The following is a 52,868-nucleotide window of genomic DNA, read 5'->3' as shown; positions in this document are numbered from 1 at the left end:
GCGGGCGGCTCGGTGCCGCAACCGTCGGACATCAGCAGCGTGGTGCGGCCGATCCGCACGGCAGCATGCATCACCTTGTGCTCGTAGCCGGGTTGCAACATGCCTTCCGGCACCGGGTCGGGGCTCTGGTCGAAGCGCATCACCTGCTCGGCCTGCGCGCCGATGGCGGCAGCGTAGAAATCGATGGCTTCCTGGCAGCGGCCGCGGAAGAAAACGTAGGGCTGGACTTCGGTGGTGGGGGTCGTGGCAGACATGTGGGCCTCCTGGAGTGAATGGGGACGGGGACGGATTCAACGGCCTTCGTAGGCCCGTTCCAGTGCGGCGATGTCGAGTTTCCTCATCTGCATCATGGCCTGCATCACACGGCCGGCGCGGGCGGGGTCCGGGTCCTGGTGCATCTCGTAGAGCACACGCGGCACGATCTGCCACGACAGGCCGAAGCGGTCCTTGAGCCAGCCGCACTGCGAATGCTCCCCGCCGCCGGCGACCAGCGCGTCCCACAGGCGGTCGACTTCCCTCTGGTCGTCGCAGCGCACCGCCAGCGAAACCGCCTCGGTGAGTTTGAACGTGGGCCCGCCGTTGATGAACTCGATGTACTGGCCTTCGATCTCGAAGGCGCCGGCCAGCACCGTGCCCTGGGGGCCGGGGCCGTGCTCACCGTTGCGAATCACGCTGACGAGGCGGACGTTGCCGAACACCGAGCCGTAGAACTCGACGGCCTCCTCGGCGTTGTTGTCGAACCAGAGGCAGGGGGCGATTCTCGGGGCAGTCATGGAAGGGCTCCTTTCGTAGTGACACGCCTACGACGAACGGAGGACCCGGAAATCGACAAGACGCCGGCGCACTTTTACATCTTCGCCTGCGCCGGCTCTGGTCTGCTGCCCGCAAATTCGTGGAAGAAGTTCAGGCGGGAAACACCCGGAACTTCGCCACCCACTGCCTGCGCTCGACATCTATTCCACAAGCTTGCGGGACAGCACACTAGAGCGTCGGGAAGCCCACCCGCTCCATGGTGCCGATGTGTCTGCCGAGCAGGCTGAGCGCCCGCGGCGCGTCACGCTGCCGCAGCGCATCGATGATCAGGCGGTGGTCATGGTTGGAGCGGGGCTGCCATCCGCGGCTGCGGCCGGCGGCAAGAACGACGCGTGAGTTGGCCAACTGCAGCGTATCGATCACGGCGAGCAGCCTCGGCATCCCGCAGGGTGCGACGAGTGCGCGGTGAAAGGCGCGGTTGGCGAGGTCCCACTCGGCGAGGGTCTGGGCCTCATCGCACTGCGCCTGGGCCGCTTCGAGCAACTCGATGTGGCGGTCGTCCAGGCCGGGCATGGCGTGTTGCAGCGCCAGGGCCTCGAGCGCGCCGCGCATCTCGACGGTCTCGCGGATGGAGGCCATGTCGAGCGGCGCGACCCGCACACCGCGGCGAGGCAGGATCACCACCAGCCCTTGCGCCTGCAGCCGATGAAATGCTTCGCGGACCGGCACATGGCTGGCACCGAACTGCTGGGCGATCGAGTCCTGACGCAGGGGCGCTCCCGCGGCCAACTCGCCGCCGATGATCTGCGCTCGCAAGGCGGCGGCGATCTGGTCGACCGTGCTCGGAAGGGAGGCCTCCCGTGACGTTTTCATCTATAGATAATCTCGCTCAATATGCGCTCAATCTCGCAATTACTGAGCATAAACTGCGCTCCCTTCCAATCGTGGAATCGTGGGCCCGCAAATTATCTATAACTTGCGCCACCTGCGTTCCACCCTTCAGCGGGGAGCCGCCACCTTGAAGACCCAGACCGATCGTTTGCCGCCCGCGCTGCGGCCTGCGCCTGCACCGGCGACCTGGTCGCGAGCGCAGATCGGCGCGCTGTACGAGCTGCCGTTGATGGATCTCCTGTACCGCGCTCAGCAGGTGCATCGCGAGCATTTCGACCCGAACGAGGTGCAGGTGTCGACCCTGCTGTCCATCAAGACGGGCGGGTGCGCGGAAGACTGTGGGTATTGCTCGCAGTCGGCCCACCACGACACCGGGGTGGCGGCCACGAAGCTGATGCCGCTGGCGCAGGTGCTGGATGCCGCGCGCGCCGCCCAGGCCAGCGGTGCCACCCGGTTCTGCATGGGTGCCGCCTGGCGCTCCCCCAAGGAGCGCGACATGCCGCGGTTGTTGGAGATGGTGCGGGAAGTCCGTGCGCTGGGCCTGCAGACCTGCATCACGCTCGGCATGTTGACCGACCCGCAAGCTCAGCAATTGAAGCAAGCGGGGCTCGATTTCTACAACCACAACCTGGACACCGCGCCGGAGTTCTACGGCCGCATCGTCAGCACCCGCACGTACCAGGACCGGTTGGACACCCTACGTCGTGTGCGCGACGCCGGCCTCAAGCTGTGCTGCGGCGGGATCCTGGGCATGGGTGAGACGCGCGCGCAGCGGGTCTCGCTGATCGAGCAACTGGCCGGGCTCGACCCCTACCCGGAATCGGTCCCGATCAATCAACTGATCCGGGTGCAGGGCACGCCGCTGCAGGATGCGGCGCCGGTCGACCCGATCGAGTTCGTCCGCACGGTGGCCGTGGCGCGCCTCACCATGCCGAAGGCACGCGTGAGGCTGTCCGCCGGCCGGCAGCAGATGGACGACGCGACACAAGCGCTGTGCTTCCTGGCCGGCGCCAACTCCATCTTCCTCGGCGAGCGGCTGCTGACGGCCGGCAACCCGCTCGCCGAGCGGGACCGCGAGCTCTTTCGCAGGCTGGGTTTGCGAGCCTCCACCGGCGCTTGCGCCGCGCAGGCGTGATGCGGATCTGCCGTCTGTCCGACCGCCCGGACGCGGTGCCGCTGGTGGCGCGCTGGCATCACGCAGCCTTCGGCGCCCTGAACCCCTCGCGCACACTGGCGCAGCGCGTGAAATGGCTCGAGGACAGCCTGCAGGGCAGCGACCTGCCGCTGACACTGCTGGCCTGCACGGCTGACGGCGTGCCCGCAGGCTGCGCCAGCCTCACTGCCGGCACGCTGACGCACGCGCATCTCACGCCGTGGCTCGGTCTGGTCTACGTGCGTCCTGAGTCCCGCCTCGCCGGCATCGGCTCGGCCCTGGCTCTGCGCGCGGCAGCCGAGTGCTCGCGCAGCGGCCATGCGAGGCTGCATCTCTTCACGCCGCGCCACGAGCCGCTGTACAGAAAGCTCGGCTGGGCAACCTTCGACCGTGCCGAGGTCAACGCGGTCCCCGTGGCCGTGATGGAGAAGTGCGTGCGCTGGACCTGAGCGGGCCGGTCGCAGCTGTACCGCGAGCTGCGCGAGTTGAAGCGCCTGTAGTTTCAGGCGCTACACGTGCTGGTTGTCGGCTGCACGACACACGCGGCGCCTTTCGTGCGTCTGCGCGCCGGTACGGCGTGATTACATCCCTAGACTCGCGGGCCATGCAAACCTCCGACGCGTCCTCTCTTTCGGCGCAAAGACAAGCCCGTCAGCTCGCTTTCGCGGCGAGCGGCGACGACATCGAGATCGGCAGCCTTGCCGGTCTGCCATGGAGCGCCGACGAGCTGCGCGCGCTGACCGGAGGCGAACCACAGGTCGTGCAGCGTTTCGACCGCGGGCTCACGGCCATCGTGTACCGGCTGAGCGATGGCCGGCGGCACTGGACGCTGAAGCAGGCGCGCGTGCCGTCGCTGGTGAAGAACGTCGACGGGCAGACCTCGTTCCTGAACGAAGTGCAGCGCCGCGCCGACCTGACGCGGCTGAAACAGCGGCCCGGCGGCGCGCAGCGCTGGAGTGCGATCGTCGACACGCAATACGCGTCGTTTCGCCAGGGCCTGATCGTCTCGCCGTGGCTTGAAGGCGAGCTGGCCACGCACTGGGGCGAGCGCCAGATCGCGCAGTTGCTCGACGCGGCTTGTACGCTGTGGTGCGAAGGTCTGTTCGAGTGGGACTACTCGCCCGGCAACCTGCTGGACGACGGCCGGCAGGTGCGGCTGTTCGACTTCGGCTACATGTATGCGTTCGATCCGCTGCGCCACTTCAACACCGCCGGCCGCGGCAACGACACGCCGATGTTCCACCCGGCCGAGCGCTTCGAGACGCGCGCCTACTCGGGCTGGCTGCTCGCGTTGCAGGCGCGGCAAGGCGAGGCGGCGGCACTCGCTGCGTTCCGGCTGGAAAAGGAACTCGCGCTCGACGCCTACCGCCGCATGCGGGCGCGCATTGCCGCGGCAGGCGCGAACGCCGATGTGCTCGGCTGGCTCGACGGCATGACGGCACGCTGGTCGGATGCGCTGCGCAGCGGGATCGAGCCGCTGTTCCTGGCAGAGCAGTGGCGCTCGCACCTGCTCGACGTCGACGACGACCTGAGCGGTCAGTCGTGCACGCCGCTGACGCTGCAGCGTCTCGATTGGCTGCAGCACACGCTGCAGCACCACCATGCCGAACTCTGCGCTGCCGGCGGGCTGTTCTGGGGCGACGAGCACAAGACGCCACCGCAGCTGTCGGGCGAGCTGCACGCCAGGCGCGGGTTGGCGCAACGCTACCAGCTCGCACACGGTTGAGTGGAGGCCCGAGGCCGCACGGCGGGCGCGGCAGAATGCCGGCCTGTCGCGGCGAGGTGCGCTCGGCAGCACGAGCACCTGGCAGCGCAGCCCTTCCACACACCATCGGATACCCCATGATCATCAAACCTCGCGTGCGCGGCTTCATCTGCGTGACAGCCCACCCGACCGGTTGCAGGGCCGGCGTCAAGCAGCAGATCGACCACATCCGGGCCCGGGGCGCGATGCAGGGGCCCAAGAAGGTGCTGGTGATCGGCGCCTCGACGGGCTACGGGCTGGCGGCGCGCATCGCGGCAGCCTTCGGCTGCGGCGCCGACACGCTCGGCGTGTTCTTTGACCGGCCAGGCAGCGAGACCCGGCCGGGCACCGCCGGCTGGTACAACACGGCGGCCTTTCACGAGTTCGCCGGGGCGGCGGGCCGAGTCGCCAGAAGCCTCAATGGGGACGCCTTCTCCGACGCCGCCAAGCAGGCGGCGATCGAGCTGATCCGCAGCGAGTTCGGGCCCGTCGACCATGTGGTCTACAGCCTCGCCGCCCCGCGACGCACCCACCCGCGCACCGGCGTCGTGCACAGCTCGGTCCTCAAGCCGATCGGGCGCGAGATCCGCCTGCGCGGCATCGACACCGACCGTGAAGTGCTGAACGAGACGGTGCTGCAGCCGGCAACGCAGCAGGAGATCGACGACACCGTGGGGGTGATGGGCGGCGATGACTGGCAGATGTGGATCGATGCGTTGCGGCAGGCCGGCGTGCTGGCCGATGGAGCGACGACAACCGCCTACACCTACCTGGGCGAAGAGATCACCCGCGACCTCTACTGGAACGGCTCGATCGGCGCCGCCAAGCAGGACCTCGACCGGTGCGCGCTGCGGATACGGCAGCAGTTGGCGGCGGTGGGCGGAGACGCCCGCGTGGCGGTGCTGAAGGCGGTCGTGACGCAGGCCAGCTCAGCCATCCCCATCATGCCGCTGTACCTGTCGCTGCTGCTGAAGGTCATGAAGGAGCAGGGCACCCACGAAGGGTGCATCGAGCAGATCGACCGGCTGTATCGGAGCGGCCTGGACGGCCGCTCGCCGAACCTCGACGCCGAGGGGCGGCTGCGCGTGGACGACCAGGAGCTCGACCCTCGCGTGCAGTCGCGCGTGCTGGCGCTGTGGCCCCAGGTGACCGACGCCACGCTGGGCGAACTGACCGACTTCGCCGGCTACAAGACCGAGTTCCTGCGCCTGTTCGGCTTCGAGATGCCCGGCGTCGACTATGACGTCGACGTGGACCCCGACGTGCCGATCCCCGGCCTGGTGTCGTGTTGACACGCTGCTTCACCGAAGGCGCACCGCGCGCCATCGCCGGGACGGCCTTGCACCACGTCGGGCAGCGGGGGCCACCGGAGAGCCCTCGCACCCGATGTCCATGGACAGGCTGGTCTGAAGCGTGGCTCGCAGCCCCGATGATGCGATCGGCGGTGTCAACGGGCGCAACCACTGCATGACGAAACAGGACAGGCGGCGCGCGCCGAGGCAAGATCAGCGCATCGCGCGCCCCACCCGTGGCGCCCAGGAGCCGATGCCGATGAGCGACCCGAGCCCGATCGATGCCGCCGCAGTGTGGCGCGACGCCGTGCACCGCCACCTGCCGTTCTCGCAGATGGAGCCGGCGCACGTGGACTTTTTCGTCGGGCACGCGCACGAGCAGGCCTTTCGCGCCGGGCAGTGCGTGCTGCAACCGGAGGACGGGCCGGTGCAGCGGCTTTATTTCGTCCTGATGGGCGCGGTCGCCGGCGTGCGCGGCGTCACCGATGTCTATGAAGGCAGCTTCCAGTACGAGTGCGGCGACATGTTCCCGGTCGCGGCGCTGAGCGAACGGCGCGCCGTCACTGCCGTCTATACCGCGCAGCGTGACACCCGCTGCCTGGTGCTGGCGCGCGAACACGCCGAGGCGCTGGCCGCCGCCAGCCAGCCCTTCGCCGACGTGCTGCAACGCCGGCTGCCCCGCTTCGCCGACGCATCGCGCCAGGCGATGCAGGCCACGCTGGTGTCGCAGACACTGGCCACGCAGTCGCTCGAGACCCGGCTGGGAGCGTTGTGCTCCAGCGCACCGCAGGCCTGCCTGCCGCAGACGCCGTTGAGCGAGGCCCTGGCGCAGATGAGCCGGCACCGCGTCGGCTCCATCGTGGTGGCCGATGCGGCCGGCGCGCCGCAGGGCATTCTGACCCGACATGACCTGCTCGACCGCGTGACGCTGCCGCAGTTGCCGCTCACGACGCCGATCGCCGACGTGATGAGCACGCCGCTGCACTGTTTGAGCGACGAGCACACCGCGCAGGACGCGGCGCTGCTGATGGCGCGCCACGGAATGCGCCACGTGCCGGTCACGCGCGGGAGCCGGCTGGTCGGCATGGTGTCCGAGCGTGACCTGTTCGCGCTGCAGCGGCTGTCGCTGAACCAGCTCAGCACCGATCTGCGCCGTGCCGCCGATCTGCCCGCCCTGCAGTCGCTCGCCGGGCAGCTGCGGCAGTTTGCGCGCAACCTGCTGGGACAGGGGGTGCAGGCCAAGCAGCTGACCGAGCTGGTGAGCCACCTGAACGACGTGTTGACCGAGCGGCTGGTGATGCTGGTGGCCGCGCGCCATGGGCGCGACCTGCAGCGTGCGTGCTGGGTCGCGTTCGGCTCCGAAGGCCGTTCGGAACAGACCATTGCGACCGACCAGGACAACGGCCTGGTGTTCGAGAGCAATGCACCCGACGCCGACCGCCCGGCGTGGCTGGCCTTCGCGCGCGAAGTCAACGAAGCACTGGACGCCTGCGGCTACCCGCTGTGCAAGGGCAACGTGATGGCGAGCAACCCCGAGTGCTGCCTGACGCCGCAGGAGTGGCGCACGCGCTTCGGTCGCTGGATCGGCCAGGGTTCTCCGGAAGACCTGCTCGCGGCCAACATCTACTTCGACCTGCGCCCGCTGGTGGGCAACCTGGCGCTGGCCACCCCGCTGCGCGAGTTCATCGCTGCGCGCGCCAAGGGTGCGACGCGGTTCGGCCACCTGCTGGCCGAGGATCTGCTGCGCCGGCGGGTGCCGCTGACCTGGTTCGGCGGCATCGACGCGAAAACCACCAACGGCGTGCCGACGGTCGACCTGAAGTTGCTGGGCACGGCGATCTTCGTCGACGTGGCGCGGCTGCAGTGCCTGATGCTGGGCTTGCCCGAGGTGAACACGCGCCGCCGGCTGGAGGCGATCGCCCGCGCGCAGCACACCGATGCACCGCAGGCCGAGGCCTGGGTCACCGCGTTCGAATACCTGCAGATGCTGCGTCTGCGCGCGCAGCTCGACGGGCTGGCGCCCGCCGGCACCGACAACCCGAACGTGGTGCGCCTCGATGCCTTGAACGACATCGACCGGCGCATGCTGAAGGAGTGCTTTCGGGTGGCGCGGCGGCTGCAGCAGAGGGTGCAGCTCGACTACGTGCGTTGATCGGCTCGATGCGCCGTACGCGCGAGCATGCTGAGCGCGAACAGGTAGGCCCACAGCGTCAGCCCGATCGCGCTGGTCCAGGTGCCGAAGGGCGCCAGCCCCAGCAGCGCGCACAGCACCGCGCCGATCATCAGCGCACCGCCGACGAGGTGGATGCCTGCGGCATACGGCGCCCACCGCTCGGGCTGGCGCGGCCGTTCACCGCGGCGCACCGCGACCTCGGCGTAGTTGCGCCGCACGATGATGGTCCAGGCGCGCTTGAGGCACAGCGCGGCGAGCGCAACGCCCAGCAGCAGCAGCAGCCAGGCGAGGATCACGGAAGCGTCGAGTTGCATGGCGTGAGTGTGGCAGCGGCCTGCCTGCAGAAGTAGCCGTACAGAGAAAAAAGCTCCCGCCGCAGCGGGAGCTTTTCAGGGGTGCGCGCAGGCGGTCAGTGCGCGTGTGCGACGCCGGCACCGCGCGGGGTGCGCAGGTCGTCGACCATGTGCTGGATGCGCTCCGGCGGCGCGGCCGTGACCTTGCTCACGATATAGGCGGTCACGAAGTTGACCATTGCGCCCACGGTGCCGAAGGCCTCGGGCGTGATGCCGAAGAAGCCGTTGGCACCGCCGACCAGGCCCAGGTACTCGGTGCCCTTGACGAAGAACAGGCCCTTGTGCGCGAACACGTAGAACAGCGTGACGAACAGGCCGGCGAGCATGCCGAGCACCGCACCCTGGCTGTTCATGCGCTTGTAGAAGATGCCCATCATGATGGCCGGGAACAAGGTGCTGGCCGCGATGCCGAACGCCAGCGCCACGGTGCCCGCCGCGAATCCCGGCGGGTTCAGCCCCAGCCAGCCGGCCAGCACGATCGCACCGGCCATCGCGATCTTGCCAGCGAGCAGCTCGTTCTTCTCGCTGATGTTCGGGTTGAACACGCCCTTGATCAGGTCATGCGAGATTGCCGACGAGATCGCCATCAGCAGGCCGGCTGCCGTCGACAGTGCTGCGGCAAGGCCGCCTGCCGCCACCAGCGCGATCACCCAGTTGGGCAGCTTGGCGATTTCGGGGTTGGCCAGCACCATGATGTCGGCATTGACGGTCAGCTCGTTGCCCTTCCAGCCCGCAGCCTGGGCCTTGGCCTGCACCTCGGCGTTCTTGGTGGCGTCGTTGTAGTGCTGGATGCGGCCGTCGCCGTTCTTGTCCTCGAACTTCAGCAGGCCGGTGGCTTCCCAGCGCTTCATCCATTCGGGGCGGTTGGCATAGGCCAGACTGGCTTCGGGGGCGTACAGGTCGCCGCCGGCCTTGACCTCGCTGTTCACGGTGCCGAGCAGGTTGAAGCGGGCCATCGCGCCAACCGCCGGAGCGGTGGTGTACAGGATCGCGATGAACACCAGCGCCCAGCCGGCCGACGAACGCGCGTCCTTGACCTTGGGCACGGTGAAGAAGCGCACGATCACGTGCGGCAGGCCGGCCGTGCCGATCATCAGCGAGATCGTGTAGAAGGCCGTGTTCAGCATGCTGCCGGCATAGGCCGTGGTGTACTCGGCGAAACCGAGGTCGGTGACCACCTGGTCCAGCCGAGCCAGGATGGGCGTGTCGGTGCCCGACAGGTTGGAGCCCAGACCCAGTTGCGGGAACGGGTTGTCCGTCAGGTTCAGCGAGATGAAGATGGCCGGCACGGTGTACGCGAAGATCAGCACGACGTACTGCGCGATCTGCGTGTAGGTGATGCCTTTCATGCCGCCGAACACCGCATACGCGAACACGATCGCCATGCCGATGTAGATGCCGGTGTCGGCCGTCACGCCCAGGAAGCGCGCGAAGGCCACGCCCACGCCGGTCATCTGGCCGATCACATACGTGATCGAGGCCACCAGCAGGCAGATCACGGCCACGGTGCGCGCGGTCTGGCTGTAGAAGCGGTCACCGATGAACTCGGGCACCGTGAACTTGCCGAACTTGCGCAGGTACGGCGCCAGCAGCATGGCCAGCAGCACGTAGCCGCCGGTCCAGCCCATCAGGAAGACCGAGCCGCCGTAGCCCATGTTGGCGATCAGGCCGGCCATCGAGATGAACGACGCGGCCGACATCCAGTCGGCCGCGGTGGCCATGCCGTTGGCAATGGGGTTCACGCCGCCGCCGGCGACGTAGTACTCCTTGGTGCTGCCCGCACGGGCCCAGAAGGCGATGCCGAGGTAGAGCGCGAAGCTCAGGCCCACGATGACGTAGATGGTGGTTTGCAGACTCATGGCTCGGCCCTCACTCTTCTTCGACGCCGTGCTCGCGGTCGATCTTGCCCATGCGCCAGGCATAGAAGAAGATCAATGCGACGTAGATGTAGATGGCCCCTTGCTGGGCGACCCAGAAGCCGAGCGGATAGCCGCCGAGCTGAATGCTGTCGAGTGCCGGCTTCAACACGACACCGAAGCCGTACGACACCACGGCCCAGACGATCAATATCGGGATCAGCAATCGCAGCGTCGCCTTCCAATAGGCGTCGTTGCGCTCCTTGTTCGAGCTCATCTCCACAGTCCTTCTGTTGTGCTTGATGGAAACCGGCCGCGAGCAGTTCGCGAACCGATGCTTGGGCGGCATACCGCCTGACTGCCGGAAAGCCCCATGCGAAGGCGAGGGCCCACCAAGACAGCACGGGCGCAACCATCGTGGCGGCGGCTTACGCGAGGCTTGGTGCGCGCTTACGCGAAACTTATGCGACCGTGCGCGCCGCCCAGGCATCGGCCGCCAGGCCGCGTCAACGCTCGCTTTGCACGCAGCAGAGCGTTCCGGGCGCCGGCCCGTGCCCTAGGGAAACTCCCGAGCGGAAAACGCGTGTGCGGGGGCGTCAGAAGGGCCGCACGCCGATCAGCCAGGCATGCAGCCAGAGCGCGAACACCGCCCACGCGACCCCGCCGGCGACCAGCGTCAGGACGGTACCGCGCGCCGTGCCGGGCGGATAAAGGGTGCCCGCCACCCGGTCGCGCCGACGTGCGGCGCGGAAGTCGACGACGGCCCAGACCAGGAAGCTGCCGAACAGCAGCGCATCCGCCAGCGTGCCGTTGGCCAGCAGGTGTCCGAAGGCCCACAGCTTGACACCGGCCACCATGGGATGGTGCAGGCGCGCCTTGATCGCGTTGCGCGGCACCTTGGCGGCGGCCAGCAGCACGAACGCGATCAGCACGAACAACGATGCCAGATGCCGCGTCCACGGTGGCGGCTGCCACAGGAACACCGGCTCGGTACGGGCCAGGCCGTAACCCCAGACGATCAGCACGAAACCGATGATCGACAGCAGCGTGTAGACGCCCTTCCAGGCCTTCTCGCCGCGCCGCGCGATCTGCGCGCTGCGCCAGTCGTCGGCCACGATGCGCACTGAATGCACACCGAGAAAAAGCACGAGTCCGAGGACGAGCAGGGTCATGTTGGGAGCCTCAAGCGAGCAGGGGTGGCGCGATTCTCGCTTCGCGGCCCCGCGATGAAAAGGGTTGTGCGCAGCTTCGTAGACTGCCTGGTCGTCACGACCGCCGCCCGGAGGACACGATGCCGGACTTTGCCCGCCGCTCCATGCTGACCGCGCTCGCGGGGTGGGGACTTGCGAACTCCTGGCCCGGCGCGGCGCTCGCGCAGGCGCACCACGGCCATCTGCGGTCATGGCCGCTGAACGTGCCGCAGCGCACGGGCATACACGACGTCGCGCCCGCGCCCGACGGCGGCGTGTGGTTCAGCGCGCAGCGCAGTGGGCACCTCGGCTGGTTCGACCCCCGGACCGGCAAGGTGGAACGGGTGCCGCTGGGCGCCGGCAGCGCCCCTCACGGCGTGATCCAGGGCCCGGACGGCGCCGCCTGGCTCACCGACGGCGGGCTCAACGCGATCGTGCGTGTCGGCTGGCCCGGACGCGAGGTGCGCGTCTACCCGATGCCGGAAGGAACGCCCTACGCCAACCTCAACACCTGCGCATTCGATGGCGACGGCGACCTGTGGTTCACCGGGCAGAGCGGCTACGTCGGCAAACTTGCGGTGCGCAGCGGTGCCGTCACGGTGCGGCCGTCGCCGCGCGGACGCGGCCCGTATGGCATCTGCAGCACACCGGCCGGCGAGGTGTGGTGGTGCTCGCTGGCCGGCTCTTTCATCGCGCGCCTCGATCGCCGCACCGGCGAGAGCACGGTCGTCGAGCCGCCCACGCCGCAGCAAGGCGCACGCCGCGTGTGGAGCGACAGCCGCGGCCGCATCTGGGTCAGCGAATGGAACAGCGGGCAGCTTTCGGTGCACGATCCGAAGGCGGCGACTCCGGCGCAGGCCTGGCGTGCCTGGAAACTGCCCGGCGCCGCGCCGCGCTGCTATGCGGTGTACGTCGACGAGCGTGACATCGTCTGGGCCAGCGACTTCGCAGCCAACAGCGTGGTGCGCTTCGACCCGAGCAGCGAGCGCTTCGAGAGTTTCACCTTTCCCCGCGAGGCCGCCGGCGTGCGGCAGATCCTCGGCCGGCCCGGCGAGGTGTGGCTGCCCGAGAGCGGCACGGAATACATCTCGGTGATACGCGCCGCCTGAAGTGCGCAGAAAAACGCGCTGACGCACGCCGTCTGGCGCGGCAAGCGCGGCGTCTGCCCGCGAAGGCCGAGCGGCCGGGCAGCCAAAACGTCTATGCTTGAGGGGTCGTTCCGACCCTTACGCGACAGATTTCCATGAACCATCCGGACACCGAAGCGGACCCAGGTTTCGAGGCCGAGAAAGAAGCGGCCCGCCGCCGCATCCGCTTTCTGATGGAGTTCTGGCAGATCAAGCCCGAAGACATCGCCTATGCCGCCCGCCAGCCGGCGGCCCCGCCGGCCGAGCCGGTGCCGCTGCCGCCGCGCTACCGCCATCCCGTTTCAGGCGACACCTGGGACGGCGCCGGCTCCCAGCCCGACTGGCTGCGACGCGCACTGCTGCAGGAAGGCTATACGGTCGAAGAGCTCCGCATCGTCGAGGAGCCGAGCACGGCCGACGAGGTTCAGCCGCCGACGCGGTGATCGTCGGTACGCTGGCGCAGCAGATATTCGCCGACCCGCTGAGGGTCAGTGCCCGCCCGTTCCACCGCCTGGCGCAGCGTGGGCACGCTGACTGACAGCTTCTCCGCCCAGTGCCGCATGGCAGCTTCGTCGGACGTATCGATCAGGCCGACCGGGCGTTCCGGCTGGGGTGTAGAGTGCTCCATCGCGCTCAATGCAGCGTCGGGATCACCGGCACCATCTGCAGCTCGCCGCAGCGGCAGGCCATCGGCGCGGGAATCATCTCGAACGAGGTGTACTCGGTGTCGCATCCGAGGCAGCGCCAGCAGTGGCTCAGCAGGTTGCCGGTGTCCAGGGTTTCGATGGACAGCTCGTCCTCGAGTTCGCGCAGCGCCTGGAGGAATTCTTCCTTGTCGACGAGGTAGTGCATGCAGGCTCCTTGACAGCCATGGGTCATGACTTCATTGCGCCACACACCGGGGCCACAGGCCGTCAGCCATGCACCGACAGCGCTGTCGGTGCAGCACCACACGGTGCACCGAAGCTGTGCTACCTTGAGCGCCCCGCCTACGCGAACCCGCCCCATGAAACCGCACGACCTGCCCCACACGGTGGCCGAACTCTCCCGCTACCCCAGCGCGCCCCAGGTGCGGCCGCTCGCCGACATCCTGCCTGACGACCCGCTGCTGATGATGGGCGCCGGGCCGGTGCCGATACCCGATGCCGTCGCACGCGCCAACTCGGTCGTCATCAACCATCTCGGCGCGACCATGTCGACCATCATCTCGCAGGTCAAGGAGATGGCGCGCTACGTGTTCCAGACCCGCTCCGACTGGGTGCTGGGCGTGGCCGGCCCCGGCTCGGCCGCGATGGAAATGGCGATCTGCAACCTGGTGGAGCCCGGCACCAAGGTGCTGTGCGTGCGCAACGGCTTCTTCAGCGGCCGGATGGGCGAGATGGCGCGCCGCCTGGGTGCCGAGGTGGTCGACTTCGACGTGTCGGCCAACACCGCCGCATCGGCCGCCGACATCGAGCGCGCGCTCGACGAACACCGCCCGCGCTGCCTGACCATCGTGCAGGGCGAAACCTCCAATACCGTGTTCAACCGCGAGCTGCCCGCCATCGCAAAAGCCGCCAAGGCCCGCGGCTGCCTGGTCATCGTCGACGCCGTGTGCACGCTCAGCACCATGCCGCTGGAAATGGACGCCTGGCAGATCGACGCCGTCATCACCGGCGGCCAGAAAGGGCTGGCGTCCATCCCAGGCGTGTCGCTGATCGCCTTCTCGAATGACGCCTGGGCCGCCATCGACGCCCGCCAGACGCTCAATACCCACTGGTGCCTGGACGCCAGGCTGGCCGAGAACTTCTGGCACAAGGGCGGCTACCACTACACCGCGCCGGTCTCAGGCGTGCTGGCTTTGCACGAGGCGTTGCGCCTGGTGTGCGCCGAGACGCTGCCGGTGCGCTTCGAGCGGCACGCGCGCTGTTCACTGGCGCTGCAACGCAGCATCGAGGCGATGGGCCTGCCGCTCTACACGCCGCCGCAGGCGCGCCTCAACTCGGTGATCGGCATCACGGTGCCGTCGGGCATTGCCAACACGCAGGTGTGCGCGCACATCTCCAGCCGCTACCACGTCGAGATCTCGGGCTCCTTCGGCCTGCCCATCGTGCGCATCGGCCAGATGGGCGAGCAGTGCCGCGCACACAACCTGTTCCGCACCGTGCACGCGCTCGGTTCGACCATGCGCGACCTGGGCGCGAAGGTCGACCTGCCGACCGGAATGGCGGAGCTGGAGAACTGCCTGCAGGGGGCACGGGAGGTGTGAGGCGGCGATTGCCTCACGCCCGTGCCGCCGCCATCACGCTGCCCTCGGCCGCCAGCCAGTGGCGCACCGGCTCGGGCAGATCGCCCGGTTCGAAGGCCCACCCCAGCGTGGCGTACGAGCGAGCGTTGGGCACCGGCCCTTCGCGCGCCACCGCCGCGCCTTTCATGTAGCCGGCCGCGCACAGCGTGCCGTCTTCGCGCAGGAATTCGAAGCGCATGTAGTTCCAGTGCGTGTCGGCACCTTCCTGCCGAAAGCGCAGCCGGTAGCGCTGCAGCGGCTTGAGCCCCTTGCGGTAGGTGATGAAAGAGCCGCCAGCCATCGGCCGCCAGCCTTGCCGCAGCATGGCGCGGGCAAAGCCCGATCGCACAAAATACTCGATCAGCATCAGGTCCACCACCGTCATGTAGCGGCCGTTGTTCATGTGGCCGTTGATGTCGAGGTCGTTGGGCAGCACGCGCAGGGTGCGCTCCAGCGTTTCGCCCACGGTGATGGCGGGCAGCCGCAACGATCGCAACAGCGTCCACAGCAGGCGCAGGTAGAGGTTCATGACTGCCGCTTGAATAGTTCGTTAACGAACCTTTTGCAAGCGCAAGATCGAGCCTCATGAGTACTCCCCCCAGCCCCGTGGGCACCTGGTTGTCGGTGGTGCGCGCCTACCACTTGTGCGAGGCCGTGATGAGCACGCGCCTGGCGGAACTGGGCGTGCGCCTGGGCGAACACGAGATCCTGGTCAACCTGCTGAGCAAGCCCGGCATCACCCAACAAGAGCTGGCCGCGCGCTGCTTCAGCGCCAAGAGCCACATCAGCGCCCTGGTGACGCAGCTCGAAGAGCGCGGCCTGGTGCGGCGCGAGCCCGACCCGCGCGACGCGCGTGCGAAGCAGCTCTACCTGACGCGTGCCGGCGAGGCGTTGGCGCGGCGCACCGGCGCCGTGCAGGCCCAGGTGGTGCAGGCGATGACCGCGCCGGTGTCGGCCGAAGACATGGCCCACGTCGCGGCCGTGATGGCGCGCGTCAGCGCGGCGCTCGAAAAGCTGTTGTAGCCGGCCGTCAGGCCGCCATCGCCGGGTGGGGCAGGCAGGCGGCATTCACCGCGCCGGCCACCGCCGGATTCATGTTGACCGGCTTCAACACCACTCCCGGGTGCTGCAGCGGGAACACGCGGAACAGTTCGTCGGCGAAGGCCTGACCGATGGCCGGAATCTCGGCGAAGTCGAGCTCGACCGTCTCGAACGATTCGAAGCGCGCAGCAAGCCGCTTGGCCTGGGCGCGCGACTCCAGCGTCTCGTCATCCAGCCGCGCCAGACGCAGCGGCACGACGGTGCGTGCGAACTCGACCGTGCCGCCGTGGCCGGCATGCGCCTCGTAGACCTCGGCCAGCGAGCGCTTGGTGTTCAGCGACACCGACGCGAACACGGTGGTACCGGGCTGCCGGCGCAGCGGGTCGGCGCTGAGCCAGTCGCGGCGCTGCCAATGGCTGTGCTGGTAAGTCAGGCCGTTGGCGTACAGATCGAACACGTCGAACAGGCGCGACGTGAAGAACAGCCCACGGCCGGTGTGGCGCGCGGGTTGCGTCGTCAGCTTGCCCTTGCTGAGCTCCAGCAGCGCGAGGCGCGGGTCGTCGATGCCGAAGGCACAGCGGATGCGCTCGAACACGCCACAGCCGTCGTCGCTAATCAGCAGGTGCAGATGGGTGCCGTTGCAGCGCATCGACACCGTCACACGACCGCCGCCGCTGTGGTCGATGGCGTTGTTGAGCAACTCCGTGTAGGCATGGTGGGCCAGCGCCTGCGCCGGAGGCGGCAGCTGCAGGCAGGGCGCGAAATCGCGTTCCCATGGCGTCTGTTCGTTCAGGCCGGCCAATGCGTAGCTGGCGGTCACCTCGCGCAGCACGCCGGGGCGGTAGTGCGGGCGCGAACGTCCGTCGCGTTGCAGCCAGCCGGCCTCGATCAGTTCGCGCAGCGCTCGTGCCGCGGTGCTGCGGCCCACGCCGTAGCGCTGCGCCACGGCGGCGGCCAGGTCACGGGGATGCAGGGCAGCGCCGGTGGTAATCCAGCGCTTCAGGTCGGCTCGGTTCAGGCGCTGCATGGCAGGGCTCCGTCAGGACGGTGATGCTGTCAGTGTGCAACCTCCGCATGGACGCAAGCGGCCAAACAGCGGGGGGAACACCGTGCAACTCGCAGCTTTGCGGCAGGCCTGACGGGCGCCGGCGCAGACGATGCCGTGCAAGGCGGCCGCCGGGACGGCCGCCAAGTCCAGCGACGCTAGCGCGCCGCCTCCGGCAGCTCGATCTTGACCTCCAGCACTTCCAGGTTTTCCTGGCGCTCCAGGTGCACCTTGATGTCGCTCGGGTTGATCGACACGTATTTGGAGATCACCTCCACCAGCTCGCGCTGCAGCGCCGGCAGGTAGTCGGCGCCGGTGCGGCCGGAGCGTTCGTGCGCGAGGATGATCTGCAGCCGTTCCTTGGCGAGGCTCGCGGACTTCTTCTTTTCGCCGATCAGGAAGGAGAGGAAAGACATTGAATCACCTCCCGCCACCGCCGAACAGGCGCTTGAAGAAACCGCGCTTCTCGGCGTCGATGAAACGCATCGGTCGGTCTTCGCCGAGGAAGCGGCCGATGACGTCCTGGTAGGCCTCGGCCACGTCCGAGCCCTTCAGGTGGATCGCCGGCACACCCTGGTTCGAGGCCTGCAGCACGGTCTCGGATTCGGGGATCACGCCGATCAGCTCGATGCGCAGGATCTCCTGGATGTCTTCGAGCGACAGCATCTGGCCGTCCTGCACGCGGGCGGGGTTGTAGCGCGTGATCAGCAGGTGCTCCTTGATCGGCTCGCGCCCGTCGATCGCCCGCTTGGTCTTGGAGCCCAGCATGCCGAGGATGCGGTCGGAGTCGCGCACCGAGGACACTTCGGGGTTGGTGACGATCAGCGCCTCGTCGGCGAAGTGCATCGCGAGCATGGCGCCGGTCTCGATGCCGGCGGGCGAGTCGCAGACGATGTACTCGAAACCCATCTCGGCCAGGTCGATCAGCACCTTCTCGACGCCTTCCTTGGTCAGCGCTTCCTTGTCGCGCGTTTGGGAGGCGGGCAGCACGAACAGGTTCTCGCTGTGCTTGTCCTTGATCAGCGCCTGGTTCAGGTTGGCTTCGTTGTTGATGACGTTGATCAGGTCGTACACCACTCGGCGTTCGCAGCCCATGATCAGGTCGAGATTGCGCAGCCCGACGTCGAAGTCGATCACCGCTGTCTTGTGGCCGCGCAGTGCGAGGCCGGAGGCGAAGCTGGCGCTGGTGGTGGTCTTGCCGACCCCTCCCTTGCCGGAGGTCACCACGATGATTTTGGCCATCTGTTGCGGTTCCTTGAGTGAAAACAATGAATGAGGTCGCCCTTCTCAGGGCTTGAGCGGTTCCATCACGAGCTTTTCGCCCACCAGCCGCACCTGCGCCGGCTTGCCGTGCACTTCGGCCGGCAGCGCCGTCTCGGTGGTGCGGTAGGTGCCCGCAATGGAGATGAGTTCGGGTTCGAGGCACAGCGTGAAGATGCGTGCTTCGGTGTTGCCGCGCGCGCCGGCGATGGCCCGGCCGCGCAGCGGTGCATAGACATGGATGTTGCCGTCGGCGATGACCTCGGCGCCGAAGTTCACCGCGGCCATCACCACCAGGTCGCTGCCGCGCGCATAGACCTGCTGGCCCGAGCGCAGCGGCCGGTCGACGATCAGCGCGCTGACCGGCGCCGCCGGCACGGGCACCGGCACCTCGCGGATCACCTCCGACAGCACCGGCGGGGGCGGCGGCTCCATCACCACCGGCGTGGCCGGCGCCGTGGCACCGACCGCTTCGGTCAGGCCGGCGGCCTGCGCGGCCTCCATCTGCTCGGAGCTGCCGCCCTTGGCGGCGACCGGCACCATGCGGTACTTGCGCAGCAGCTCGAGCAATGCGGCGAAGTCGACCGTCGTCGGATCGTCGCGCACCGGCGTGAGGTCGACCACCACCGGGTCCTGGTTGAAAAAGTCGGGCGTCTCATCGAGCCGGGCGGCCAGTTCGGCAGCCAGGGCGGCGAGGTCGGTGGTCTTGAGCACCACTGCGACCAGCGGCAGCGTGGCGCTCTTCAGGTCGAAGATCGCGGGGGCGGTTCCCAGGGAGGCAGCGGCCATTGGGTGGGCAGTCACTCAAAGGGTCGAAGTTTACCGGGCCGTCGTGCGCAGGCCGCAAACGGCCAGCGCCAGGCGCTGGCAAGTGTGCACCGCGGCACGTTGCGAACGCCAGCCGCCCGCCGGTTACCCGGTCGTAAGGCCGGCGAGCAGTTGCATCGCCGGGCCCGGCCCCGGGCCGTTGACTTTGCGGCGGGCGCGAACGACGATCATGGTTTTTCAGCACCCCGCAACGGGGGCGCCACGCACCAGGAGAACACCATGCCCAAGGGTCAGCAGCGCAGCAACAAGGAGGCGAAGAAACCGAAGAAGGACTCGGCGCCGTCCAAGCCCATTTCGGCCGACGCGCCGAACGCCGCCATCACCACGGTCGTCCCCGACCGCAGCAAGAAAAAGAAGTAGCGCGGCCGCGTCTGTCCCTACAACACGGGACACCACGCCCCTAGCCTGAAGATTCCCAAGCCCGTGCCCCGCGCTTAAGGTTCGCAGCGCGACAACACAGCGAGCGGCCGGCATGGTGCACGACGCCGCTCGTCGCTGCGAGGGACGAGAATGAGCGGTTGGTTCGAATCAAAAATGGCCGGGTGGGATCGGCTCACCGAAGGCGAGAAGGACTATCTTTTCGCCAACCCGTGGGACGCGTTCGCGATCGAGCGCAACTCGAAGATCGCACAGCAGGAAGCGGCTCGCCGCTTCGGCAAGGGCAGCCTGCACAACGGTGCCGGCGACGCTTTCCGTCATTGCTACTGGAATGCCCTGCTGGCGCGCGATCTCGGCAAGGGCAACGCCATCGCCTTCAGCACCGCCCACGAAGGCTTCCCGAACAATCCGGCGGGAGAGCGCGACATGGACTTGCACAACAACAGCGTCGGCTCAGAGATCGGGGCCGCCCACCCGCACGCCTCCGACGGCGTGCTCTCGAACCTGTGCTTCGACGCCCTGCAGTCCGGGCGCCTGAAGGTGCTCAAGCCGTGAGCCGGACGGCCGCGTGGCTGGCGGCTGCGCTCGCATTGACGGCCTGCTCTCCCACCCCCGACGAGCGCGCCGCCGCGCAACTGACGCAACTCGCGCAGACGGCGCTGGCGCGGCCGGACCGCGTGGTGGTGCTGCGCGAGCTGGATGCCGTGGCGTGGCAGCGGGCCGAAGTGTTCGGCCCCTACACGCCCGAGCCGTCCCTGCCGGAAAAGCTCAAGCGTGACGCGCGCGTCTCGACGATCGGCATCGACGGGCGCGACGACGTCGTGATGCTGGTGCTGTGGGACGCGCAACAGCAGCCAGCCGCCGTGTTCGCCTTCCCGCGCGGCACGGCCGACCTGTCGGCCATTGCCGGCCAGCCGTTCTACCGGACCGACTGCTTCGTGCTCGGCACGGGGCAGCCTCCCAGGCCTGCGCTGCGGGCGAACTGCTGAAACAACCAGCCCGCGCACCCTGCCGGCAGCGCGGGCCTCCATGCGCGAGGGGCCGGGAATCAGCCCAGCTTCGCGCGCATGCGCTCGGCACGCTCCTTCGGCGCCGGGTGGGTCGACAGCCAGTCGGTCTTCTGGCCGCCGCCGAACATCTGGTCGAGCTTCTCGAGTGCGGTGACAGCGGCCATGCGGTCGTACTTGCGGCGCTTCATGAAGTCGAAGGCGTAGTCGTCGGCTTCCTTCTCGTTGCCCTGCGAGTGCTGGGCGCGCACCACCTTGGCCATCAGGTCGCCCAGCTCGGACTCGGCCAGCGCGCCCACCGTGCCGCCCGACGAGGCGGCTGCCTGCTGCGTGGCGCTGGTGGCCAGCGCCGTCTGCATGCGCTTGCGCGAGTGGCCCTTCTTGACGTGGCCGATCTCGTGGCCGATGACGTAGCGCACTTCGTCGTCGGTCATCGCCTCCATCAGGCCGCTGTAGAGGCGGATGCTGCCGTCGGCCATCGCGAAAGCGTTGATCTCTTCGGTCAGGTAGACCTTGAAGTTGAGCGTCAGCCCCTTTTCTTCGCCCAGGCCTTCGGTGAGGCTGACCAGGCGCTTGGCGTACTTGTCGCCGGCGGGCGCGACCCTCGCTTCGGCGTCGGCGTGCTGCGCCATCTGCGCGGCATAGGCCTGCACGTCCTGGTCGGTCAGCGTGGCGGCCTTGGCGGCGTCCTTGGCGGCACCCAGCATGCCGTCGAGCTTGAAGGCCAGCGCGCTGGGCGCGGCGGCGGAAGCGAGCACGAGGCCCGGGAGAGCGATGAGCGTACGGCGGCGATCCATGTCGACCTTCCCTGCGTGTTGTTGAGGCAGGGAATTCTAGGAGCCGCACGCGGGCGCTGCCCCCCCAGGATGCGGGGCGGCCGCTCCCCCAAAGGTGGGCCTCAGCGCTTCGATGGCCGCTGGGCATCGCGGCGCCGGGCCGCGGGCGTGTGGGGCGATGCAGCGGGTGCCGACGCTCGCGGCCGATCCTTGAGCGAACCCAGCGTGTGCGCATACGTCGACGTGAACTCGGCGCCCATCAGGAAGATCATCGCCGAGTAGTACACCCACAGCAGCAGCACCACCAGCGACGCGGCGGCACCGAAGCCCGACGCCACGCCGCTCTTGCCGATGTACAGGCCGATCAGCGTCTTGCCGATGGTGAACAGCAGCGCGGTCACCAGAGCGCCCACGCCCACGTCGCGCCACTGGATGCTGACCTGCGGAATGAACTTGTAGATCATCGCGAACGCCGCCGTGATGATGCCGAAGCTGAGCAGGAAGTTCAGCGTGCTCGCGACCGCTTCCCAGGGGCCCAGCATCGGCCCCCACCAGCGCCCCAGGGCCGCCAGGGCCGCGCTGGCGACCAGCGAGACCAGCAACAGGAAGCCGAAGCCGAGGATCAACCCGAGCGACAGCACCCGCGCGCGCAGAAAGCCCCACACACCGCCGGAGCGTGCCTTGGGCGCGCGCCAGATGTCGTTCAGCGAGTTCTCCAGTTCGGCGAACACGGTGGTGGCGCCGATCAGCAGCGCGGCCAGGCTGCCGATCGTCGCCAGCGTGCTCTTGACCGGCTTGTTGACGCTTTCGATCAGGCCCTGCACCGCGTGGGCACCGTCGTCTCCCAGCATGCTGCGCAGCTCGGACAGGATCTCGCCGCGGGCCGCCTCCTCACCGAACACCAGGCCGGCCACCGAGATGACGATCAGCAGCAGCGGGGCCATCGAGAACGTGGTGTAGTAGGCCAGCGCCGCACCCTTGCTGGGCGCGTTGTCTTCCACCCAGGCGGAGGCGGATTGCTTGACGAGGGGCCAGATGTGCTTGGGCGTCATGGGGCAACGGTCGACGGATGCAGCCGTTGCCCAGCAATCGAGGTACCCGCCCCGCCCTGCGAACACGGGATGTCGCGACCGCCGGCAACGACCTAAGTTGGGTGGACCGCCGCGCCGCCGTGGCACCAAGGAGAACCGATGACCCACCTGCGACGCCTCTCGGCCGCAGCGCTTGCTGCCGCGTCATGCGCCTCGATCTGCGCGGCCCCGCTGTCTGCATCGAGTCTTTCCCACTTCGAGCGGGTGGCCGGGTCGCAGCCCTCCGACCGGGGGCAGATCATCGATCAGATGGCGCAGACGTTCTCGTATCAGGGCAGTTGTTGCGGTGCGCAGGTGCAGTGGGTCGCGCACGCCACGCTCGAAGGAGCGGTGGTGCGCACCGCCGACGGCACCCTCGACTTCCACTGGCGCTACTCGGCCGGTTCCGTCGTGGAACCCAACCCTTACGGCGCCGGAGCGGACACTTCCTTTCTGGTGCTGTGGGAGTTCTTCGACCCGCAGTTCACCTATGAGGCGAAGGTGTTTTCCGCGGCGCCGCCGCCGCTCGATCACGAAGTATGGGTCGACAACATCGGTGCGCCGGTGCTGGGCGAGTACGGGCGCCCCCGGACCCACATCTACGTTTCGCCCATGGGCGACGACTGGTTCTTCTTCGACACGGATGCGCGGCACTACGACAAGAACAGCCAGGCAGCGTCCCACACGCTGAGCCTGAACATCGGGGGCTCCGGCTTCTCGCCGTCGTTCCAGCCCGTCGCCGCCATCCCCGAGCCGGCCACCTGGGCCAGCCTCGGCCTGGGGATCGCCCTGCTGGCCGCCGTGGCGAGGCGACGCGCTACCGCAACAACCCCTGCGTGACCGCATGGATCACCAAGCCGATCAGGCCACCCACCAGCGTGCCGTTGATGCGGATGAACTGCAGGTCGCGCCCGATGTTGCGCTCCAGCTCGTCGGTCATCTCCTGGGTGTTCCACTCGTCGACGCGCGCGACGATGTAGTCGCGGATGTCGCCGCGGTAGCGTTCGATCCACTGCGGTGCTGCCTCGAGGATCTGCGTGTTGATCCACTGCTGCATGGCGGCGTCGTCGCGCAGCTTCTCGCCCAGGCTCAGCGCGGCCTGCGCGACGCGCCGGCGTATCGATGAATCCTCACGGTCGAGGTCGGCGTGCAGCCAGGCCAGCAGCTCGCCCCACACGTCCTGCAGGTAACCCGCCAGCGCCGGATGCGACAGCACCTCGCGCTTGATGGTCTCGCCCTTGAGCCGGTAGTCGGGGTCGTCCTTCAGGCGTTCGACGAAACCGGCGACGAACTCGTCGAAGCGCTGCCGCAGCGGGTGCGCGGGGTCGTCGCCCATCTCGCCGATGATGCGGCCGACGCCGGCGACGATCTTGTTCGTCGCCAGTTGCCCGGCGAGGTTATCCAGGCCCAGGTAGCGCAGGTACTTGACCTCCTTGGCGATGACGTCGGCGATCTTCTGCTGCACGCCCTCGTCCTGCACCAGGGCGGCCACCTGCGTCAGCACCTCGTCGAGCAGCGCCTGGTGCCGGCCGTTGACGGTCAGCACGTCCAGCAGCTGCCCGCCCAGGCGCGACACGTCGATCTGCTCCAGCCGGGCCACCACCGTGCTGCGGATGAAATGCCGCACCCGCTCGTCGTCCAGCGCGCCCAACCCGTAGCGCGCAGCGGACGCCAGGTGCACCCCGACCTGCTCGGCATGCTGCGGTTGCGACAGCCATGCCGCCAACCGGCCGGCCGGGTCGAAGCTGCGCAGCTTGGCGAGCACGCGTTCGGTCTCGAGGAAGTTGGTGACGATGAACTGTCCGAGGTTGACGCCGATGCGCGACTTGTTGGCCGGGATGATGGCGGTGTGCGGGATCGGCAGGCCGAGCGGGTGGCGGAACAGCGCGACCACCGCGAACCAGTCGGCAATGGCGCCGATCATCGCCGCCTCGGCGAACGCGGCCACGTAGCCCCATGCGGCATGCCGCGGCTCCAGCAAGGTGGCGGTGACGTAGGTCAGCGCCGCCAGCGCGAGCAGCCCGAGCGCGATGCGCTTCATGCGCACCAGGCCTTCGGCGCGGGCGATCGGTGCGTTCACCGCAGGCAGGCGGCGGCCGTCACGCGAGCACCTGCAGCAGCCAGCGGTTGAGGTCGGCGATCTCTTCCAGACACACCGAGTGCTCCATCTCGTACTCGTGCCACTCGACCGGGTAGCCGAGCTGTTGCAGCGCATCGCGCGAGGCCATCGCGCGGCGGATGTCGACCACTGCATCGTCCGCACCGTGCGCCAGGAAGATCGGCAGGTCGCGGTTGGCCGGCGCCGCCTCGGCGGCCGTGGCAGCCGCCAGCGGCAGGTAACCCGACATGCCGACCAGGCCGGCCAGCCGCTCGCGGTGGCGCAATCCGGTCAGCAGCGTCACGGCGCAGCCCTGCGAGAACCCCGCCAGCACGATGCGCGATGCGGGGATGCCGCGCGCCTTCTCGGCTTCGATCAACGCTTCGATCTGCAGGCGCGCTTCGCGCAGGCCGGTTTCGTCCTCGCGCCGGGCGAGGTCGACGCCGAGGAGGTCGTACCACGCCGGCATCACATAGCCACCGTTGATCGTCACCGGCCGCGACGGTGCGTGCGGCAGCACGTAGCGCACCGGCCCCACGGCGGACAGGTCCAGCGCTTCGGCCACCGGCACGAAGTCGTTGCCGTCGGCGCCCAGGCCGTGCAGCACGATGAGCGTGGCCGTCGGCGCCGGCCCGGTTTCGAGTTGGATCGCGTCGAGCGGCATCGCGGGGAGTTCCTTTCGAAGAGGGCGGAGCAAGAGATGCGCCGAGCATAGGGCAGGTCGGCCGTGCGGGCAGGTATGGGTGCCGTTCAGGTGAAGTTGCTTGTTGTTGCATTCATGGTTGATTCGCCGAACGAATCGCCACAGGCCGCCTGAGCACTGACCTGGGCGGTTGCGCGTGGCCGGTGCATCCCCAGGCGCGCCGCGGGCTGGGGGAACTCAAGGGCGTGCAGCCCATCGATTGATGTTGCCCCTCAACTCTTCGACGCAGGAGGACCTTTCTCCACATGTGTGGCATTGCAGGAGAAATTCGATACGACGGCCGCACGGCCGACACCCTCACCGTCGCGGCGATGACCGCCGCGCAGCAGCGCCGCGGCCCGGACAGCGAGGGCCTGTTCAGCATCGGCCCGCGCAGTTTCGGGCACCGACGCCTGAGCATCATGGACTTGAGCGCGCGCGCGCATCAGCCCTTCGTCGACAACACGACTGGTCTGGGCATCGTGTTCAACGGCGCGATCTACAACCACCACGAACTGCGGCGCGAACTGGGCGCACTCGGCCACAGCTTCAGTTCCACCGGCGACACCGAGGTCATCCTCAAGGCCTGGCACCAGTGGGGGCCGCAGTCGCTGCAGCGCCTGCAAGGCATGTTCGCCTTCGCGCTGTGGGAGCGCGACAGTGGCGTCACGCATTTGGCGCGCGACCGCCTCGGCATCAAGCCGCTGTACTACACCGTCAACCGTGAGCGGCTGCGCTTCGCTTCGGCGCTGCCGGCGCTGCTGACGGGTGACGGCGTGGACACCGCCCTCGACGAGCAGGCGCTGCACCACTACCTGAGCTTCCATTCGGTGGTGCCCGCGCCGATGACCTTGCTGCGCGGCGTGCGCAAGCTCGCACCCGGTACCCTGATGACCGTGCAACCCGACGGCCGCAGCGACACGCACACCTGGTGGCGGCTCGACTACGCCCGCAGCGCGGACGACGAAGCGCGCAGCTTCGACGACTGGAAGCAGCAGGTGCTGGCCGCGCTGCGGCTGGCCGTGAAGCGCCGCCTGGTGGCCGACGTGCCGGTCGGCGTGCTGCTGTCCGGCGGGCTCGATTCGAGCCTGATCACCGGCTTGCTGGCCGAGGCCGGCACGCCGGATCTGCGCACCTACTCGATCGGCTTCGAGGCGGTCGACGAGGAAGCCGGCGACGAGTTTCGCTACTCGGACCTGATCGCGCGCCACTACGGCACCGTGCACGAGCAGCTGCACATCCCCGCGAACGACCTGCTCGGCACGCTGCCGGACACGATCCGTGCGATGTCGGAGCCGATGGTCAGCCACGACTGCGTGGCCTTCTACCTGCTGTCGCAGGCGGTGTCGAAACACAGCCGTGTGGTGCAAAGCGGGCAGGGCGCCGACGAGGTGTTCGGCGGCTACCACTGGTACCCGCCGCTGGCCGAGCTGGGCACCCGCCACGACGGCGTGGCCGACTACCGCCGCGTGTTCTTCGACCGCGACCATGCCGAGATGCTGTCGCTGCTGCAGCCGGGCACGGTCAGTCGCGACTGGAGCGGCGAGTTCGTCGCGCAGCACTTCGCGCAAGCGGGCGCCGACAGCGCCATCGACCGTGCGCTGCGGCTCGACACCACCGTGATGCTGGTCGACGACCCGGTCAAGCGGGTCGACAACATGACCATGGCCTTCGGGCTCGAAGCACGTGTGCCTTTCCTCGACCATGAGCTGGTCGAACTCGCCGCGCGCATCCCGGCGCGCCACAAGGTGGCGCGCGGCGGCAAACACGTGCTGAAGGAAGCGGCCCGCGAGGTGATCCCGGCCGAGGTGATCGACCGGCCCAAGGGCTATTTCCCGGTGCCGGCACTGAAGTATCTGCGCGGCGACGTTCTCGACCATGTGCGTGACACGCTGGACTCGCGCGCTGCACGCGAACGCGGGCTGTTCCGGCGCGACGTGCTGGAGCGCATGTTGCGCGAGCCCGACCGCCACATCACGCCGCTGCGCGGCTCCAAGCTGTGGCAGGCCGCGCTGCTGGAAGCCTGGCTGCAGACGAACGGGCTGTGATGTCCACCGCCCGGACGACGACAACGATGAGGAGACCCGAATGACCGCCACCCCCCGCCCCGACACCGCCGCCACCCGCAAGCCCGCGCTCGCCGCGGTCGCCCCGATCGAGACCGCGCCGGTCGAACCGCGCGCCAACGCGGCGATCGACTGCGGCTGGGGGCGCCTGCTGTACGCGCCCTCGTTCGAGTCGCCGCGGCGGCTGGCGCAGACGCTGATGCAGGAAGAGCCGGGCAAGCGCGACATCGCGTTGTACGTCGAGACGCCGCAACTGGTGCTGGCCGAGGCGCCGACCGACCTGTTCCTCGACCCGTCGCTGCTCTACCGCCGCACGCTGGATCGCGGTGAGCGCCGCGACGACGACGCCCCCGGCGTCACGATCCGCCGGCTCACGGCACGCTCGGACATCGCCGCCATCAACCGGCTCTATCACATGCGCGGCATGGTGCCGCTCGACCCGGCCGTGGTGTGGTCGCACCGTCATTCGGACGCCGCGGTCTACCTCGTCGCCGAGGACGACCTGACCGGCGACGTGGTGGGCTCCGCGCTCGGCGTCGACCATGTGCAGGCCTTCGGCGACCGCGACGGCGGCAGCAGCCTGTGGTGCCTGGTGGTCGACCCGCAGACGCGGCTGTTCGGCGTCGGCCAGTCGCTGACGCAACACCTGATCGCGCACTTTGCGCAGCGCGGCCGGCGCTTCCTCGATCTGTCGGTGCTGCACGACAACGAGCAGGCCATCGGGCTGTACCAGAAGCTCGGCTTCGAGCAGGTGCCGGGGTTTGTCGTCAAGCACAAGAACGCGATCAATCAGCGCCTGTTCGTCGGCACCGGCGACATCGGCGGACTCAACCCGTATGCCCGGCTGATCGTCGACGAGGCGGTGCGGCGCGGCATCAATGTCGAGGTGCTCGACGCGCCGGCCGGCATTTTCAAGCTGCGCCACTTCGGCCACGAGATCCTGTGCCGCGAGTCGCTCACCGACCTGACCGGCGGCGTCGCGATGACCTGGTGCCAGGACAAGGTGCTGACCTTGCGGCGGCTGGCCTCGGTCGGCTTGCGCGTGCCGCGCCAGCAACCGGCCGGTGCGCCGGAGGACAACCTGGCGTTCCTGCAGCAGTGCGGGTCGCTGGTGGTCAAGCCGTCGATGGGCGAGCAGGGCCGCGGCATCAGCGTCGACATCCGCACCGAGGACGACCTGGTGCAGGCGATCGAGCGGGCGTCGGGCGAAGCCGGGCCCGTCGTGCTGGAGGAGTTCTGCCCCGGGCAGGATCTGCGCGTCGTCGTGATCGGCTACAAGGTCGTCGCGGCGGCCCTGCGCAGGCCGGCCGAAGTGGTCGGCGACGGCAGCTCGACGATCGCGCAGCTGGTCGAACGGCAGAGCGCACGCCGTGCGGCCGCCACCGGCGGCGAGAGCCGCATTCCGCTCGACGCCGAGACCGACCGCTGCCTGGCCGGCCAGGACCTGAGCCTGGACAGCGTGCTCGACGAAGGCCGCGCCGTGAAGGTGCGCAAGACCGCCAATCTGCACACCGGCGGCACCATCCACGACGTCACCGCCGAACTGCACCCGGCGCTGGCCGAAGCCGCCGAGACCGCGGCGCGCGCCTTGCGCATCCCGGTGGTGGGGCTGGACTTCCTGGTGCCTGCACCGGACCAGCCCGACTACGTGGTCATCGAGGCCAACGAGCGGCCCGGCCTGGCCAACCACGAACCGCAGCCGACGGCCCAGCGCTTCGTCGACCTCTTGTTCCCCTTCACCGCATGAGCTGGACGGATGACTGGACCACCCCTACGCGCTTCGCGCGCCCCTCAAGAAGCGACACCGGCGGACCGGCGGAGCCGGATCCGCGGCGTCACTCGGCTGGGGTCGCTTGCGGCATGTCCGAGGCGCAATGAGCCACCGAGAGTGAAGAACCCATGAAAAAACTGGATATCGATACCGACTACCTGAAGACCACGTTGCTGGAGCTGCTGGCCATTCCCAGCCCCGCGGGGCTGACCGACGCCATCGTGCACTACACCGGCGGCCGGCTGGAAGCCTTGGGCATCCCGTACGAGCTGACGCGACGCGGCACCATCCGCGGGCGGCTGCAGCGCACGCGCGGCGGCTCACCGGGGCCGGCCTGCGCCATCGTGGCCCACCTCGACACGCTGGGTGCGATGGTGCGCGAGATCAAGCCCAATGGCCGGCTGGCGCTGATGCCGATCGGCACCTGGTCGAGTCGCTGGGCCGAGGGCGGCCGCGTGACGCTGTTCAGTGAAACCGGCCGGCACCGCGGCTCGGTGCTGCCGCTGATGGCCTCGGGCCACGTCTACAACGAACTCATCGACACCCAGCCGGTGAACTGGGACCAGCTGGAGCTGCGCGTCGACGAGCACATCGCCGGTGCCGGCGACGCAGCGGCGCTCGGCATCCAGGTCGGCGACTTCGTCGCCTTCGACGCGCACCCCGAGTGTCTCGACAACGGCTTCATCGTCTCGCGCTACCTCGACAACAAGGCCGGCGTCGCCGCGCTGCTGGCCGCGCTGAAAGCCATCAAGGACAGCGGCGCGACCGTCGCGATGGACTGCCACCCGGTGTTCACGCTCAGCGAAGAGGTCGGCTCCGGTGCGCGCGCGGTGATCGAGGAAGATGTCAGTGAGGTGATCGGCGTCGACATCGGCCCGGTCGCACCTGGCCAGGGCGCCAGCGAGCGCGGCGTGACCATCCCGCTGATGGACTCGGCCGGCCCGCACGACTACCACCTGACGCGCCGGCTGCTGAAGCTGTGCGACGAACACGGCATCCCGAGCAACCGCGACGTGTTCCGCTACTACCACTCCGACGCCGGCGCGGCGGTCAGCGCCGGTGCCGACGTGCGCACCGCGCTGATGTGCTTCGGCGCCGATGCGTCGCACGGCTACGAGCGCACCCATCTGTCGGTGCTGGTGCATCTGGCCGAGCTGCTGGCGCTGTACATCCAGGCCGGCCCCACGCTACCCGGCGACCGCGAACGCCGCCGCGAGTCGGTCGGCAGCTTCTCGCACCAGCTCGCGGCCGATCAGTTGGCGCGCGAACAGACCGTGCTGCCCGAGGCCGGCGACCTGATCGACGCGCCGCCGGGGCGGGACTAGGAGTCTGGGCGGCAGAAGCCGCCCGGACGCCTAGCCTGCGGCTTTATGCACGGCTCCCCCGAGCCCCCTCCGCGAGGGAGTTCCAGCTTGTTGGACCGCTCCCTCCAGCCTCCCTCCGAGAGGGAGGCTCCAGTCAGTCTGACGAGCGCTCCACCGCCGCGATGCACTTGCGGCACCGGTATGCCGCTTTGCCCTCGTCGGTGTGCAGGCTGCTGCGGCTCCGCAGTCAGGCACTTCCCTTCTGCCGCCCAGACTCCCAGGGCCTCAGCCGGCCTCGCGCTGCGCCTGCAGGAAGAAGAAGCGCAGCATCTCGGCCGTGGCGTCCGGGCCTTGGCCGTCGGTGTACGAGCCGCGGGCGCTGCCGCCGGACCACGCATGGCCGGCGCCGTGCACCTCCCAGTGCTCGGCGGCCAGCCGGCCGTTCGCATCGCGGTAGGTGCGCCGCGTGTAGTGCCGCCCGTTGGCGTGGCGGGCGCGCTCCAGCTGCGGCTCGCAGGCGCCGATGCAGTCCGCCGCCACCTGCTTGCCGTTGAGCGGGTGCACGGTGGTGTCGCGGTCGCCGTGGAAGACGATGGTGGGCGGCATCGCGGTGCGCGCCTTGCCGGCGGCGCCGTTTTTCATCGCGTCGAAGGCCGTCTTGACATCGCGGGCCGAGCCGACCGGCAGGCCGGAATGCACGCCGACCGCGGCGTACAGCTCCGGATAGGCCGCCCCGAGGATGGCCGCCATCGCGCCGCCGGCGGACAACCCGGCCACGTACACCCGCCGGTGATCGGCGCCATGCCGCGCGGTCACTTCGCGCGTCATGCCGGCCAGCAGCTCCGGCTCGCCGCGGCCACGCCGCTGGTGGTTGTGCTTGAACCAGTTCCAGCAGCGCGAAGGATTGGCCTGTTGCGTCTGCGCCGGGTAAAGCACCAGGAAACCCTGTTCCCGCGCCGCCTCGTTCATGCGCGTGCCGGCCGCGAAGTCGTCGGGGTTCTGCGTGCAGCCGTGCAGCATCACGACCAGCGGCAGGCGCCGGCCGTGGGCGCCGGGCGGCACGTACAGCTTGTAGTCGCGGGTGCCTGCCGCACCGGTGTAGCTGCCGGTGATGAATTCGCCGGCCACTGGCGCAGCGCGGTTCAACGGGGCCACGGGTTCGACCAGCTCGCGCGCCGGCACGTCGATCACGTCCGCGTCCGCGGGTGCCGGCGGCGGTGCGGCGCCCCCGGCGAGCGCGGCCTGGATCGCCGCTGTCGCGCCGCGCAGATCGCCGGCGCGCGTCAGCTGTGTCGCCTGCGCCATCAGGCGCTGGAAAGTGGAGTTCATGGCATTCCTTCAGGGATTCAACGGATGCGGCTGGCGAGGGCCGCCTTTACCGCAGGGCTGGCGTGCAGCGCACCGAGCACCACCACCGAGTCGATCGCGGCCAACGCCAGTTCGGGCGTCACGTCGAGCGCGATGGAGGCAAGGCCGAGCACGCGGATCTGCAGCGTCTGCCCGGCCGCCTGCACGGCCCGCAGGTCGTCCGCGGTGAAGTGCTGGATGCCGAGCACCAGGGTCTTGCGGGCCACCGACTGCTTCACCACGTCGGCGTGCGCCGTCAGCTGATTGCGGATGGCGGTGCGGATCAGGTCGGTGCGATTGGCATAGAAGCCTTCCTGCACCAGCAGGTCGATCTGTCCGAGATCGACATAGCCGAGGTTGATGGTGATCTTTTCGTCGAGCGGCTTGGCGGCGACGGAGGTGGCGCTTCTTGCGGGCATGGCGCCATCCTAACACCATCCACTTGGATGGTGCAGATTGAATTTGCCCCGCCCCTGGCACAGCGGCAGAATGTGCGTGCCGGGCACTGTGCCCGTACGTGCGCCGGCGTCGCAGGAAATCCATGAACACACCGCCAAAACACGCGCTCGCGCACCCGGTTCTGCTCGCTGCGCTCGCGGCGGCATTGGCTGCCGGCGGCTGCGCCACCCGGCTTGAAATGGAGTCCGCGGGCGGGTCGCGTCGCGTGCCGGTGCTGGACGACATCGCCAGCCTCCGGGTGAAGTTCCAGAACCCGGCACTGTCGCCGGCCAACGGCGGGGCCCTGGTGACGGCCGAAGCGCTGCAGCCCGGCGACATCCTGCTGACGGCCGGCAGCGGCCTCATGTCGGTGGGCATCCAGGTGCTGACGCTGGCGCCGGTCAGCCATGCTGCGCTGTATGTCGGCGACGGGCAGGTCATCGAGGCGGTCGGCGAGGGCGTGCGCACGCGTTCGGTGCAGGCGGTGCTCGAAGAAGAGGCGATGGTCGTCGCCTTCCGCCACCCGGGGGCCACCCCGCAGGCTGCCACGCTGATGCGCGACTTCGCGCACGGCAAGGTGGGCAGCCGCTACGGTTATCTCGGCGTGGTGCTGCACGCGCCCTTCGCGGTGGAGCGGCGCGTGTGCGAGCTGCCGCTGGTTCCGGGCCTGGTGCGCGACTTCTGCCTGCGCGGCGTGGCGCTGGTGCAGCTGGGCACGGGCAGCGACGACCGCTTCTTCTGCTCGCAGTTCGTGCTCGAGGCGTACCGCCACGCCGGCCTGCCGATCACCACGGCCCAGGCGCACTGGATGAGCCCGGCCGACCTGTTGCACATGCGCGCCGACGACGTTCCGTCGATGACGGTGCAGCAGACGCTGCACTACGTGGGGCACCTCAAGTACACCGAACCGCAGCGCATGGCGCAGGAGTAGCCGCATGGACGACGACCGGCTTCGCGCGCTGACGCAACGGCTGCGCGATTTCTCCGCCGCCCGGCAGTGGGAGCGCTTTCACTCGCCGAAGAACCTGGCGATGGCGCTGGCCGGCGAGACCGGCGAGCTGATCGCTGAGCTGCAGTGGCTGACCGAGGACGAAAGCCGCGCGCCCGCCGCCGAGCGGCTGCAGCGCGTCCGCGACGAGGCGGCAGACGTGTTCATCTACCTGGTGCGGCTGGCCGATGCGCTAGGCATCGACCTGATCGAGGCCGCGCACGCGAAGATGGACCGCAACGAACAGCGCTTCCCGGCCGGCAGCGCGCCGGGCCACGGCGCGCCCTGAGCTACAGGAACGCCTGCCGCTGCGACCGCAGGAAGGCGCGGTCGACCTGCTCGGCGTAGAGCTCGATGTCGCGCGGCCGAACGCCGCATTCGGCGTAGTGGGCCGGCCACCGCTCCACCGCGGCCGCGACGCGTCGCACCTCGGCCACCGCCGCGTCTTTCTTCAGGCCGAACATCGCGCACATCGACAAGGCGTTGTCGAGCGTCGAGTCGGCTTCGTCGGTACCGACGCGCATCTGCTGGTAGCCGAGCGCCTGCCCCGAAGGCAGCACGTCGAAGGCCGGCGACAGCGCGTACTGCTGCGCGTCGTCGACCAGCAGCACATGGTTCTTCTCGTGATCGTCGGTGTTGTCGATCAGGATGTTGAACACCATGCGACGGAACAGCTCGTGCATCTGCGCCGTGTAGACATTGCCGCCGGTCACGCCGCGCCGGCGCAGCAGCTGCGCCAGCTCGGGGTAGCCCAGGCCTTCGCCGGCCGCCTTCAATGCGACGTTGGCCGACAGCGCATGGACGCGGCCGGCGCTCGTGCGGTCGAAGCGTTTCACCGCCACCGCATGGCCATCGACCAGCGGCACCGCGCGCGTCTCGGCCGTGCGGATGCCCGCCTGCCGCGCCAGCGTCATCGTCGCGTGCTCGACCAGCGGCGTGTCGGCGGGCTCGCCGTCGGCGAACTTCACCACCCAGGGCTCGCCGTCTATGGTCACCAACGCCTTGGGGCGGGCGCCGCCCATCGTCACGCCGGGCGTGATCAGGCGCTGCTGCCCGGGTGGGATGGGCTCGTTGGCGAGCACCTTGCGCACCAGTTCGTGGATGGCCCCGGTGTCGGCCAGGGTGGGCAGCGGGCCGGTCGTGCGCGGCAGGTAGCGGTCGGCCGCCGTCGAGACACCGAGGGCGCCGAAGCGGTCGTCACCCGCGAAATACAGGTATTCGAGCAGCGACAGCCGCGGCGGCTTGTCGATGAAGCGGATCACGCGCTCGCCCCAGCGGTCGGGACGCGCATCGTCGACCGCGCCGGCGGCGCTGTCCTTCTCGTGCGGCAGGAACTCGTCGGGCAGCAGCGGCAGGTCTTCGCTGAGCGCGAAGCCGTGTTGCAGCCAGCTGTCGGCATACCGCAGCGACACGCCGCGCAGCGTGCGCACCATGTGAAGTTCGCCGATCGGCACCGGCCGCTGGGGCTGGGTCAGCAGCCACAGGTGCAGTTGCTCGGGAGCGGTGTAGCGCGGCGCGTTCATGAGCCGTCCCCTTCGGCCTTGGGGCGCCGCGCCAGCCGCGCCTCGACCGAGGCTGCCGAGCGCACGGCGCGGCGGCGCAGCGCCTCGCGCACGTCCATCTCCAGCGCGCCGCGGTCCTGCTGAGGGTCGGCCAGATCGGGCAGCGCCTGGGCGCGGCCCATCATCCACAGGGCCGTGGCGTAGATGCCAGCCGCCACGCCCGGGTCGCCTTGTTCCATGCGGATCAGCGTTGGCACCGACACGCCCAGCCGCCGGGCCCACACGCGCTGCGGCTCCTTGCGGCGGATGCGGGCGATCGCCAGGTTTTCGCCGAGGCGGCGCAAGGCCTCGGCAGCGGCAGGCGGCAGGGAAGCAAGGGCGGCGCTATCCTTTGACATAACAAATAGTTTAGCTAATCACCGCTTTTGGTCAATTATTTGTTAGCTCAGGAACGGGCGTTCGAGAGCATCAACGGGGCTTCATGCCGCATTTCGGGCGCTGCAGCAGCCGGTCGACGTAGGCGGCGATGCTGGGACGGTCCGGCGGGCCGCCGAACATGCGCTTCCAGATGAACATCGAACCGATCATCACGTCGGCCGCAGTGAACCAGTCGCCGAACAAATAAGGCCCGTCGCCGAGTTCGCGCTCGACCACGTCCTGGGCCGCCTCGAAGTCGGTCCAGCCCCGCGCCGGATGGTGCGGCAGCTTCAGCAGCGTGTCGCCCATCGACGGCTCGAGCTGCGAGGTCGAGTAGACCATCAGCGACAGGAAGCGCCCGCGCTCGGGGGCACCGACGGCCGGGGCCAGGCGGGCCTGCGGGTATTGCTCGGCGACATAGAGGCACACAGCTGCGCCTTCGAAGACATGGGTATCGCCGTCGACCAGGGCGGGCAGCTTGCCGGCGGGGTTGATGCGCAGGTACTCGGGGGTCTTGTGCTCCCGCTTCTGCAGGTCGACATGGACGAGTTCGTACTCGGCGCCGGCCTCGTCGAGCATCCACTTGGCGATCGCGGCGCGGCTTTGGGGGTTGAAGTAGAGCTTCAGCATGGGCGTCTCCCAGGGTGATGCGGGTGGACTTCATATCGTGCCGCATCGTCGGGCGCCGCGAGACGGCAAGCATTGCAAGGAGCAACAAACGCTTGTGTGTGCGCTGTTTTGCTGGTTCAATCATGTTTTTGCTGGATTCACCTCGATCCGCCCGATGACGAACCCTGCCTGTACGCACCTCGCCCGCCCCACCGCCCCGCCCGGGTGGCTGACCGGCGCCGGACACTTCCTCGCACTGGGGGTGCTGATGGGCGCCTGGGCCACCAGCCTGCCCGGGCTGAAACGGCGCTTCGACTACACCGACCAGGAACTGAGCCTGGTGCTGCTGGCGTTGGCGGCGGGCGCCGCCGTGGCGTTTCTCAGCTGTGCCCGGCTGATGCGTGCGGTCGGCCCGCAGCTGACGCTGCGCACGACCGCGGTGCTGGCCGCCCACGCGCTGCTCGCCACGCAGCTGGTGTCCAGCACGGTGGCACTGGTGATCTCGGCCTTTCTGCTCGGCTGGGCCAGTGCGGCCTTCGACGTCGCCATCAATGCGCGTGCCGTCGCGCTGGAACGCGATCTCGGCCGCTCGGTGATGTCCAAGCTGCATGCGATGTTCAGCACCGGCGGCGTGTTGGCGGCGCTGGCGGCAGGCGCGCTGTTCTCGCACGGCTCGCAGCACCCGCTGTGGCTGGCGGTGCCTGCGGCCCTGGCTCTGGTGCTGTCTTCGCTGCCGGCTGCGGCCGGGGCCTCGGCACCCGAGCCGCCTGCCGCGCCGGCGGCCGCCCCGCAGCGCAGCCGGCTGCTGTGGCGGCTCGGCGCGGCGGCGTTGCTGTGCCTGCTGTGCGAAGGCGTGATGTACGACTGGTCGGCCGTCTACATGGTGCAGGCGTTCGACGCCTCGATGGCGCTGTCGGTGGCCGGCTTCGGCCTGTTCTCGGCCGCGATGGCCTTCGGCCGCTTCACCGGCGACAGCCTGCGCGACCGCCATGGCGTCGGCCGGCTGCTGCTGGCCGGCTGCGGGCTGGCGGCCGTCGGCGCGGTGATGGCGGCGCACGGCGGGCAGCGCGAACTCGCGCTGGCGGGCTTCGTGCTGGTCGGCCTGGGGCTGTCGAACGTGATCCCGATCGTCTTTGCGCTCGCGCCGCGCGGGTGTCCGTCGTCGCCCGAGCACGCCATTGCCTTCGTCTCCGGCATCGGCTTCGTCGGCTTTCTGGTCGGCCCGCCGCTGGTGGGTTTGTGGTCGGCACTGTTTTCGCTCGACACCTCGTTGTGGCTGGTGGCCGTCGCCTCGCTCGGCGTGGCGGCGCTGGCCGGCAGGAGCCGCCCATGAAACACGTCACCGAGCTGCTCGCCGACGAGCGCCGCCAGCGCATCGTCGAGTTGCTGGCCGCCGAAGGCAAGGTGAAGGCGCAGCAGCTGGTCGCTTTGCTCAAGGTGTCGGAAGACACCATCCGGCGCGACCTGAAAGAGATGGCCGAGCAAGGCCTGTTGCGGCGCGTGCACGGCGGCGCAATGCCGCTGACTGCCGCGGCGGCCTCGGGTGCGCCATGGCGCGAGCGCGTCGGTGCCGATGGCGACGAGAAGCAGGCGCTCGTGGCCGCCGGCCTGGCGGCGCTCGAAGGAGCGCGGGTGCTGTTCATCGACAGCGGCACCACCAACGCGGTGTTCGCGCGCCGGCTGCCGCGCGATGCCAGCTTCACCGTCGTCACCACCAGCCCGGAAGTGGCGCTGGCGCTGTGCGAGCACGAGCGCTGCGAGGTGGTGATGCCGGGCGGCCGGCTCAACCCGCGCACGGCCTCGCTGCAGGGGCCCGAGGTGTTGCGGCTGGTCGAGGCCATCCATGCCGACCTGTGCGTGCTCGGTGTGTGCGCGATCAGCGCCGAGGCCGGCATCACCTGCGCCGAGTTCGAGGAACAAGCGGTCAAGCAGGCGATGGTGCGCCAGGCTCGCCGCACCGTTGCGTTCGCCACCGCAGGCAAGATCGGTGCAGTGCTGCCCTACCGCGTCGCCGAGACGCACCAGCTGTCGCAGCTGTTCACCACGGCAGAAGAAGACGAGCCGGAACTCAAGGCCATCGCCGCTCACGGGCCGCGACTCGCCTGCGTGGCCGTGGGTTGAACCGGCGCCTCGCGCTTGAAGCAGGGTCCACCTTGTGCGAGGCTGCGCACGTGACCCGAAGCAAAACAGCCGCCCGCGAGCATGACGTGCTGGCCGGCGTGACGGTCGAGCTGGTCCGTCTCGGCCCCGGTGTGACGCCCGAGGCCTTCGAGGCCGCCGTGCAGCGACGCCTGCCGATGATGGTCGGCTCGCTGCTGAGCCGCACCCATGAAGACTGGTTTGCGCTGGCACCCGACGTGACACCGGCGCTGCGGTCGGCCGGGCGCGACGAACGCATCGCACTGATGCAGGCCGGTGTCGTCAGCTTCAACACGCTGGACGCCGGTGCCTACGAGCAGTCGGCCCTGATGCACGAGGCGCATGCGTCGCCGGTCTCCGGCGCACGCAGACTCGACGCGATCGCCGCGCCGACCTACTGGCGCACGGCCTGGTACCAGGGCCGCGAGATCAAGCTCGACTGGCACGTGGCGGCCACACGGCTGCCCGAGGCCTGGGCCCTCCTGGGGCCGGAAGGGCCGGCCCGGTACGCACACATCAAGGTGGCCCACATCGACACCGGCTACACCGAACACCCGGTGTTCGGCTGGGGCTGCCCGGCCGGCCCCTGGCTGCTGCCGCAGCTGGGGGTGAATTTCTGGCGCCGGCGCGTCGAGCCGGACGACCTGGGCCGCTTGCCGGGCACCTGGAATGCCGCCTCCGAGCATCGGGGCCCGCGCGACAACCATGCCGGCCCTTCCGGCGGCCACGGTACGCGCACCGGCTCGCTGCTGTGCGGCCTGTTCGCGCCCCATGTGCCGATCGAGTCACCGTTCTTCGGCGCCGCACCGGGCGCCGCGGTGATTCCCTACCGCATCACCGACTGGGTGCTGATCGATCGTGCGCAAGGGCTGTTGGCGGCGGCGATCGACGACGCCGTGGCGAAGGGCGCGAGTGTCATCAGCATCAGCCTCGGTGCCGCGCGGCGAAGCAAGCCGGTCGCCGCGGCCATCACCGCTGCCTACCGGCGGGGCGTGATCATCTGCGCGGCTGCGGGCAACATGGTGCGGCCCGTGGTGTATCCGGGGCGCTTCCGCTGCGTCGTGACGCTGGGCGGCGCCACCACTTCCAACGGCATGGATCTGCACCCGTGGCGCGGGGCATCGCGCGGACCGACGGTCGATGTCAGCGGCCCGGCCGATGCCATCCGCCGCGCCACCACCGAGGTGACCGACGGTGTGGAACGCTACCGCATCGCAGGGCCTGGCAGCGGTACCTCGTATGCGACGGCCTTGTGCGCCGGTATCGCGGTGCTGTGGCTCGCGCATCGCGGCCCCGAACTGGAAGCCGCCTATGGCAGCAAGCGCTGGGCCCGGGCAGCCGCCTTCAAGAGGCTGGTCGCCGAGACGGCCAGCACTCCCGAGGGCTGGAACCGGCGCGACTACGGCAGCGGCGTCTACCAGGCCGACGCGTTGCTGCAAGCCGACCTGCCGGCCCTGTCGGAGCTGGCGCAGGAGTCGGATCTTTGACGGCCGTCAAGCCTGAACGTCCACCCGGCGCCGGCCATCGCCAGCCTACGGGTTCTCGTAGCTCAGCACGAGGCAGCAAACTCGTTCATCATTCGCGGTCGACCCGCCGCTTCGACTGCCCATGTCCTCCATCATCTCCGTCTCGCAGCTTTCCAAGACCTATGCCTCGGGGCTGCATGCGCTCAAGCGCATCGACCTCGAGATCCGCCGTGGCGAGATCTTTGCGCTGCTCGGCCCCAATGGTGCCGGCAAGACCACGCTGATCGGCACCATCTGCGGCATCGTGCGGCCGACCGAAGGACGCGTGCTGGTCGATGGCCACGACATCGGCACCGACTTCCGCGCGGCACGCTCGCTGATCGGGCTGGTGCCGCAGGAGCTGACCACCGACGCGTTCGAGACCGTCTGGGCCACCGTTTCGTTCAGCCGCGGTCTGTTCGGCAAGCCGCCCGCGCCGGCGCACATCGAGCGCGTGCTGAAGGACTTGTCGCTGTGGGAGAAGAAGGACAGCAAGATCATGACGCTGTCCGGTGGCATGAAGCGGCGCGTGCTGATCGCCAAGGCGCTGTCGCACGAGCCGCAGGTGCTGTTCCTCGACGAGCCGACCGCCGGCGTCGACGTCAGCCTGCGGCGCGACATGTGGGCGCTGGTGCGCCGGCTGCGCGAGACCGGGGTCACCATCATCCTGACCACGCACTACATCGAGGAAGCCGAGGAGATGGCCGACCGGGTGGGCGTGATCAGCAAGGGCGAGATCATCCTGGTCGAGGACAAGACCGAGCTGATGCGCAAGCTCGGCAAGAAGCAGCTGACGCTGCAGCTGGCCCAGCCGCTGGACAGCGTGCCGCCGGGGCTGGAGGCCTACCGGCTCGAACTCGCCAAGGGCGGCACCGAGCTGACCTACACCTACGACGCGCAGTCCGAGCGCACCGGCGTGACGACACTGCTGCAGCAACTGAACGGTGCCGGCATCGTGCCGACCGACCTGCACACCACGCAGAGCTCGCTCGAAGACATCTTCGTGAGCCTGGTCAAGGAGTCCCACGCATGAACGTCCACGCCGTCCGCGCGATCTACCACTTCGAGATGGCCCGCACCTGGCGCACGCTGCTGCAAAGCATCGTCTCGCCGGTGCTGTCGACGTCGCTGTACTTCGTCGTCTTCGGCGCCGCGATCGGTTCGCGCATCCCCGAGATCGACGGCGTCAACTACGGCGCCTTCATCGTGCCGGGGCTGATCATGCTGTCGCTGCTGACGCAGAGCATCTCGAATGCATCGTTCGGCATCTACTTCCCGAAGTTCAGCGGCACCATCTACGAACTGCTGTCGGCACCGGTGTCGTACTTCGAGATCCTGCTCGGCTACGTCGGCGCGGCGGCCACCAAGTCCATCATCCTCGGCGTCATCATCCTCGCCACCGCGGCGCTGTTCGTGCCGCTGCGCATCGAGCACCCGTTCTGGATGCTGTTCTACCTGGTGCTCACGGCCGTCACCTTCAGCCTGCTCGGCTTCGTCATCGGCATCTGGGCCGACGGCTTCGAGAAGCTGCAGCTGATCCCGCTGCTGGTGATCACGCCGCTGACCTTCCTGGGCGGCAGCTTCTACTCGATCAACATGCTGCCGCCGATGTGGCAGACGGTGTCGCTGTTCAACCCGGTGGTCTACCTGGTGAGCGGCTTCCGCTGGAGCTTCTACGGCTCGGGCGATGTCAGCATCGGCATCAGCTTCGCGATGACACTGGCCTTCGCGGTGAGCTTCGTCGCCATCGCGGCGTGGATCCTGCGCACGGGGTACAAGCTGAAGGCTTGACGGCGGCCGTTGTCGACGTTGCGCTCGGCGAGCAACTACGAGCCGGCAAAGCCGCGCAGCATCCCTCCGATCAAGCCGCGAGCTGAATCAGGCGCGTGCGGTCGCATTTCCGAGGACAGGCGTCCTGGATGGTCCGTGCTGGACTGCTCTTCGAGCACTTTGCTCACGCGCCCGATGCTGTCCTGTGTCAACAACTGACGCACGTCGTGGCCCAGCATGCGAGCGCCAGCGAGTTCGTATGAAAAGTCGTCTTCCTGCGTCCACGTGCCGAACTCGTCCCAGAGGCGTGGTTCGTTGCCTGCGGCAAGATAGTTCTCGAGGATCAGATGCAGGTCGTGAGCGTCTTTCTTGGGCTCGCGGTAGTGCCGGTCCTGCCAGCAGACCAGCTTGAGCAAAGCCAACGCCGGCAACGAAACGACGCGGCACCGGTCAACGCCCGGCAAGGCAACGACGTCCGCGCTTGCCATCGCTTCGCGAAAGCCAAAGACTTCCATCACCATGTCGCCGCTGGGCGGCCATTGAATCGTGCGAGCGACTGTTTCGACCCCGCCGTAAGGCACCAGGTCGACAGGCAGACCGCCGACATGGCGAAGCCGATGCTGCGTCTTGCCGTCCTCGCGAAACGCACCCGAGCGGGTGAGGCGGTGCCGGAGCTCTGCAAATGCGCTCCAGTCCGGCACGGTCAATGCGAAATCGATGTCTTCGGTACGCCGGCGGGTTTCGATGCCGAAACGATAGAAAAGATGCAGGTCACGCGCGAATGCGCCGGCGACAAGCAGGCCTATGCCCAGCGTCTCTGCAGCCGTTTGAACCTCGGCCGTCACTTGGCCTTGTAGGCGCAGTTCATCGGTCCGGGAGAAGTCGAGCAAGGTAACGGTCATAGACGAGCTGAGCGGTTTCGATACAGCGTGCATCACCAGTGGCGAGCAGATCCGCATAGACAAGAGCCGGCGGGACCAGGTCATCGCGGGTGCCGCTCTGCGCGAGCAGACCCCAGAACGGCCGGCGGATCTCCAGTACATGCTGCTCAGCGTGCGGCCCTGCCGGGGTGAGCCGCTGCTCGACCTGCAGTCTGGGCGTCAGCCTGTGCGTGTACAGGGTGAGCACTGCCGGTTTCAGGTGTTGTACCAGCAGATGGGCGGCAGGCTCCCCCCCCCACCGGGTGGTTGGGGCGTCGATCTGCCACTTCGGCCAGGCATCGAATCCAGGCGCGGCGTAGCGCGCCGTCAGGGTCTTGTGGCGCAACTTCCTGGCGTAGTCGGCAGCCCACTGGTCGAGCAGGCGCTTTGTTGCGTCCATTCGGCGACGCCTGCCGGATGCCAGCAGATGGCCCGCGTCCTTCAAATCGCTCAGTACGCCTGGGACCGCACCCAACGCAACCCCGGCGGCGGCGGCAATGGCCCTTTGTGGTGCGTCTGCCAACGCAGGGTCGCTGATCAGCACGAACAATGTCTTCAGCCCCGCAACCGTCAGGGACTGCCCTTTGGGAACCGGCGCCTTCAGCTTGCTTTTTTGTGTGGCGACAAAGACCAGCAAGCCCGGAGTGTCGAGATAGGCGTTGCCCGATGCATCGACGAACTGCTGACGCTGTTCGCGCAGTTTCTGCGCCAGCTCGGGAGGAACGTGGTCGGTGACGAGCAGGGCAGGACGCCCCGCTGCCTGTCTGGTGTGCTGCAGTTGCGCCAACGTCGCGCCCAGGGTGTGCGTCGTCAGGCCGCGCTTCACTTCGACGGCATAGTGAACCCGTTCTTTGCCACGGCCCAGCTGCCATAGGGCGTTCCCTTGATGGGCCTGGGCCGTTTTCGTCGTTTGCTGAACGCGTAAAGCCAACCCCAGGTCCTCGAGGGACCGAGCAGCGAGGGAGATCAATGTTTCGTCGGTTTTGTTCATATTTTGACGTTGTTCATGTTTCATGAACACGGGCAGATTTTGAACGCAATCGACTGAATGTTCAAGTTTTCTCTTTGTTCAAAAAAGATGAACATGATCAAAGCATGAACAGTGGCGACGACAGGTCCGATACCGGCGAGCCATGCCGCGGCCGCCACGCCAGACTGGTCTCCTGTCTTTTTTTCGGGAGACCTTCATGCAAAGACTTCAAGGCAAGACCGCACTGATCACCGGCGGCACCACCGGCATCGGGCTGGCCACGGCACGGCTGTTCATCGACGAGGGCGCACGTGTTGCGGTGACCGGATTCAACCCCGACACGCTCGAGGCTGCCCGCCGCGAGCTGGGCGAGCACGCGCTGGTACTGCGCTGCGATGCCGGTGCTCCGCCAGAGCAGGCCCGGCTCGCGGCGACCGTGCGGGAATCGCTGGGCCGGCTGGACGTGGTGTTCGTCAATGCCGGCATCGGCGACTTCCGGCCGCTGGAGCAGTGGGACGAGGCCAGCTTCGATCGCTCGTTCGCGACCAATCTCAAGGGCCCGTTTTTCCTGCTGCAGGCGCTGCTGCCGGTGCTCGCCGACCCGGCATCGGTGGTGCTGAACAGCTCGATCAACGCGCACCTGGGCATGCCGCACTCGAGCGTCTATGCGGCCACCAAGGCCGCCTTGCGCTCGCTGGCCCGCACGCTGTCCGGCGAGCTGGTCGGCCGCGGCATCCGCGTCAACGCGGTCAGTCCGGGGCCGGTGACGACGCCGATCTACGGCAAGCTGGGCCTGCCGGTGGAACAACTGGAACAGATGGCCGAGGGCATCCGGCAGCAGGTGCCGCTGCAGCGCTTCGGCGACCCCAAGGAGATCGCCGAAGCAGTGCTGTTCCTCGCGTCGGACGCGTCGTCGTACATGGTTGGCAGCGAGATGCTGGTCGACGGCGGCATGGTGTCGGTGTAGCGACGGCGCGGTGAAGGCTCAGCGCAAGCCTTGCAGTGCGTCGTCGAGGCTCACGTGGCCGCGGAAGGCGCCGACCGAGGTCGACGGCGCCTTGCGTTCGATGGCATCGGCGAAGGCCACCGCCGGGTCGGCGTGCAGCTTGCCGAGGTGCCGGGCGACGTTCGGATACTCGGCGCCGAGGTCGAACAGCCGGTGGTATCCGGCCCAGCGCGCAATCCCGGCGAGGTAGGCGTCTGCGACGCTGCGCCGCTCGCCGACCAGCCACTCGCGCCCGGCCAGCAGGCCGTCGAGCGCCGCGAAGCATTTGCGCACGGCCTCGGCACCCAGCGTGCGCAACAAGGCTTTCTTGCCGTCGTCGAGATCCTCGCGCTCATAAGCCAGCCACAAGGGGCCGAAGGCCGCGAAGAAATCGGTGTTGAGGAAAGCCAGCACCTCGTTGAGCCGGTCGAAGCCGGGCGTGCCCTGCACATGGCCGAGCCCTTGCGGCCCCAGGTCCTGCGCGGCCAGGTGCTGCAGGATCGCCAGGCTTTCGGCCAGGGGCCGGCCCTCGGCCGTCAGCAGCGCAGGCGTCTGGAACATGGGATTGATGCGCGCGTACCCAGCCGGCCAGGGCTGCTGCAGCATCTCGATGCGGCACAGGCGGTAGGGCCGGCCCAGCCATTCGAGGGCGACGATCGAGCCGAACGAGCACCCCTGGGGGACGCCGTAGAAGAGGATGGGTTCCATGGTCTGAAGGTCCAGTGAAGCGCGGCAACGTCACCGCGACACGCACCTTAAGGTCGTATTAGGCTAGATTCCGCCCTATATCGAACACACCATCGCGAGATGACCCGGCCCACCACGCGCGTGCTCGCGCTGCTCGAGCTGCTGCAGACCCACCGCCGCATGACCGGTGCCGAACTGGCCGAGCGGCTGCAGGTCGATGGCCGGACGCTGCGCCGCTACATCGCCATGCTGGAAGACCTGGGCATCCCGATCACGGCCGAGCGGGGACGCTACGGCGGCTACATGCTGGTGGCCGGCTACAAGATGCCGCCGCTGATGTTCACGAACGAGGAGACGCTGGCGGTGGGGCTCGGGCTGGTGGCGGCACGGCGGCTCGGGCTGGCGCAATCCGCCCCGGCGATCGAGAGTGCGCAGGCGAAGCTGGAGCGAGTGATGCCGGCGCCGTTGAAGGCCCGCATGCGCGCACTCGGCGAAACCGCCACGGTCGACCTGCCGGCGGCGCCCGCGGCGGTGAACGAGGAAGCGCTCGCCCGGCTGGCGGAGGCAATCCGCTCGGCGCGGCGCGTCCGGCTGGACTACCGCGCCGAGGGCCAGGCCGCGACGGCGCGCGATGTCGACCCTTACGGGCTGGTGTTCAGGCGCGGGCACTGGTACGTCAGCGGCCACTGCCACCTGCGGCGAGACTTGCGATCGTTCCGGCTGGACCGGATCGGCGGGGTGCAGTGGGTCGCTGCGAGCTTCGCCCGGCCGGAGCATTTCGATGCGGCCGCGCACCTGACGCGCAGCATCGCGGCGCTGCCGCGCGAGACGGCCGTGAGCGTGCTGCTGCACACCGATCTGGCCGAGGCGATGACCGAGCTCGGCGAGCAGATCGGCGCGCTGGTGCCGGCCGAGCAGGGCGTGCTGCTGCAGGCGCGCACCGACAGCCTGGTGTGGTTCGCGCGGCAACTGGCGCGGCTGCGCTGCAGCTTCACGGTGCTGTCGCCCCCGGCGCTGCGCGACGCCGTGCACGCGCATGCGCAACGGCTGCTGCAGCAGGCGGGCCCGCCGCCTCAGGGTCGCTCGCGCGCGGGCACCCGGGTTTCGAGCGCTGGCGGCACGTAGTCGGGGACGAAGGCGCAGCCGGGGCCGAAGTTCGCCTCCGCCTTCGCGCATTGCGCCGCGATGCCGGCCGGCGTCGGCTTGTTGCCGCGCTCCACCCAGGCAAGCAATGCGCTCATCAGCGTGGGATAGGTCGGGTCGCTCAGATAGCTGTGCGCGTCGTGCCGCGTGTAGGTCTGCACCAGCCGCCCGGCGCTGCCGCCGCGCTCCATGGTCTGCTTGAAATACGCGTCGAGCTCGACGAAGGCGGTGGGGTCGCCGATGCCCTTGACCGTCAGCACCGGCACCGGGATGCGGCCGTCGAGGTCGGTGTCTTCGGCCAGCCGCCGCACGGCGTTCGGGTCGGCACGCAGGCGCGGCACGTCTGCATTGAGTGCTGCGTCGTCGCCCGAGCCGCTGTAGCGCACGCCGATGTTGCCGAAGGGGCTGGTGCCGCCGGTGCGCTGCTGCACGATGTCCTGGAAGTGGTACGTGCCCCACGCCAGGTGCGCGGTGATCGAGCTTTCCGGGATGCGGATCACGTCGACGAGGGTGCGCACCTTGCGCTGCTGCTCGGCGCTGCGCTGCGCGGCCGGCTTGTCGAGGCCCAGGCATTCATTGACGCGTGCGTTGAGTTCGGGCCGCGGCAGCTTGACGCCGGCCGGCAGGCCGATGTTGAGCGGGTAGGCCGGCTCGCCGGGACGCGGGTGGTTGCCGCACAGGTACTGGTAGACCGCGCGCAGGTCGGTGCGGAAATCATACGAGCGCGTGCCGCCGCCGAGCACGCCGCTGGTCAGCAGCACGGCGTCGTAGGGCGGGCGGCCCAGGCTCCTGGCGGTGTACATTTCGGCGCCCTTGGCCGCCACGTTGGCACCCCACGACTGACCATGCAGCACCGTGCGGCGCGGCTTGGCCACGTGCGCAACGAAGAGGCGGCGCAGCCGCTCGGTGTCCTCGGCGGCGGCACGCACCTCGACGCCCCCCTGGCGGAAGCTGGAGCCGGCCCAGGCGTAGCCGGCCTTGACCATGATGGACCAGCGCGTCAGATCGTCCTGCGTGCGCTTGGCCGTCGGCGCACCGAGCGCCGGCCCGCCGTGGGCGTGCAGCACCAGCACGCCGTTCCAGGCGGGCGGCATCGCGATCAGGTAGTGGGCACCGGCGCTGTCCTGTCCGGCCAGGCAGCGCACCTCGGCCGGCACCCCCGGGGGGCAGGCGGCGGGCGCAGGGGCGGCCTCCTGCAGGGCGGCCGTGTCGGGCGCAGTGCTCGCACAGCCGGCGAGGACCAGCACGGCGGCCGCGAGCGTGGCCGCGTGCCAGGAAAGCTGTGGCATGTTTTGTCTCCAGTGTTGTCGTAAGGTATGCGGCGCATCGTAGAAAGCGGCTTCCCAGACGTCAAAGATGCGCAAGCTCTCGACTTGATACGATGGTCGTATGGAGCTTCGCCACTTGCGCTACTTCGTCGCCGTCGCCCAGAGCGGCCACATGACACGCGCCGCCGAGCAGCTCGGCATTCAGCAGCCGCCGCTCAGCCAGCAGATCAAGGCGCTCGAAACCGAACTCGGGCTGCCGCTGTTCCTGCGCCACCCGAAGGGCGTGAGCCTGACGGAAGCGGGCCGCACGCTGCAGGCCGACGCCGAGCGGCTGCTACGCGATGCCGACGCGCTGCGCGAGCGCATGCAGCTGCTGGCCGAAGGCAAGCGCGGGTTGTTGTCGGTGGGCTTCACCAGTTCGGCCGCGGCCCATGCCTTCACGCCGCGCGCCTTGCGCGAGTGCCGCCAGCGCTACCCGGACCTCGTGCTCGAACTGAGCGAGGACAACGCCGCGGCCATCACCGACGCGGTTGCGTCGGGGCGGCTGCATTGCGGGCTGCTGCGGGTGCCGGTCGAGCGGCCGGCCGGGCTGGTGTTCGAGCCGCTGCTGCATGAAGACGCCGTCGTCGCCGTGCCGGTCGGTCACCGGCTGGCGCGCAGCGGGCGCGCAGGGCGGCCGCGGCCCGTCGCCATCCGCGAGCTGCACGGCGAGGCGCTGATCCTGGTGCGCCGGCCCGGCGCGGCCGGGCTGTATGCCAACCTGCTCGCGCTGTGTGACGAGCAGCAGGTGCGCCCGAAGGTGGTCGCCGAGGTCGGCCGCATGCTGACCAACCTGAATCTCGTCGCTGCCGGTGCCGGCATCTCGGTGGTGCCGGCCTCGATGCAGGGCGTGCACGCGGACGCCATCGTCTACTGCCCGCTGAAGGAAAGCCGCCGGCTCGACGTCCCCCTGACGCTGGTGCATCGCAGTGCCGACAACGCCGGGCCGACCGTGACCTTCGCGGCCCTGCTGCGCAGCCTCGCGCAGCCGACGTACCGGCGAGCGCAAAGGGCGTCCCGATGACACTGGGCCGGCGGCAGTTCTGCGTCGCAGCCCTCGGTGCTGCGCCCGCCGTGTTCGCCGAAGCGCCGTGGCCGGCCCAACCGCTGCGCCTGCTGGTCGCCTATGCGCCGGGCGGCATCAGCGACGAGACCGCGCGCACGCTGGCCGACCTGCTGGCGCCGAGGCTGGGCGTGCCGGTGCGGGTGGAACACCGGCCGGGTGCCGGTGGCGTGCTGGCGATGGACGCTCTCGCACGCGCCGAGCCCGACGGCCACACCTTGTGCTTTGCAGCCGCCAGCACCCTGACGCTTGCACCGCTGCTGACCCGCACCGGCTTCGACCCCCTGCGCGACATCGCGCCGGTGATCGACGTGATGCACACGCCATTGATCGTCGTCGGCACGCCGGCCTGGCCGGGTGCCACGCTGGCCGCGTTGCTGGACGACGCCCGCCAGCGCCCCGGCGCGTTGCGCTGGGCCACGTCGGGCACCGGCACGCTGGGTCACCTGGTGTGGCAGCTGGTATGCCGCTCGGCGGCTGTCGAGATCACGCACATTCCGTACAAGGGCGGCGGCCCGCAGTTGAACGATGCACTGGGCGGCCAGTTCGAGGTGCTGTCGACGAATGTCGCGCCGCTGCAGCTGCACTACGTGGCCGATGGCCGCTTCACGCCGCTCGCGGTCGGCGCGCCGCAACGGCTGCCGGTGCTGCCCGGGGTGCCGACACTGGCCGAGGCCGGTTTCGCGGCAGCCAACCTGTCGTCGGTATTCGGGCTGTTCGCGCCGGGCCGCACACCGGCCGGTGTGGTCGCGAAGATCCATGCGACGGTGGCTGCCGCCTTGCGCGAGCCGGTGCTGCAGCAGCGCCTGCAGGCCGCCAACAACCTGCCGGCCGGCCGCAGCACGGCCGCGTTCGAACACTTCCTGCGGCAGCAGGCGCTGGATTTCCGGGCGCTGAAGCCGGCCCGTTGACGCACCGGCACCCGGTACGCGGATTGCCCGATACGGCGGAAGCTCCGCTTTTGAGCGGATTCCCCCTTACTCCAGGAGCCGCCATGAAAACCCAGGTTTCCGACGTGATGACGCGCGGCGCGCATGCGATGGCGCCCGGCGACAACCTTCGGAGCGCTGCCCAGGCCATGGACGACCTCAACGTCGGCGCGCTGCCGGTGTGCCGGCGCAACCGTGTCGTCGGCATCGTCACCGACCGCGACATCGTCGTGCGCGCCGCCGCCCGTGCGTTGCCGGCAGACCGCACGCCGCTGCAGGACGTGATGACCGGCGACGTGCACTGCTGCTACGAGGACCAGTTGCTGGAAGAAGTGACCGACTCGATGCAGCGTCTGCAAATCCGCCGCATGCCGGTGCTCGACCGCCAGCGCCAGCTGGTCGGGATGCTCTCGCTCGGCGACGTCGCAACCAAGGCTGCACCGCAGGCGGCCATCGCCGCGCTCGCCGAGATCTCGCTGCCTTCCGGGTCCGACCGCACCCGCGAACAGGCGGTGGGCCGTCGCGCACGGCCGAAGCGCTGGTCGCCCGGCGTGCCGGGCGCGATGCCCGAGTGAGCGCTGCCGCTTTCATTCATACCCGAAGGAGACTACTCATGGCGACATCCGACACGGGCCGCTCCGGCCCGAACACCCCCCGCGCCGGCAACGACCTGACCGGCACCCCCTACAACGCCGGCCTCGGCGACAGCGACCTGCGCGTGCCGCGCGAGCTGCGCCAAGGCGCCAGCACTTCGCACCCCGAGGGGCTGGTGTCGCCGGAAGTGCGCTCCGATTCGGACGGCCCGCTGCGCGGCACCGGCCTCGCGTCCGACCGCGATTCGGGCCTGGGCGCCTCGGCAGGGCATGACACCGGTGGCGAAGACGCCTCGCGCAACGCGCAGGCGGCGCTGCTGCGCGAGCGGGCCGACCAGGCCCTGCAGCGGGGCAGCGAGCTGGCGTCCTCGGCACGCGAACGGCTGCAGCGCTGGCAACAGATGGACGCCGCGCGCGACAGCCTGCCCGGCGAGCACTGGGTCACGCTGGGCGCCGGGCTGTGGCTGATGACGCGCCGGCGGGCCTCTTTCCTGGGCCAGCTGCTGACCGTGGCGGCCGGTGCGGCCCTGGTGTACCGCTCGATGACCGGGCGCGACAGCCTGGTGCCGACCTTGCGGCAGCAGACGCAGCGCCTGGGCGCCGCGTTGCAGCAGCGCCGGGAAGACGCCACCGACAGCGGCGAGATGCTGACGCCGTACGAGCGGCAGGAGCGCTCGAGCCAGCTGCCGATGTGAGCTGCCGGCAGGCGCCGCGACGAGAACGCGGCGCAGTGTGAAATCGTGCGCTCAAGTCAGGCGCCGCGCGGCCGAAAACGGAAGGCTGTATCCCGTTTTCATCTTTGCGCCCGCGCGGCGTCCGTCTTCGGCTTCCTATGCTCAACACCTGGTCCTTCAAGCGCCGTATCGGCCTGCTCGTCGTCTCGGCAGTCATCGGTGTCGTCTGCCTCGTCACCCTGTCCGCACTGAAGTCACGCAACGGCATCCTGCAGATGCGCCGCGACGCGCTGCAAGCCGCCGTGGAGTCCGTGCACAACGCGGTCACCCACTACCAGCAACTCGCCGCCGCCGGCAAGATCAGCGTCGAGGACGCGCAGGCCGCGTCACGCGAGGCGATTCGCGGCGCACGCTTCGGCGGCGCGGACGGCCGCAGCGAATACTTCTACGCCTGGACCATGGACGGCGTTTCGGTGATGCACCCGATCAAGCCGGAGTGGATGGGCCAGAACATGGCCGACAAGCTCAAGGACGGCCTGGGCCGCTACACGCTGAAAGACTTGAGCGCTGCCGTGCGTGCCTCGTCCAACGGCCGCGCCTTCGTCGACACCCACTTCCCGCGCCCGGGCAGCACAGAGCCGGTGCCGAAGCTGCAGTACGTGATCAGCGTGCCGCAGTGGAACTGGGTCGTCGGTGCCGGTCTGTACATGGACGATGTCGGCGCCGTCATCGCGGCCGAAGTGGTGCGCGACCTCGTCGTCGGCGTGGTGCTGCTGGTCATCGTCGGTGGCGCCGGGGTGCTGATCGCTCGCAGCGTGCTGACGCAGCTGGGCGGCGAGCCCGCCGAGGCGATCGCGACGATGTCGGCCGTCGCCCGGGGCGACCTGTCGGTCACCGTGCGGGCCGCGCCGGCCGGCAGCCTGATGGGACAGGTGCAGCAGATGGTCGGCTCACTCTCGGGCACGGTGTCCCAGGTGCGGCTGTCAACCGATTCCATCCGCACGGCCTCGACCGAAATCGCCGCCGGCAACCACGACCTGTCGTCGCGCACCGAGCAGATGGCCTCCAGCCTGCAGCAGACCGCCAGCTCGATGGAAGAGATGACGGCGGCCGTCGGCCAGTCCGCCGACAACGCACGGCAGGCCAACCAGCTGGCGGTGTCCGCCGCCGAGGCCGCTGCACGCGGCGGCGAGGTCGTCGCGCAGGTGGTCGGCAGCATGCAGCAGATCACCGCCAGTTCGCGCAAGATCGCCGACATCATCGGCGTCATCGACGGCATCGCGTTCCAGACCAACATCCTGGCGCTGAACGCGGCCGTCGAAGCGGCGCGCGCCGGCGAGCAGGGCCGCGGCTTCGCGGTCGTGGCCGGCGAGGTGCGCACGCTGGCCCAGCGCTCGGCGCAGGCCGCGCGCGAGATCAAGAGCCTGATCGGCACGTCGGTCGACAACGTCGAGGCCGGCGAACAGCTCGTCGCGCAGACGGGCGAGGCGATGCAGGAGATCGTGCAGAGCGTGCGCCGCGTCTCGACCCTGATCGGCGACATCGCCACCGCCGCCGAAGAGCAGCGCGACGGCATCGGGCAGGTCAACCAGGCCGTGGCGCAGCTCGATCTCGTCACGCAGCAGAACGCGGCGCTGGTCGAGGAGTCGGCCGCCGCGGCACAGTCGCTGCGCGATCAGGCGCAGCAGCTGGCCGGCGCGGTCGCGGTGTTCCGTCTGCGCAACGAAGGCGGGGCGCCGCTGCAGGACGCGCCGACCGCTCGTGTCGGGACGGCACCGTCCCGGCCGGCGATGGGCTGGGCCGCGGCCTGAGGCCCTGATCAGAACCACTTGCGCGTGCGGGCCGCGTACTCCAGGTACGCCGGCCCGAACTTGCTGCGCAGCCAGCGTTCCTCGAACGCGATGTACCAGCGGTCGGCCACCCCCGCGAAGGCCGCCGCCAGCCCCAGCGCGGGCACCGAGCGCAGGCACAGCGCCAGCCCCAGCAGCACCAGCGTGAAGCCGAGATACATCGGATGCCGGCTGAGCCGGAACACGCCGCCCGTCACCAGTTGCCCCGGCTCGTCGAAGGTGTAGACGTTGGTGCGCGCCCTGGCAAACTGCACCCGGGCGGCGACCAGCAGCACCAGCCCTGCAGCGACCGCCGCCGCCCCGCCCAGCCGGCCGGTGGTGGGTAGGGCGTCGGCGCCGGGCACGCGCTCCGCCGCGAACATCGCTGCGGCGCACAGGGCAAACAGAACCGGTGGAAGGAGCTTTTTCATGCGAGGGCGGAACACGTCGAATGGCGATGCACGCACTGTAGGCAGCCGCCTCGCGCCGAGAAACTCGCATTCCGCCGGCACGCCGCTGCGGCCGCAACCGCCGCGCAAGCAGCCGGCACAAGAGCGTTCGCGGCACACGGTGGACGCGATCCTCGAAGCCGCAACTCGCGTTTTCGACCACGAAGGGGCGGGCGCGACCACCAACCGCATCGCCGAGGTGGCCGGCGTCGGCATCGGCTCGCTGTACCAGTACTTTCCCAACAAGCAGGCGCTGCTGACGGCACTGCACGAACGCCATCTCGATGAGGTCGCCGACGCGGTGCTCGACGCGCTCGACGGCGCCGCCGTGCCCTTGCGCGACACCATCGCCCGCCTCGTGCAACGCAGCCTTGCGGTGCACCGCCATCGGCCCGCACTGCAGCGCATGCTGCACCTGGAGCTGCCGCAGCTCGCCCAGCACGACAGCGCCAGCCCCGCGAAGCAGCGGGTCGCGCAACA

The 52,868-nt window shown here is 69.2% G+C and carries 59 protein-coding genes (2 of these 59 running past the window's edge); 31 read left to right on the top strand and 28 right to left on the bottom strand.

Going from position 1 to position 52,868, the window contains the following annotated elements; translation table 11 throughout:
- From M8A51_RS22355 to M8A51_RS22345, 3 genes are all read right to left on the bottom strand, one after another.
- Positions 1-254 carry the 5' portion of a VOC family protein gene (locus tag M8A51_RS22355; RefSeq protein ID WP_251780756.1) on the bottom strand. It extends 190 nt beyond the left edge of the window, so the window shows 254 of its 444 coding nt (coding positions 1-254); it begins with the start codon at positions 252-254; its stop codon lies beyond the left edge, outside the window.
- Between the two features lie 36 nt (positions 255-290).
- Positions 291-773 carry a VOC family protein gene (locus tag M8A51_RS22350; RefSeq protein WP_251780755.1) on the bottom strand — a complete coding sequence of 161 codons (483 nt, stop codon included), beginning with the start codon at positions 771-773 and terminating at the stop codon, positions 291-293.
- A 208-nt stretch (positions 774-981) separates the two neighbouring features.
- Positions 982-1,626, bottom strand: a complete 645-nt coding sequence (locus M8A51_RS22345) for a GntR family transcriptional regulator (RefSeq protein ID WP_251780754.1) — start codon at positions 1,624-1,626, stop codon at positions 982-984.
- A 145-nt stretch (positions 1,627-1,771) separates the two neighbouring features.
- Between M8A51_RS22345 and bioB the strand changes: the two genes are divergently transcribed.
- The 5 genes from bioB to M8A51_RS22320 all read left to right on the top strand — a co-directional run bounded on the left by bioB (position 1,772) and on the right by M8A51_RS22320 (position 7,985).
- Positions 1,772-2,779 (top strand): biotin synthase BioB, encoded by a 1,008-nt coding sequence (gene bioB, locus M8A51_RS22340; protein ID WP_407062258.1) that lies wholly within the window; start codon positions 1,772-1,774, stop codon positions 2,777-2,779.
- On the top strand, positions 2,779-3,246 hold the full coding sequence (locus M8A51_RS22335) for a GNAT family N-acetyltransferase (RefSeq protein ID WP_251780753.1): 468 nt from the start codon (positions 2,779-2,781) through the stop codon (positions 3,244-3,246). The genes bioB and M8A51_RS22335 overlap by 1 nt, the downstream gene beginning before the upstream one ends.
- Positions 3,247-3,401: 155 nt before the next feature.
- A complete protein-coding gene (locus tag M8A51_RS22330; RefSeq protein ID WP_251780752.1) occupies positions 3,402-4,523 on the top strand; it encodes a protein kinase family protein in 1,122 nt (373 codons plus the stop codon).
- A 116-nt stretch (positions 4,524-4,639) separates the two neighbouring features.
- Entirely contained in the window at positions 4,640-5,833 is a 1,194-nt protein-coding gene (gene fabV / locus M8A51_RS22325) for an enoyl-ACP reductase FabV (protein ID WP_251780751.1), read from the top strand.
- 259 nt (positions 5,834-6,092) lie between these two features.
- A complete protein-coding gene (locus M8A51_RS22320; protein WP_251780750.1) occupies positions 6,093-7,985 on the top strand; it encodes a DUF294 nucleotidyltransferase-like domain-containing protein in 1,893 nt (630 codons plus the stop codon).
- Here the strand turns inward: M8A51_RS22320 and M8A51_RS22315 are convergent.
- From M8A51_RS22315 to M8A51_RS22300, 4 genes are all read right to left on the bottom strand, one after another.
- Complete coding sequence (locus M8A51_RS22315; RefSeq protein WP_251780749.1) at positions 7,973-8,320, bottom strand: hypothetical protein; 348 nt, start codon at positions 8,318-8,320, stop codon at positions 7,973-7,975. The two genes, M8A51_RS22320 and M8A51_RS22315, sit on opposite strands and share 13 nt — an antisense overlap.
- 95 nt (positions 8,321-8,415) lie before the next feature.
- The gene (locus M8A51_RS22310; protein ID WP_251780748.1) at positions 8,416-10,218 is read right to left on the bottom strand and encodes a sodium:solute symporter family protein; all 1,803 of its coding nucleotides are present in this window, start codon (positions 10,216-10,218) and stop codon (positions 8,416-8,418) included.
- A gap of 10 nt (positions 10,219-10,228) precedes the next feature.
- Positions 10,229-10,492 carry a DUF4212 domain-containing protein gene (locus tag M8A51_RS22305; RefSeq protein WP_251780747.1) on the bottom strand — a complete coding sequence of 88 codons (264 nt, stop codon included), beginning with the start codon at positions 10,490-10,492 and terminating at the stop codon, positions 10,229-10,231.
- Positions 10,493-10,811: 319 nt separating this feature from the next.
- Positions 10,812-11,387 (bottom strand): NnrU family protein, encoded by a 576-nt coding sequence (locus M8A51_RS22300; protein ID WP_251780746.1) that lies wholly within the window; start codon positions 11,385-11,387, stop codon positions 10,812-10,814.
- A 119-nt stretch (positions 11,388-11,506) separates the two neighbouring features.
- On the opposite strand from M8A51_RS22300, the gene M8A51_RS22295 reads away from it, so the two are divergent.
- Positions 11,507-12,514 (top strand): Vgb family protein, encoded by a 1,008-nt coding sequence (locus tag M8A51_RS22295; protein WP_251780745.1) that lies wholly within the window; start codon positions 11,507-11,509, stop codon positions 12,512-12,514.
- 134 nt (positions 12,515-12,648) lie between these two features.
- Entirely contained in the window at positions 12,649-12,975 is a 327-nt protein-coding gene (locus M8A51_RS22290) for an H-NS family nucleoid-associated regulatory protein (protein ID WP_251780744.1), read from the top strand.
- On the opposite strand, the gene M8A51_RS22285 is transcribed toward M8A51_RS22290, so the two are convergent.
- Positions 12,957-13,160: a DUF3606 domain-containing protein gene (locus M8A51_RS22285; RefSeq protein WP_251780743.1), complete on the bottom strand. Its 204-nt coding sequence runs from the start codon at positions 13,158-13,160 to the stop codon at positions 12,957-12,959. The two genes, M8A51_RS22290 and M8A51_RS22285, sit on opposite strands and share 19 nt — an antisense overlap.
- Before the next feature lie 5 nt (positions 13,161-13,165).
- Positions 13,166-13,384, bottom strand: coding sequence for a hypothetical protein (locus M8A51_RS22280; RefSeq protein ID WP_251780742.1), 219 nt, complete (start codon positions 13,382-13,384; stop codon positions 13,166-13,168).
- Between the two features lie 154 nt (positions 13,385-13,538).
- On the opposite strand from M8A51_RS22280, the gene M8A51_RS22275 reads away from it, so the two are divergent.
- Complete coding sequence (locus tag M8A51_RS22275) at positions 13,539-14,780, top strand: pyridoxal-phosphate-dependent aminotransferase family protein (RefSeq protein WP_251780741.1); 1,242 nt, start codon at positions 13,539-13,541, stop codon at positions 14,778-14,780.
- 13 nt (positions 14,781-14,793) lie between these two features.
- Here M8A51_RS22275 and M8A51_RS22270 read toward each other — a convergent pair whose 3' ends face one another.
- Positions 14,794-15,327, bottom strand: a complete 534-nt coding sequence (locus M8A51_RS22270; protein ID WP_251780740.1) for a thioesterase family protein — start codon at positions 15,325-15,327, stop codon at positions 14,794-14,796.
- A 56-nt stretch (positions 15,328-15,383) separates the two neighbouring features.
- On the opposite strand from M8A51_RS22270, the gene M8A51_RS22265 reads away from it, so the two are divergent.
- Entirely contained in the window at positions 15,384-15,821 is a 438-nt protein-coding gene (locus M8A51_RS22265; RefSeq protein ID WP_251780739.1) for a MarR family winged helix-turn-helix transcriptional regulator, read from the top strand.
- Positions 15,822-15,828: 7 nt separating this feature from the next.
- Here M8A51_RS22265 and M8A51_RS22260 read toward each other — a convergent pair whose 3' ends face one another.
- From M8A51_RS22260 to minC, 4 genes are all read right to left on the bottom strand, one after another.
- Positions 15,829-16,866, bottom strand: coding sequence for an STAS-like domain-containing protein (locus M8A51_RS22260; protein WP_251780738.1), 1,038 nt, complete (start codon positions 16,864-16,866; stop codon positions 15,829-15,831).
- A 176-nt stretch (positions 16,867-17,042) separates the two neighbouring features.
- Positions 17,043-17,300 (bottom strand): cell division topological specificity factor MinE, encoded by a 258-nt coding sequence (minE, locus tag M8A51_RS22255; protein WP_251780737.1) that lies wholly within the window; start codon positions 17,298-17,300, stop codon positions 17,043-17,045.
- Between the two features lie 4 nt (positions 17,301-17,304).
- Positions 17,305-18,126 carry a septum site-determining protein MinD gene (minD, locus tag M8A51_RS22250; RefSeq protein ID WP_251780736.1) on the bottom strand — a complete coding sequence of 274 codons (822 nt, stop codon included), beginning with the start codon at positions 18,124-18,126 and terminating at the stop codon, positions 17,305-17,307.
- Between the two features lie 45 nt (positions 18,127-18,171).
- Positions 18,172-18,933, bottom strand: coding sequence for a septum site-determining protein MinC (gene minC, locus M8A51_RS22245; protein WP_251780735.1), 762 nt, complete (start codon positions 18,931-18,933; stop codon positions 18,172-18,174).
- A 258-nt stretch (positions 18,934-19,191) separates the two neighbouring features.
- Between minC and M8A51_RS22240 the strand changes: the two genes are divergently transcribed.
- From M8A51_RS22240 to M8A51_RS22230, 3 genes are all read left to right on the top strand, one after another.
- Positions 19,192-19,332 (top strand): hypothetical protein, encoded by a 141-nt coding sequence (locus M8A51_RS22240; RefSeq protein ID WP_251780734.1) that lies wholly within the window; start codon positions 19,192-19,194, stop codon positions 19,330-19,332.
- 150 nt (positions 19,333-19,482) lie between these two features.
- Entirely contained in the window at positions 19,483-19,905 is a 423-nt protein-coding gene (locus M8A51_RS22235) for a DUF6973 domain-containing protein (protein WP_251780733.1), read from the top strand.
- Entirely contained in the window at positions 19,902-20,339 is a 438-nt protein-coding gene (locus M8A51_RS22230; RefSeq protein WP_251780732.1) for a hypothetical protein, read from the top strand. Before M8A51_RS22235 ends, M8A51_RS22230 begins: the two co-directional genes overlap by 4 nt.
- A 59-nt stretch (positions 20,340-20,398) precedes the next feature.
- On the opposite strand, the gene M8A51_RS22225 is transcribed toward M8A51_RS22230, so the two are convergent.
- Entirely contained in the window at positions 20,399-21,154 is a 756-nt protein-coding gene (locus M8A51_RS22225) for a M48 family metallopeptidase (RefSeq protein ID WP_251780731.1), read from the bottom strand.
- A 101-nt stretch (positions 21,155-21,255) separates the two neighbouring features.
- Positions 21,256-22,185, bottom strand: a complete 930-nt coding sequence (locus M8A51_RS22220; RefSeq protein ID WP_251780730.1) for a YihY/virulence factor BrkB family protein — start codon at positions 22,183-22,185, stop codon at positions 21,256-21,258.
- 138 nt (positions 22,186-22,323) lie between these two features.
- Here M8A51_RS22220 and M8A51_RS22215 point away from each other — a divergent pair, with 138 nt between their 5' ends.
- Entirely contained in the window at positions 22,324-23,043 is a 720-nt protein-coding gene (locus M8A51_RS22215) for a PEP-CTERM sorting domain-containing protein (protein ID WP_251780729.1), read from the top strand.
- Here the strand turns inward: M8A51_RS22215 and M8A51_RS22210 are convergent.
- Entirely contained in the window at positions 23,021-24,283 is a 1,263-nt protein-coding gene (locus tag M8A51_RS22210) for a DUF445 domain-containing protein (protein ID WP_251780728.1), read from the bottom strand. The genes M8A51_RS22215 and M8A51_RS22210 overlap by 23 nt on opposite strands.
- Before the next feature lie 19 nt (positions 24,284-24,302).
- Entirely contained in the window at positions 24,303-24,965 is a 663-nt protein-coding gene (locus M8A51_RS22205; RefSeq protein ID WP_251780727.1) for an alpha/beta hydrolase, read from the bottom strand.
- Between the two features lie 284 nt (positions 24,966-25,249).
- Here M8A51_RS22205 and M8A51_RS22200 point away from each other — a divergent pair, with 284 nt between their 5' ends.
- The 3 genes from M8A51_RS22200 (at position 25,250) to M8A51_RS22190 (ending at position 30,145) form a co-directional block, all read left to right on the top strand.
- The gene (locus M8A51_RS22200) at positions 25,250-27,031 is read left to right on the top strand and encodes an N-acetylglutaminylglutamine amidotransferase (RefSeq protein ID WP_251780726.1); all 1,782 of its coding nucleotides are present in this window, start codon (positions 25,250-25,252) and stop codon (positions 27,029-27,031) included.
- Between the two features lie 40 nt (positions 27,032-27,071).
- Positions 27,072-28,796, top strand: a complete 1,725-nt coding sequence (gene ngg, locus M8A51_RS22195; RefSeq protein ID WP_251780725.1) for an N-acetylglutaminylglutamine synthetase — start codon at positions 27,072-27,074, stop codon at positions 28,794-28,796.
- Positions 28,797-28,948: 152 nt separating this feature from the next.
- The gene (locus M8A51_RS22190) at positions 28,949-30,145 is read left to right on the top strand and encodes an osmoprotectant NAGGN system M42 family peptidase (RefSeq protein WP_251780724.1); all 1,197 of its coding nucleotides are present in this window, start codon (positions 28,949-28,951) and stop codon (positions 30,143-30,145) included.
- 264 nt (positions 30,146-30,409) lie between these two features.
- Here M8A51_RS22190 and M8A51_RS22185 read toward each other — a convergent pair whose 3' ends face one another.
- Together M8A51_RS22185 and M8A51_RS22180 are read right to left on the bottom strand one after the other, a co-directional pair.
- The gene (locus M8A51_RS22185; RefSeq protein ID WP_251780723.1) at positions 30,410-31,453 is read right to left on the bottom strand and encodes an extracellular catalytic domain type 1 short-chain-length polyhydroxyalkanoate depolymerase; all 1,044 of its coding nucleotides are present in this window, start codon (positions 31,451-31,453) and stop codon (positions 30,410-30,412) included.
- Between the two features lie 17 nt (positions 31,454-31,470).
- Entirely contained in the window at positions 31,471-31,890 is a 420-nt protein-coding gene (locus M8A51_RS22180; RefSeq protein WP_251780722.1) for a CopG family transcriptional regulator, read from the bottom strand.
- A gap of 122 nt (positions 31,891-32,012) precedes the next feature.
- Between M8A51_RS22180 and M8A51_RS22175 the strand changes: the two genes are divergently transcribed.
- A complete protein-coding gene (locus tag M8A51_RS22175) occupies positions 32,013-32,840 on the top strand; it encodes a C40 family peptidase (RefSeq protein ID WP_251780721.1) in 828 nt (275 codons plus the stop codon).
- Between the two features lie 4 nt (positions 32,841-32,844).
- Positions 32,845-33,186, top strand: coding sequence for a nucleotide pyrophosphohydrolase (locus tag M8A51_RS22170; protein WP_251780720.1), 342 nt, complete (start codon positions 32,845-32,847; stop codon positions 33,184-33,186).
- Between the two features lies 1 nt (position 33,187).
- Here M8A51_RS22170 and M8A51_RS22165 read toward each other — a convergent pair whose 3' ends face one another.
- From M8A51_RS22165 to M8A51_RS22155, 3 genes are all read right to left on the bottom strand, one after another.
- The gene (locus tag M8A51_RS22165) at positions 33,188-34,420 is read right to left on the bottom strand and encodes a type II toxin-antitoxin system HipA family toxin (RefSeq protein WP_251780719.1); all 1,233 of its coding nucleotides are present in this window, start codon (positions 34,418-34,420) and stop codon (positions 33,188-33,190) included.
- Complete coding sequence (locus tag M8A51_RS22160) at positions 34,417-34,797, bottom strand: XRE family transcriptional regulator (RefSeq protein ID WP_251780718.1); 381 nt, start codon at positions 34,795-34,797, stop codon at positions 34,417-34,419. Before M8A51_RS22160 ends, M8A51_RS22165 begins: the two co-directional genes overlap by 4 nt.
- A gap of 70 nt (positions 34,798-34,867) precedes the next feature.
- Entirely contained in the window at positions 34,868-35,446 is a 579-nt protein-coding gene (locus M8A51_RS22155) for a glutathione S-transferase family protein (protein WP_251780717.1), read from the bottom strand.
- Positions 35,447-35,600: 154 nt separating this feature from the next.
- On the opposite strand from M8A51_RS22155, the gene M8A51_RS22150 reads away from it, so the two are divergent.
- From M8A51_RS22150 to M8A51_RS22130, 5 genes are all read left to right on the top strand, one after another.
- Positions 35,601-36,758: an MFS transporter gene (locus tag M8A51_RS22150; RefSeq protein WP_251780716.1), complete on the top strand. Its 1,158-nt coding sequence runs from the start codon at positions 35,601-35,603 to the stop codon at positions 36,756-36,758.
- Positions 36,755-37,546: a DeoR/GlpR family DNA-binding transcription regulator gene (locus M8A51_RS22145; RefSeq protein WP_251780715.1), complete on the top strand. Its 792-nt coding sequence runs from the start codon at positions 36,755-36,757 to the stop codon at positions 37,544-37,546. The genes M8A51_RS22150 and M8A51_RS22145 overlap by 4 nt, the downstream gene beginning before the upstream one ends.
- 50 nt (positions 37,547-37,596) lie before the next feature.
- On the top strand, positions 37,597-39,051 hold the full coding sequence (locus M8A51_RS22140) for a S8 family peptidase (protein ID WP_251780714.1): 1,455 nt from the start codon (positions 37,597-37,599) through the stop codon (positions 39,049-39,051).
- Between the two features lie 121 nt (positions 39,052-39,172).
- A complete protein-coding gene (locus tag M8A51_RS22135) occupies positions 39,173-40,102 on the top strand; it encodes an ABC transporter ATP-binding protein (protein ID WP_251780713.1) in 930 nt (309 codons plus the stop codon).
- A complete protein-coding gene (locus tag M8A51_RS22130) occupies positions 40,099-40,860 on the top strand; it encodes an ABC transporter permease (RefSeq protein ID WP_251780712.1) in 762 nt (253 codons plus the stop codon). Before M8A51_RS22135 ends, M8A51_RS22130 begins: the two co-directional genes overlap by 4 nt.
- A gap of 35 nt (positions 40,861-40,895) precedes the next feature.
- On the opposite strand, the gene M8A51_RS22125 is transcribed toward M8A51_RS22130, so the two are convergent.
- Together M8A51_RS22125 and M8A51_RS22120 are read right to left on the bottom strand one after the other, a co-directional pair.
- Positions 40,896-41,729 carry a nucleotidyl transferase AbiEii/AbiGii toxin family protein gene (locus M8A51_RS22125; RefSeq protein WP_251780711.1) on the bottom strand — a complete coding sequence of 278 codons (834 nt, stop codon included), beginning with the start codon at positions 41,727-41,729 and terminating at the stop codon, positions 40,896-40,898.
- The gene (locus M8A51_RS22120) at positions 41,704-42,750 is read right to left on the bottom strand and encodes a type IV toxin-antitoxin system AbiEi family antitoxin (protein WP_251780710.1); all 1,047 of its coding nucleotides are present in this window, start codon (positions 42,748-42,750) and stop codon (positions 41,704-41,706) included. The genes M8A51_RS22125 and M8A51_RS22120 overlap by 26 nt, the downstream gene beginning before the upstream one ends.
- Positions 42,751-42,946: 196 nt before the next feature.
- Here M8A51_RS22120 and M8A51_RS22115 point away from each other — a divergent pair, with 196 nt between their 5' ends.
- A complete protein-coding gene (locus M8A51_RS22115; RefSeq protein WP_251780709.1) occupies positions 42,947-43,696 on the top strand; it encodes an SDR family oxidoreductase in 750 nt (249 codons plus the stop codon).
- A gap of 18 nt (positions 43,697-43,714) precedes the next feature.
- On the opposite strand, the gene M8A51_RS22110 is transcribed toward M8A51_RS22115, so the two are convergent.
- Complete coding sequence (locus tag M8A51_RS22110; RefSeq protein ID WP_251780708.1) at positions 43,715-44,422, bottom strand: glutathione S-transferase family protein; 708 nt, start codon at positions 44,420-44,422, stop codon at positions 43,715-43,717.
- Between the two features lie 99 nt (positions 44,423-44,521).
- On the opposite strand from M8A51_RS22110, the gene M8A51_RS22105 reads away from it, so the two are divergent.
- Positions 44,522-45,526 carry a helix-turn-helix transcriptional regulator gene (locus tag M8A51_RS22105; protein ID WP_251780707.1) on the top strand — a complete coding sequence of 335 codons (1,005 nt, stop codon included), beginning with the start codon at positions 44,522-44,524 and terminating at the stop codon, positions 45,524-45,526.
- Here M8A51_RS22105 and M8A51_RS22100 read toward each other — a convergent pair.
- Positions 45,475-46,833, bottom strand: coding sequence for a hypothetical protein (locus M8A51_RS22100; protein ID WP_251780706.1), 1,359 nt, complete (start codon positions 46,831-46,833; stop codon positions 45,475-45,477). The genes M8A51_RS22105 and M8A51_RS22100 overlap by 52 nt on opposite strands.
- Before the next feature lie 100 nt (positions 46,834-46,933).
- On the opposite strand from M8A51_RS22100, the gene M8A51_RS22095 reads away from it, so the two are divergent.
- The 5 genes from M8A51_RS22095 (at position 46,934) to M8A51_RS22075 (ending at position 51,921) form a co-directional block, all read left to right on the top strand.
- Positions 46,934-47,875, top strand: coding sequence for a LysR family transcriptional regulator (locus M8A51_RS22095; RefSeq protein WP_251780705.1), 942 nt, complete (start codon positions 46,934-46,936; stop codon positions 47,873-47,875).
- The gene (locus M8A51_RS22090; protein ID WP_251780704.1) at positions 47,872-48,825 is read left to right on the top strand and encodes a Bug family tripartite tricarboxylate transporter substrate binding protein; all 954 of its coding nucleotides are present in this window, start codon (positions 47,872-47,874) and stop codon (positions 48,823-48,825) included. Before M8A51_RS22095 ends, M8A51_RS22090 begins: the two co-directional genes overlap by 4 nt.
- Positions 48,826-48,908: 83 nt before the next feature.
- Positions 48,909-49,418, top strand: a complete 510-nt coding sequence (locus tag M8A51_RS22085; RefSeq protein ID WP_251780703.1) for a CBS domain-containing protein — start codon at positions 48,909-48,911, stop codon at positions 49,416-49,418.
- A 38-nt stretch (positions 49,419-49,456) separates the two neighbouring features.
- Positions 49,457-50,131, top strand: coding sequence for a hypothetical protein (locus tag M8A51_RS22080; RefSeq protein WP_251780702.1), 675 nt, complete (start codon positions 49,457-49,459; stop codon positions 50,129-50,131).
- A gap of 137 nt (positions 50,132-50,268) precedes the next feature.
- Positions 50,269-51,921, top strand: a complete 1,653-nt coding sequence (locus tag M8A51_RS22075; RefSeq protein ID WP_280926138.1) for a methyl-accepting chemotaxis protein — start codon at positions 50,269-50,271, stop codon at positions 51,919-51,921.
- A gap of 8 nt (positions 51,922-51,929) precedes the next feature.
- Here the strand turns inward: M8A51_RS22075 and M8A51_RS22070 are convergent, their stop codons facing one another.
- Positions 51,930-52,370 (bottom strand): methyltransferase family protein, encoded by a 441-nt coding sequence (locus M8A51_RS22070; protein ID WP_251780701.1) that lies wholly within the window; start codon positions 52,368-52,370, stop codon positions 51,930-51,932.
- On the opposite strand from M8A51_RS22070, the gene M8A51_RS22065 reads away from it, so the two are divergent.
- Positions 52,369-52,868: the 5' portion of a TetR/AcrR family transcriptional regulator gene (locus tag M8A51_RS22065; RefSeq protein ID WP_251780700.1), read on the top strand. Its footprint extends 220 nt past the window's final position; 500 of the gene's 720 nt are visible here — the first part of the coding sequence; its start codon is at positions 52,369-52,371; its stop codon lies beyond the right edge, outside the window. The genes M8A51_RS22070 and M8A51_RS22065 overlap by 2 nt on opposite strands.

Origin of the sequence: Caldimonas mangrovi (assembly GCF_023721835.1) — a bacterium.
Classification (GTDB): domain Bacteria; phylum Pseudomonadota; class Gammaproteobacteria; order Burkholderiales; family Burkholderiaceae_C; genus Caldimonas; species Caldimonas mangrovi.
This window is presented reverse-complemented; position numbering and strand designations above follow the sequence as displayed.

Bases quoted from the DNA above. Each gene is read 5' to 3' on its own strand.
- minC (WP_251780735.1), bottom strand. From the start codon at position 18,933: ATGGCCGCTGCCTCCCTGGGAACCGCCCCCGCGATCTTCGACCTGAAG.
- ngg (WP_251780725.1), top strand. From the start codon at position 27,072: ATGACCGCCACCCCCCGCCCCGACACCGCCGCCACCCGCAAGCCCGCG.
- M8A51_RS22170 (WP_251780720.1), top strand. From the start codon at position 32,845: ATGGACGACGACCGGCTTCGCGCGCTGACGCAACGGCTGCGCGATTTC.
- M8A51_RS22200 (WP_251780726.1), top strand. From the start codon at position 25,250: ATGTGTGGCATTGCAGGAGAAATTCGATACGACGGCCGCACGGCCGAC.
- M8A51_RS22105 (WP_251780707.1), top strand. From the start codon at position 44,522: ATGACCCGGCCCACCACGCGCGTGCTCGCGCTGCTCGAGCTGCTGCAG.
- M8A51_RS22135 (WP_251780713.1), top strand. From the start codon at position 39,173: ATGTCCTCCATCATCTCCGTCTCGCAGCTTTCCAAGACCTATGCCTCG.
- M8A51_RS22300 (WP_251780746.1), bottom strand. From the start codon at position 11,387: ATGACCCTGCTCGTCCTCGGACTCGTGCTTTTTCTCGGTGTGCATTCA.
- M8A51_RS22160 (WP_251780718.1), bottom strand. From the start codon at position 34,797: ATGTCAAAGGATAGCGCCGCCCTTGCTTCCCTGCCGCCTGCCGCTGCC.
- M8A51_RS22295 (WP_251780745.1), top strand. From the start codon at position 11,507: ATGCCGGACTTTGCCCGCCGCTCCATGCTGACCGCGCTCGCGGGGTGG.
- M8A51_RS22275 (WP_251780741.1), top strand. From the start codon at position 13,539: ATGAAACCGCACGACCTGCCCCACACGGTGGCCGAACTCTCCCGCTAC.
- M8A51_RS22070 (WP_251780701.1), bottom strand. From the start codon at position 52,370: ATGAAAAAGCTCCTTCCACCGGTTCTGTTTGCCCTGTGCGCCGCAGCG.
- M8A51_RS22100 (WP_251780706.1), bottom strand. From the start codon at position 46,833: ATGCCACAGCTTTCCTGGCACGCGGCCACGCTCGCGGCCGCCGTGCTG.
- M8A51_RS22310 (WP_251780748.1), bottom strand. From the start codon at position 10,218: ATGAGTCTGCAAACCACCATCTACGTCATCGTGGGCCTGAGCTTCGCG.
- M8A51_RS22165 (WP_251780719.1), bottom strand. From the start codon at position 34,420: ATGAACGCGCCGCGCTACACCGCTCCCGAGCAACTGCACCTGTGGCTG.
- M8A51_RS22285 (WP_251780743.1), bottom strand. From the start codon at position 13,160: ATGGAGCACTCTACACCCCAGCCGGAACGCCCGGTCGGCCTGATCGAT.
- M8A51_RS22305 (WP_251780747.1), bottom strand. From the start codon at position 10,492: ATGAGCTCGAACAAGGAGCGCAACGACGCCTATTGGAAGGCGACGCTG.
- M8A51_RS22095 (WP_251780705.1), top strand. From the start codon at position 46,934: ATGGAGCTTCGCCACTTGCGCTACTTCGTCGCCGTCGCCCAGAGCGGC.
- M8A51_RS22260 (WP_251780738.1), bottom strand. From the start codon at position 16,866: ATGCAGCGCCTGAACCGAGCCGACCTGAAGCGCTGGATTACCACCGGC.
- M8A51_RS22280 (WP_251780742.1), bottom strand. From the start codon at position 13,384: ATGCACTACCTCGTCGACAAGGAAGAATTCCTCCAGGCGCTGCGCGAA.
- M8A51_RS22335 (WP_251780753.1), top strand. From the start codon at position 2,779: ATGCGGATCTGCCGTCTGTCCGACCGCCCGGACGCGGTGCCGCTGGTG.
- M8A51_RS22130 (WP_251780712.1), top strand. From the start codon at position 40,099: ATGAACGTCCACGCCGTCCGCGCGATCTACCACTTCGAGATGGCCCGC.
- M8A51_RS22220 (WP_251780730.1), bottom strand. From the start codon at position 22,185: ATGACGCCCAAGCACATCTGGCCCCTCGTCAAGCAATCCGCCTCCGCC.
- M8A51_RS22075 (WP_280926138.1), top strand. From the start codon at position 50,269: ATGCTCAACACCTGGTCCTTCAAGCGCCGTATCGGCCTGCTCGTCGTC.
- M8A51_RS22180 (WP_251780722.1), bottom strand. From the start codon at position 31,890: ATGCCCGCAAGAAGCGCCACCTCCGTCGCCGCCAAGCCGCTCGACGAA.
- M8A51_RS22345 (WP_251780754.1), bottom strand. From the start codon at position 1,626: ATGAAAACGTCACGGGAGGCCTCCCTTCCGAGCACGGTCGACCAGATC.
- M8A51_RS22175 (WP_251780721.1), top strand. From the start codon at position 32,013: ATGAACACACCGCCAAAACACGCGCTCGCGCACCCGGTTCTGCTCGCT.
- fabV (WP_251780751.1), top strand. From the start codon at position 4,640: ATGATCATCAAACCTCGCGTGCGCGGCTTCATCTGCGTGACAGCCCAC.
- M8A51_RS22110 (WP_251780708.1), bottom strand. From the start codon at position 44,422: ATGGAACCCATCCTCTTCTACGGCGTCCCCCAGGGGTGCTCGTTCGGC.
- M8A51_RS22320 (WP_251780750.1), top strand. From the start codon at position 6,093: ATGAGCGACCCGAGCCCGATCGATGCCGCCGCAGTGTGGCGCGACGCC.
- M8A51_RS22225 (WP_251780731.1), bottom strand. From the start codon at position 21,154: ATGGATCGCCGCCGTACGCTCATCGCTCTCCCGGGCCTCGTGCTCGCT.
- M8A51_RS22235 (WP_251780733.1), top strand. From the start codon at position 19,483: ATGAGCGGTTGGTTCGAATCAAAAATGGCCGGGTGGGATCGGCTCACC.
- M8A51_RS22215 (WP_251780729.1), top strand. From the start codon at position 22,324: ATGACCCACCTGCGACGCCTCTCGGCCGCAGCGCTTGCTGCCGCGTCA.
- M8A51_RS22190 (WP_251780724.1), top strand. From the start codon at position 28,949: ATGAAAAAACTGGATATCGATACCGACTACCTGAAGACCACGTTGCTG.
- minD (WP_251780736.1), bottom strand. From the start codon at position 18,126: ATGGCCAAAATCATCGTGGTGACCTCCGGCAAGGGAGGGGTCGGCAAG.
- M8A51_RS22290 (WP_251780744.1), top strand. From the start codon at position 12,649: ATGAACCATCCGGACACCGAAGCGGACCCAGGTTTCGAGGCCGAGAAA.
- M8A51_RS22240 (WP_251780734.1), top strand. From the start codon at position 19,192: ATGCCCAAGGGTCAGCAGCGCAGCAACAAGGAGGCGAAGAAACCGAAG.
- M8A51_RS22315 (WP_251780749.1), bottom strand. From the start codon at position 8,320: ATGCAACTCGACGCTTCCGTGATCCTCGCCTGGCTGCTGCTGCTGCTG.
- M8A51_RS22185 (WP_251780723.1), bottom strand. From the start codon at position 31,453: ATGAACTCCACTTTCCAGCGCCTGATGGCGCAGGCGACACAGCTGACG.
- minE (WP_251780737.1), bottom strand. From the start codon at position 17,300: ATGTCTTTCCTCTCCTTCCTGATCGGCGAAAAGAAGAAGTCCGCGAGC.
- M8A51_RS22155 (WP_251780717.1), bottom strand. From the start codon at position 35,446: ATGCTGAAGCTCTACTTCAACCCCCAAAGCCGCGCCGCGATCGCCAAG.
- M8A51_RS22080 (WP_251780702.1), top strand. From the start codon at position 49,457: ATGGCGACATCCGACACGGGCCGCTCCGGCCCGAACACCCCCCGCGCC.
- M8A51_RS22330 (WP_251780752.1), top strand. From the start codon at position 3,402: ATGCAAACCTCCGACGCGTCCTCTCTTTCGGCGCAAAGACAAGCCCGT.
- M8A51_RS22150 (WP_251780716.1), top strand. From the start codon at position 35,601: ATGACGAACCCTGCCTGTACGCACCTCGCCCGCCCCACCGCCCCGCCC.
- M8A51_RS22085 (WP_251780703.1), top strand. From the start codon at position 48,909: ATGAAAACCCAGGTTTCCGACGTGATGACGCGCGGCGCGCATGCGATG.
- M8A51_RS22350 (WP_251780755.1), bottom strand. From the start codon at position 773: ATGACTGCCCCGAGAATCGCCCCCTGCCTCTGGTTCGACAACAACGCC.
- M8A51_RS22115 (WP_251780709.1), top strand. From the start codon at position 42,947: ATGCAAAGACTTCAAGGCAAGACCGCACTGATCACCGGCGGCACCACC.
- M8A51_RS22265 (WP_251780739.1), top strand. From the start codon at position 15,384: ATGAGTACTCCCCCCAGCCCCGTGGGCACCTGGTTGTCGGTGGTGCGC.
- M8A51_RS22145 (WP_251780715.1), top strand. From the start codon at position 36,755: ATGAAACACGTCACCGAGCTGCTCGCCGACGAGCGCCGCCAGCGCATC.
- M8A51_RS22090 (WP_251780704.1), top strand. From the start codon at position 47,872: ATGACACTGGGCCGGCGGCAGTTCTGCGTCGCAGCCCTCGGTGCTGCG.
- M8A51_RS22205 (WP_251780727.1), bottom strand. From the start codon at position 24,965: ATGCCGCTCGACGCGATCCAACTCGAAACCGGGCCGGCGCCGACGGCC.
- M8A51_RS22270 (WP_251780740.1), bottom strand. From the start codon at position 15,327: ATGAACCTCTACCTGCGCCTGCTGTGGACGCTGTTGCGATCGTTGCGG.
- M8A51_RS22120 (WP_251780710.1), bottom strand. From the start codon at position 42,750: ATGAACAAAACCGACGAAACATTGATCTCCCTCGCTGCTCGGTCCCTC.